The organism is Streptomyces sp. NPDC054770 (genome assembly GCF_053611985.1).
The window spans coordinates 57,672-114,063 of record NZ_JBSHBL010000034.1; the positions used below are offsets into that span (position 1 = coordinate 57,672).

The window sequence follows — 56,392 nt, forward strand, 5'->3', positions numbered from 1 at the left end:
CGACGACACCCCGGCCTCGCTGGAGGCCCTCGACCAGCTGCTCCCGCGCTGGCGGGACGACGAGGAGACGCTGACCTGGCTCGGCACCGACGCCGGCCTGTATCTGGGCACCGTCCTGACCCGGACCGTGTCCGGCGCCGAGTGGGAGATCCGGTCGGACGGGATGCCGGTCGTGCGGCTCGCGTCCGGGCGGGAGTTCGAGGTCGTCGAGTCCGGCCACGACTGGGCGGCGAGCGGGGTCCCCGAACTCTCCCAGCTCTATGCGGAGGTCGCCGAGGCCTGAACGGTGGCTGCCCAACTATAAAGGCGGCGTAAATACGGCTAATGCCCGAAAAGTGCGTGTCGTGCGTTGTGTCCCCCCGCGGCTGGATAGTTTGCGGCGACCACGGCACAGCTGAGAGTGGGTAGGGCTGCGTATGGCCGTCGATCCTCTGATCGAACTGCGGGACGTCAACAAGTACTACGGCGAGCTCCATGTCCTCCAGGGCATCGATCTCACCGTCGGCAGGGGAGAGGTGGTCGTGGTCATCGGCCCCTCGGGGTCGGGAAAGTCGACGCTGTGCCGGACGATCAACCGCCTGGAGACCATCGAGTCCGGGACGATCACCCTCGACGGGCAGCCGCTGCCCCAGGAGGGCAGGGCCCTCGCGAGGCTCCGCGCCGAGGTCGGCATGGTCTTCCAGTCCTTCAACCTGTTCGCCCACAAGACGGTTCTCCAGAACGTCTCCCTCGCCCAGATCAAGGTCCGCAGGCGCAAGAAGGACCAGGCCGACCGCCGCTCACGTGAACTCCTGGACCGTGTGGGCCTGTCGGCACAGGCCGAGAAATACCCCGCACAGCTCTCCGGCGGCCAGCAGCAGCGCGTGGCCATCGCCCGCGCCCTCGCCATGGAACCCAAGGCCCTCCTCTTCGACGAACCCACCTCCGCCCTCGACCCCGAGATGATCAACGAGGTCCTGGAGGTCATGCGGCAGCTCGCCCGGGACGGCATGACCATGGTCGTCGTCACCCACGAGATGGGCTTCGCCCGCTCCGCCGCCAACCGGGTCGTCTTCATGGCCGACGGCCGCATCGTCGAGGACCGCACTCCGGAGGAGTTCTTCACCGCCCCGCGCAGCGAGCGCGCCAAGGACTTCCTGTCCAAGATCCTCAAGCACTGAGCGGGGAGCACACCACCCATGGTCCGTACGACCCGTCTGCCCGGCCCCCGTCTGCCCGTCCCGCGGATGCCATTCCCGCGGGTGCCCGCCGCCCTGACCCTGCTCGCCGTGCTGCTCGCCGGCGCCGGCGCCGGGTTCGGCCTCGTCGGCTGCGGCAAGGAGGGCAGCCCGCCGCGGAAGGGCCCCGCGGCCGACCGGCTCCCCGTCTACCAGGTCGCGCAGGGCTTCCGGCTACCGGACTCCCCGACCTGGACCCGGGCCGAGAAGCGCGGTTACTTCGTCGTCGGCGCCAAGGAGGACCAGCCCTACCTCGGCGAGCGGGACCCGGCCACCGGCGTCTACTCGGGCTTCGACATCGAGATCGCCAGGATGATGTCCGCCTCCCTCGGCCTCGCCCCGAAGACGATCCGCTTCCGGACCATCGCCTCCGCCAACCGCGAGACCGCCCTCCAGAACGGCCAGATCGACTACTACGTCGGCACCTACACCATCAACGACAACCGGAAGAAGCTCGTCGGCTTCGCCGGGCCGTACTACATGGCGGGCCAGTCGCTCCTGGTACGCCACGACGAGAACGACATCCACGGCCCCCAGGACCTCGCCGGCAAACGCGTCTGCTCGGCGGCCGGCTCCACGCCGTACCAGCGGATCAGGGCCGACTACCCGAAAGCGGTCCTGGTCGCCTACGACACCTACTCCGTCTGCGTCGACAACCTGCTCACCTACCAGGTCGACGCCGTCACCACCGACGACGCCATCCTCATCGGCTACGCGGCGAAGGCCCCCGGCGAACTCAAGGTCGTCGGCAGGCCCTTCTCCAAGGAGCCGTACGGCATCGGCGTCCCCCGCGGCGACACCGCCCTGCGCTTCGCGATGGACGACGCATTGGAGGCACGTGAGAAGAACGGCGACTGGAAGAAGGCGTACGAGGCGACGCTCGGCCTGTCCGGCGTACCCGCCCCCACCCCGCCCCCGATCGACCGCTATCCCGCGAGCTGAGCGAGGACGGCATGAACGTACTGACAGACAACTTCCACACGTACGCCGAGGGTTTCCTCGGCACGCTCGAACTGACCGTCTACTCCTCGGCGCTGGCCCTGCTTCTCGGCTTCCTGATGGCGTCCTTCCGGGTCGCGCCCGTCGGCTCCCTGCGCATCTTCGGCACGGCCTGGGTCACCGTGCTCCGCAACACCCCGCTCACCCTCCTGTTCTTCGCGGTGCTGCTCGGCCTGCCCCGGTTCGGACTGGTGCTGCCCTTCAAGGTGTTCGCGGTGCTCGCCCTCGGCTGCTACACCTCCGCCTTCGTCTGCGAGGCGCTGCGCTCCGGCATCAACACCGTGCCCAGGGGACAGGGCGAGGCGGCCCGCAGCCTCGGCATGACCTTCGGGCAGACCCTCCAACTGGTGATCCTGCCCCAGGCCTTCCGGTCGGTCCTCGCGCCGGTCGGCTCCACCCTCATCGCGCTCGCCAAGAACTCCGCGATCGCGGGCGCCTTCAGCGTCACCGAACTCCTCGGCACCTACCGGACACTGAGCGAGCTCGGCTACAACATCGTCTGGACCTTCGTCTGGATCGCCGCCGGCTACCTGGTCATCACCCTGGCCATCAGCGCCCTGTTCAACCTGATGGAGCGCACGTGGGGAGTCGCCCGATGAGCCAGGCCACCGCGCTCTACGACATCCCGGGCCCCGTCACCAGAAGACGGCACGCGGCATACGGCGTCCTGGCGACGGCCGTCCTCCTCGCCCTGCTCGCCTGGATCCTGTATCTCCTCTTCGACACCGGCCAGTTCACGTACACCAAGTGGATGCCCTTCGCCTACCAGGGAATTCAGGAACTCCTCCTGCGGGGCCTCGGCAACACCCTCAGGGCCTTCGCGGCGGCGGCCGTCCTGTCCCTCGCGCTGGGCGGGCTGCTGGCCACCGGACGGCTCTCCGAGCACCGCCCGGTGCGGCTGCTCGCCACCGTCGTCGTGGAGTTCTTCCGTGCCATGCCCGTCCTGGTGATGATCTTCTTCGTCTTCGTGGCGCTGAAGGTCCAGCCGCTGCCCGCCCTGGTCGCCGGACTCACCCTCTACAACGGCTCGGTGCTCGCCGAGGTGTTCCGCTCCGGGGTGAACAGCGTCGAACGCGGCCAGCGGGAGGCCGCGTTCGCACTCGGCATGCGCAAGACCCAGGTCATGTCGTACGTCCTGGTGCCCCAGGCCGTCCGGGCGATGCTGCCCGCCATCATCAGCCAGCTCGTGGTGGCCCTGAAGGACACCTCGCTCGGCTATCTCATCACCTACGAGGAGTTCCTCCATGCCGGGAAACTGATCGCGTCGAACCTCGACTACGATTTGCCCTTCATCCCTGTGGTGATGGTGATCTCGCCGATCTACATCGGGATGTGCATGTTGCTCTCGTGGTTCGCCGGCTGGGTGGCCAGGCGGGAGCAGCACAGTCCCAAGACCGGGGCCGCCGAGGTGGCCCCGGCCGAACCAGGGACGCTGCTGCCGTAGGGGGCAGCAGCCAGGGCCAGGCCCGGCCGGCGGCAGCCGGAGATCACTGCTCGCGCAGCGGAACGGACACGTACGACGGGTCGTCCACCGGCGAGGAGAAGGTCAGCTGCGCGCCGGACGGGTTGTGCTCGATGTAGAGCGGGTCCACCGTGTCGACCACCAGCGCGAGCCGGTGCCCGGCGGGCACGTCGTAGGCGGTGGAGAACAGGTCCAGGTCCACGTCGAACGCCTTGCCGGGCGTCCGGCCGTGCCAGGTGTACGGCGCGTTGGTGACCAGTTTGCCGAGGCCGAGCGGCCCCACGTCGTAGAGGTAGGCGACGAGGGTGCCGCTCTCCGCGGTCGGGGTGAGGGTGGTGTGCAACCGGGCGGTGCCGCGCACCCGCTGGGTGCTGCCGTACCGCTCGGACTGCCAGACGGCGGCCCAGCGCCGGGGCAGCAGCGGGATCGAGGCGACCGGGGGCAGCTGGGCGACCTGGTCGAGGATGCTGGACAGGAAGACGATCCCGCCGTCCGCGCCCGAGTCGACGTTCGCGTGGACGGTGGCCGTGCCCGCGAGGTCGATCTTCCGCCGCGTGGCACCCACCGACTTCCAGTCCGGATAACCCTCGTAGCCGCCCGTGGAACGGGACTTGAGCTCCACGGGCTGCTCGCGGTCGATGCCGTTGTCCGCGCCCTTGAGGTAGCGGTCGAACCAGCGCTCGGTGTCCGTCCACACGTCGTTGGGCAGCCCGAACAGACCCGTCAGTTCGGCGGTGGCATGGTCGCCCGGGCGCAGCTCAAGCCGCTTGGGGCCGGTCAACCTGCCGTAGAAGTCGGCGATCTGGTTGGGCGGGAAGATCGTGTCGCCCCAGGCGTTGGCGAGCATGACCGCCGCGCCGTTCTTGTTGATCTGGTCGACATAGGTCGCGGCGGAACGTTTCTTTCCCCAGTCGATCAGTTCCTGTTCCTTCGACAGGTCGGAGGCGAAGAAGTCCTTGAAGACCTGGCTGGTCTCCGCGCTCGGGCGCCCGGTGACCAGGCCGACGCCGTCAAGGAGGGCGGTCGCTTGAGAGTGCTCCGTGCGGCCCGAGTAGATCGAGTCGATCAGGTCGGCCCAGCCGCTGAGCGAGGCGACCGCCTTGATCCGCTTGTCGTGTGCGGCCGCCAGCAGACTGATGCCGGCGCCGTACGACACGCCCGCCATGCCGATGTGCCCGGCGTCGGACGGGGTGTTGGCGAGCGCCCAGTCGATCACCTTGGACGCGTCGGCCACATCGGGCGGACCCGCCACCTCGATCTCGCCGCCGGACTGCCAGAACCCCCGGACGTTGTAGGCCACCACGACATAGCCGGAGTCGGCGAGTTTCTGGGCCTGGGCCAGGTACTGGACCTGCGGGAAGCCCCAGCTCGTGGGCATGACGAGGAGCGGGTAGCGGTGCGAGCCGTCGGCGCCCGCGGGTGTGACGACGTTGGCCTTGAGCGTCGTACCGCCGTCGCCGCCGATGTCGACGAACCGGACGCTGTCGGCGGCGGCCTGGGCGGCGGGGGTGAACCCGAGGACGCCGCCGGCGATCAGGGTCGCGGAGACGGCGCCCAAGGCGGTCGTGCGCAGGGCCTTGCGATGGGATCCCACAGGTCACTCCCCGTATGTGTCAATGCAAAGTGACCCGACGGTAACCGCAGCCCCTTACCGTAAGTAACCCGTCGGTAAGTTACGTGCGGGTAACGATTGTTGAATGGTGCAGGTAGTCAGGAGGCGCGGTGGGGGGTGGGTGCGGGGTCGGTCGCGGCGGGCGGCAGCGGCGCCTGGGCGGCCCGGGTGACGTCCGAGACGAGTTCGACCACGTCAGGGCCGTACGCCTGGGAGTTGACCACCTTGAGAAGCAGCACGAACGAGTTGTTGCCGTGCTTGCGGGCGAGCCGCTCGTGGCTGCGGGCGAGGTAGCGGGTGGCCGCCTGGTTGGTGATCGCGCGCTGTCCGCAGAAGAGGAACACCGGGCGGGCGTCCGGGCGTTGGCCGGCGGTGAGGCGGGCCAGCAGTACGTACTCCGTGATGCCCGGATCCAGCCGGTAGCGCTCGGTGCCGATCTGGAAGGCGCCGCGGTCCGGGCCCGGCTCCGGATCGATGTTGACGCGGATGCCGGGCAGCATGGCCGACATGTGTGCGAGCATGCGGCGATTCGACCCGGGACCTCCGACGCAGAACTCGGTCCGCTCGCCGAAGCCCTGCTGGACGTTCTCCTGGGTCACCATCTGGAGGTTCGCGCCGCAGTCCTTGATCAGCGCGGCCAGCTCCAGGAGCGCGAACACGTCGAAACGGTGGACCGCCGGTTCGGACGTGGCCGGATCGCGGTTGACGACCAGCAGCGACTCCGAGTTCTCCGGCAGCCCGAAGAAGGCCTGCTTGCGGCGCAGGCCGCGGCGCCACAGCGAGGTACGGGCGAGCCAGCCGAGCGCCGCGCTGATGCCGGCCGCCACTACGCCGAGGATAATGTTGCGCAGGTCGTCATTCATGGGCGCGCATGCTAGCGGTCACAGGTGGCCGGAACGTACCCGTGTTCGAAGTGTGGCAGTCATATGACAGTGCCCTGAATGTGGCTGTCGGGGGCGTGGCCCCGCCGATACGCTGCGCGGACGTTCCGGAACTGGAGGTGCGGATGCGTCGCCCTGTCGCGCGGAAACTGACGGTCCTGGCGGTCTCGGCCGCCGTGGTGTCGGTGGGAGCGGCAGCGCCGCCCGCCGTCGGCGGTACCACCGCCGCGAAAACCCCGGTGGCCGTCGGCTACGGCGGCGCGGTGGCCAGCGTCGACGCCGACGCCACCGCCGCCGGTATCGAGGTCCTCCGCAAGGGCGGCAACGCGGTCGACGCGGCCGTCGCGACCGCGGCCGCGCTCGGCGTCACCGAGCCCTACTCCTCCGGCGTCGGAGGAGGCGGCTACTTCGTCTACTACAACGCCAAGTCCCGTACCGTGCACACGATCGACGGCCGCGAGACCGCACCGCTGACCGCCGGCTCCAACCTCTTCGTGGAGAACGGCAAGCCGCTGGCCTTCGCCGACGCCGTGAGCAGCGGACTGAGCGTCGGCACCCCGGGGACGCCGGCCACCTGGCAGACGGCGCTCAGCCAGTGGGGGACGGAGCGGCTCGGTACGGTACTGAAACCGGCCGAGCGGATCGCCGGCAACGGGTTCGTCGTCGACGACACCTTCCGGTCGCAGACCGCCGCGAACGAGACACGGTTCCGGTACTTCCCCGACACGGCGAAGCTGTTCCTGCCGGGCGGGCAGCTGCCGGCGGTGGGCTCCACCTTCAAGAACCCCGAACTCGCCCGGACCTACAAGGAGCTGGGGAAGAAGGGGATCGGGTTCATCTACCGGGGTGCCCTCGGCAAGGACATCGTGTCGACGGTGAACAACCCGCCCGTGGACCCGAGTTCGGGGTGGAAGGCGCGGGCGGGCAAGCTGTCGGTGAAGGACCTGGCCGCCTACCGGGCCAAGTTGCAGGCGCCGACCGAGACGGGGTACCGCGGCCTGAAGGTGTACTCGATCGCGCCGTCCTCGTCAGGCGGCACGACGGTCGGGGAAGCGCTCAACATCCTTGAGAACACCGACCTCTCCAAGGCCAGCGAGGTGCAGTACCTGCACCACTTCATCGAGGCGAGCCGGATCGCCTTCGCCGACCGCGGGCGCTGGGTCGGCGACCCGGCGTTCGAGAACGTGCCGACCAAGGGGCTGCTGTCGCAGCGGTACGCCGACGAGCGGGCGAAGCTGATCAGCGACGACGCGGTGCTGACCAGCCCGGTCGCGCCGGGCGACCCGAACAACCCCGGGTCGACCGGTACGGCGGCGCCGACCACGTACGAGGGCGAGAACACGACGCACCTCACGGTCGCCGACAAGTGGGGGAACGTCGTCTCCTACACGCTGACCATCGAGCAGACCGGCGGCAGCGCGATCACCGTGCCGGGGCGCGGGTTCCTGCTCAACAACGAGCTGACCGACTTCTCGTTCACCCCGGCGAACCCCGCGGTGCACGACCCGAACCTGCCCGGGCCCGGGAAGCGGCCGCGGTCGTCCATCTCGCCGACGATCGTGCTTGACAAGGCGAACCGGCCGGTGGTCGCCGTGGGTTCGCCCGGTGGGGCGACGATCATCACGACCGTGCTCCAGGTGCTGACCGAGTTCCTCGACCGGCACCTGCCGTTGGTGGACGCGATCGCCGCGCCTCGGGCGTCGCAGCGGAATGCGGCGCAGACCGAGTTGGAACCGGCGCTGTACAACGACCCCGTGCTGAGGGGGAAGCTGGAGGCTATCGGGCACTCGTTCTCGTTGAATCCCGAGATCGGGGCGGCTACCGGGGTGCAGCGGTTGCCGGGTGGGAAGTGGCTGGCGGCGGCGGAGACTGTGCGGCGCGGTGGAGGGTCCGCGCAGGTGGTGGATCCGGTGCGGTAGTTGCGCGGGTGCGGGCGCGTGGGGCGCGTGGGGGCTGGTCGCGCCCACGCGGCGGAGCCGCAAATCGATACAGCCCCGCGCCCCTAAGGTTTGTCCGTCCGGAATTCCAAGCGGCCGCTCGCTGCATCCATGGTCACTTCACTGCCCTCCGTGATCGTGCCGTCCAGGAGCAGGCGTGACAGCTGGTTGTCGACCTCCCGCTGGATGGTCCGACGCAGTGGCCGGGCGCCGTACTCCGGCTGGTAGCCGTGTTCCGCGAGCCAGTTGACCGCCGCGTCCGTGAAGTGGGCGGTGATGCCCTGGGCGTGCAGCATGCGGCGGGTGTGTTCCAGCAGGAGCTCGGTGATCTGGCGCAGCTGTTCGCCGGTGAGCTGGCGGAAGACGACGATCTCGTCGATGCGGTTGAGGAACTCCGGGCGGAAGTGGTCCCGGAGCGGGCGCAGGACCCGTTCGCGGCGGGCCTCCTCCGTCGCCTCCTCGCCGCCGGGGCCGAAGCCGATGCCGGCGCCGCTCCTGGTGATCACGTCCGAGCCCAGGTTGCTGGTCATCACGATGACCGTGTTGGTGAAGTCCACCGTGCGGCCCTGGGAGTCGGTCAGGCGGCCGTCGTCCAGGACCTGGAGCAGGATGTTGAAGACGTCGGGGTGCGCCTTCTCCACCTCGTCCAGGAGGAGCAGGGAGTACGGGTGGCGGCGGACCACCTCGGTGAGCTGGCCCGCCTCCTCGTGGCCGACGTAGCCGGGCGGGGCGCCCACCAGACGGGAGACGGTGTGGCGCTCCTGGTACTCGCTCATGTCCAGGCGGACCATCCGGTCCTCGCTGCCGAACAGGGCCTCGGCGAGCGCGCGGGCCAGTTCGGTCTTGCCGACACCGGTCGGGCCGAGGAAGAGGAAGCTGCCGATCGGGCGGTCCGGGCTGGCGAGCCCGGCGCGGGAGCGCATGACCGCCTCGGAGACGACGGCGACCGCCTCGTCCTGGCCGATGACCCGCTCGTGCAGATGCCCCTCCAGGCCCAGCAGCCGTTCCTTCTCCTCCTGGGTGAGGCTGCTCACCGGGATGCCGGTCTGCCGGGAGACCACCTCGGCGATCGCCTCGGCCGTCACCTCCAGGTTCATCCCCTCGTCCGCCTGGTCCTCGCCGGAGACCTCGGTGATGCGTGTCTTCAACTCGCCGACACGGTCGCGCAGCTGGGTGGCACGCTCGTACTGCTCGTCGGCGACCGCCTGGTCCTTGTCCCGGGTGAGCTGCTCTATCTCGCGCTCCATCGTCCGTACGTCGCTGCCCTTGGCGCGGCTGCCGAGGCGGACCCGGGCGCCGGCCTGGTCGATCAGGTCGATCGCCTTGTCCGGCAGCCTGCGGTCGGTGAGGTAGCGGTCGGAGAGCTCGACGGCGGCGACCAGCGCCTCGTCGGTGTAGCGGACCTGGTGGTGGGCCTCGTAGCGGTCGCGCAGGCCGCGCAGGATCTCGATGGTGTCCGGGACCGTCGGCTCGGGCACCAGGATCGGCTGGAAGCGGCGGGCCAGCGCCGCGTCCTTCTCGATCTTGCGGAACTCCTCAAGGGTGGTCGCGCCCACGACGTGCAGCTCGCCCCGGGCCAGCGCGGGCTTGAGGATGTTGGCCGCGTCCATCGCGCCGCCCTCGCCGCCGCCCCCGGCACCGACCACGGTGTGCAGCTCGTCGATGAAGACGACCAGCTGGTCGGAGTGCGAGCGGATCTCGTTCACGATGTTGTTGAGGCGCTCCTCGAAGTCGCCCCGGAAGCGGGTGCCCGCGACCACGCTCGGCAGGTCGAGGGCGATCACCCGGCGGCACGACAACACGTCCGGTACGTCCGCGTCGGCGATCCGCTGGGCCAGGCCCTCGACGATCGCCGTCTTGCCGACACCGGCGTCACCGATCAGCACCGGGTTGTTCTTGCCGCGCCGGGAGAGCACCTCGATGGTCTGCTCGATCTCGTCGTCGCGGCCGATGACCGGGTCGATCCGGCCCTGACCGGCCAGCTCGGTCAGATCACGGCCGTACTTGTCCAGGGTCGGCGTGCTGCTGGTACGGCGCCGGGTGTCCGGGCCGGCGTGCGAGCGGTCGGTGTCCGTGGCGTCCGCGGGCAGACCGGCGGCGGCGAACCGGGCGGCGTTCAGGATGTGCCCGGCGGCCGAGTCCGGGTTGGCGGCGAGCGCGCCCAGGACATGTTCGGGGCCGATGTAGCCGGCGCCACCGGCCCGGGCCAGGTCGTGCGCGTCCAGCAGGGCCCGCTTCACGGCCGGGGTGAGGGACAGCGAGGTCGGCGGGGGCGCCTCGCCGGGCGGGTGCTGGACCGGGCCGGCGCGGCCGTCGATCTCCGTCGCCAGCGAGTCGGGATCGGCGCCGGACCTGCTCAGCAGGGAGCGGGTGGGCTCCGCGGTGAGCGCCGCGCGCAGCAGGTGCTCGGTGTCGAGGTCCCGGCTGCCGTGCTCGGCGGCGTACTGGGCGGCGCCCTTGACCAGTTCCCTGGCCGGTTGGCTCAGCAGCCTGCCGATGTCGATCTGCCGGGGACCCTGGCGGGCTCCGCCGCCACCGAAGAAGCGTGCGAGGAACTCCCCGAAGGGATCCTCTCCGTAGTCGCCCGGTCCGGGGTAGCCGCTGGTCATGGGCGTTCGTTCCGTTCCGGCGTCCCGGCGCCTTGGGGGACGCGCTCGCTGGTCGACGTGCCGGTCCACGCGGGTGCCCGTGCAGGGCCCGGTCACACCACCTTCGCACGCCCGCCGGAGGGGGGCACGTCCAGCCGTTCGGGCGACAGGCCGACGGGTGTCTCCGCATTTCGCGGGCCGCGGCCGCCCACACGGAAGGAATTCACCGCCGCATCAGCACCGGACGTGCTGATGCGGAAATTCAGATTCTTCTCGTGGTACGGACCGGTGAAGGCGGGCCCACCTTCACCGGTCCACGCCGCAGGGAGCTTTATGCAACGTGATCAGCGGCCGTTGGTATTCGGCGGCCGGGGCCGCCGCCGACCCTGGGGCGGAGGCGGCGGAGGTACCGGCTGCCGCCGCGTGGGCCGGGGAAACGGAACTCGCATGCGCACGTTTTCCATGAGAACTCCTTCGCTGATCGGGCGGGCGTTTCTCGGCCCGTCACGGATATGTGTACGGGAGGACCGCAGCCGTTGTTCAGCGTTCTGGAGAATTCATTTGTCCGGCGCCTGCCCGCATATCGCGATAAGAAATGCGCAGGAAAAACCTGTGTCAGTTCTTTGAATTCCTGGCCGTGAGGATTCGCGGCCCCGCCTCGGTGATCGCCACCGTGTGCTCCACGTGAGCCGCCCGGGAACCGTCGTTCGTGCGCAGGGTCCAGCCGTCGGGGGCCTCGTGGTAGCCGTCCCGGCCGCTGCCGATCAGCATGGGTTCGATCGCGATGGCCATGCCGTGCCGGAGCGGGAAACCGCGTCCGGGGCGGCCCTCGTTCGGCACCTCCGGGTCCTCATGCATACGGCGGCCGATGCCGTGCCCGCCGAAGCCCTGCGGGATGCCGTAGCCGGCCTCCCGGCACACGCGCCCGACCGCGTGTGCGATGTCGCCGGTGCGGTTGCCGGCCACCGCCGCCGCGATGCCCGCCGCCAGTGCCCGCTCCGCCGTCTCGATGAGCCGTACGTCCGCCGCGCGCGGCTCGCCGACCGTGAAGCTGATCGCCGAGTCGCCGGCCCAGCCGTCCAGTTGGGCGCCGCAGTCGATGGAGACCAGGTCGCCGTCGCGCAGCCGGTACTCGGTCGGGATGCCGTGCACGATCGCGTCGTTCACGGACGCGCAGATGGCGGCGGGGAACGGGGTGGGCGCGAACGAGGGCCGGTAGCCGAGGAAGGGGGAGGAGGCCCCGGCCACGCGCAGCACCTCCCGGGCCACCTCGTCCAGTTCGAGGAGGGAGACGCCGACGTGGGCGGCCTCCCGAACGGCCGTGAGGGCCCGCCCGACGACCTGGCCCGCCGCGTGCATGGCATCGATCGATGTGTCTGTCTTCAGTTCCACCATGCCAATTAATATACCGGCTTTCTCGACCGGGTTAGAATGGCGGCATGGTACGCACCCCTCTCACTCCGGAAGAACGTGAACGCGGCGAGCGGCTCGGGCGGTTGCTGCGCGAGGCGCGCGGCGGCCGGAGCATGACCGAGGTGGCCGCCGCGGCGGGCATCTCGGCCGAGACCCTCCGCAAGATCGAGACCGGGCGGGCGCCGACCCCCGCCTTCTTCACCGTCGCCGCGCTGGCCCGCGCACTGGGCCTGTCGATGGACGACCTGGTGGAGCGGTGCGCTCTGGTCGTCGTGTGACGCGCATCGGTCAAGATCGGGCAATGAGGGTTCTGCGTGCCCGCTGAAAACTCCCTGTAGCAACCCCGTAACACACCTGGTGTTGCCTACGGAGCCGGAGTGTTCCGGTCTGGCGGGAGTCGAGCGATGGCTGTGGATCAACTCCCCGGCCGGGTGCGGGAGTTCGCGAACTACCTGAACGGCTTGCTGGCGCGCCTGGACCAGGGCGGCGGCTGGTGCGCCGTCTTCTGGCAGCGCGACCCCGACGGTATGCAGGCCTGCCTCGGCGGGCGCGAGGTGCCGCCCTGGGACGTGGTGGAGGCGCTGCTCCAGGACCTCGCGACCGTCTACGGTACGGGGGCCGCCGCACACGAGGCCGAACAGGCCCGGCCGCTGCACGCCGACGCGCTCACCGCGTACGACTCCCGGCCCGGCGCCCGCGAGGATCTGGGCGACCGCCTCGACGTCACGTTCCGCGAACAGCGGTACGCCGCCGAACGGCTGGCCCAGCTCGGCCGCGCCCTCGACTCCGCGTACTCCCGCGAGGAGGCCGAGGCCCTGAGCGTCGACCTCGCCTGGGCCCGCGACGACCACGAACGGGCGACCGCCCGGTGTGCCGAACTCCGGGCCCGGATCGGGAGGCTGGAGCACCGGGCCGAACTCGCCGGCCGCCCGGTCGGCACCGCGCCCGACGAGGGCGCAACGGCATGGATCCCGGCCGCGACTCCCGAGCCGACCCCGACCCCGGCCCCGGCGTCTGCCCCCGCCCCAGCCCCAGCCCCCGACCCGGTCCCGGACCCCGCCCCGGCCAAGCAGCGCAAGCGGCGGCGGGGCAGTGCCCGGTTCGCCGGCATGGCCGAGGACGAGGCCGCGCCCACCGTCGTACCGCAGACGCCGGACGTGTCGTCCGTGCCCACGGCCGCCACTGCTCGTCGTACCCCGCGCGGTGCCCGGTTCGCCGGGGCCACCGAGGTTCCGGCGCGGCCGGAGCCGGCGCCGGCACAGCCCGACGAGGAGGCGGGGCAGGCCGTGGCGGAGGCGGTGGAGCGGCTCGAAGGGCTGCGGGCCCAGGGCCGCACCGGAGAGGCGCACGCCCTCCTGGCCGAGGTCGCGCACTGGCCCGCCGCCCGCTTCCCGCTGCTCGCGGACGCCCTCCAGCGGGCCGGACTCGGCGCCGACTGGGCCACGCTGCTGTGGGAGGCGGCCTCGCTGCCGCCCGCGCGGCTGGTCGCGGCCGCCGACGCCCTCACCGCCGCGGGCCGGACCGACGACGGCCGGCAGATCCTGCGCCAGGGCGTCGCCCGCCCCGCCACCGAGATCGGCGAGGCCGTCCTCGCCCTGGACACGGCGGGTCGCCACCGCGAGGCCCGGGCCCTGCTGGACACCTACGTCCAGGTCCGCACCCCGGAGGAGGCGGCCCACAGCGCGGAACCGGATCCGGTACGCCTGGTGCCGCTGCTTCTTCGCTCGGCGCAGTCGTTCTCGGACCAATGCCACTGGGATGTGCTCCACGCCCTGCGAGTGGCGGGCCTCGCGGTTTGACATGCCTGGGCTGAAGCGCCCCGACAGGGGCGCGGGGAACTGCGCGACCAGCCCCCACGCACCTCAAGTCGGGAACGGCCGCCGAGCTGAAACGGCGCTTCCGGGACGGCCCCCGCATCCGCCAGCCAGGTTAGAAACGTGATGGACTCGGCGGCTTAACGACGATGGTCTTGGCAAGGACTCCGAGGAGGCTTACTTTCGACCCTCTACGGGCGTAGAAGGAGCAGCTCATGGCCAACGTCGTACGCGCCGCTCTGGTCCAGGCCACCTGGACCGGCGACACCGAGTCCATGGTGGCGAAACACGAGGAGTACGCCCGCGAGGCGGCCCGCCAAGGCGCGAAGATCATCGGATTTCAGGAAGTCTTCAACGCCCCCTACTTCTGCCAGGTCCAGGAACCCGAGCACTACCGCTGGGCCGAGCCGGTCCCGGACGGCCCCACCACCCGCCGTATGCAGGAACTCGCGCGCGAGACCGGCATGGTGATCGTCGTCCCGGTCTTCGAGGTCGAGCAGTCCGGCTTCTACTACAACACCGCCGCCGTGATCGACGCCGACGGCACCGTTCTCGGCAAGTACCGAAAGCACCACATCCCGCAGGTCAAGGGCTTCTGGGAGAAGTACTACTTCAAGCCCGGGAACGCCGGCTGGCCGGTCTTCGACACCGCCGTCGGCAAGGTCGGCGTGTACATCTGCTACGACCGCCACTTCCCGGAGGGCTGGCGGCAACTCGGCCTCAACGGCGCCCAGTTGGTCTACAACCCGTCGGCCACCTCACGCGGCCTGTCGGCCTACCTCTGGCAGCTGGAGCAGCCGGCCGCCGCGGTCGCCAACGAGTACTTCATCGCCGCCATCAACCGGGTGGGCCAGGAGGAGTACGGGGACAACGACTTCTACGGGACGAGCTATTTCGTCGATCCACGTGGGCAGTTCGTGGGGGAGGTCGCGAGCGACAAGGGCGAGGAACTCGTCGTCCGAGACCTCGACTTCGATCTCATCGAAGAAGTGCGGCAGCAGTGGGCCTTCTACCGCGACCGCCGTCCCGACGCCTACGAAGGGCTGGTACAGCCGTGAACGAACTCTTCGCCCGCCACCGCCAGGTCCTGCCCGACTGGCTGGCCCTCTACTACGACGAGCCCCTCGAGATCACGCACGGTGAGGGACGGCACGTCTGGGACGCGGACGGCAACCGGTACCTCGACTTCTTCGGCGGCATCCTCACCACGATGACCGCGCACGCGCTCCCCGAGGTGACGAAGGCGGTGAGCGAGCAGGCCGGCCGGATCCTCCACTCCTCCACGCTCTACCTCAACCGCCCGATGGTCGAACTCGCCGAGCGGATCGCCCAGTTGAGCGGCATCCCGGACGCCCGGGTCTTCTTCACCACCTCCGGCACCGAGGCCAACGACACGGCCCTGCTGCTGGCGACGACCTACCGGCGCACCAACACCATCCTGGCGATGCGCAACAGCTACCACGGCCGCTCCTTCAGCGCGGTCGGCATCACCGGCAACAAGGGCTGGTCCCCGACCTCGCTGTCCCCGCTCCAGACGCTGTACGTCCACGGCGGCGTCCGCACCCGCGGCCCGTTCGCCGAGCTGAACGACCGTGACTTCATCGCGGCCTGCGTCGACGACCTGCGCGACCTCCTCGGCCACACCCGCCCGCCGGCCGCGCTGATCGCCGAGCCCATCCAGGGCGTCGGCGGCTTCACCTCACCGCCCGACGGACTGTACGCGGCCTTCCGCAAGGTCCTCCAGGAGCAGGGCATCCTCTGGATCGCCGACGAGGTGCAGACCGGCTGGGGCCGCACCGGCGAGCACTTCTGGGGCTGGCAGGCACACGGCCAGAGCGGCCCGCCGGACATCCTCACCTTCGCCAAGGGCATCGGCAACGGCAGCTCCATCGGCGGGGTGGTGGCCCGCTCCGAGATCATGAACTGCCTGGACTCCAACAGCATCTCGACGTTCGGCGGCACCCAGATCACCATGGCCGCCGGCCTCGCCAACCTGTCGTACCTCCTGGAGCACGACCTCCAGGGCAACGCCCGCCGCGTCGGCGGCCTCCTCATCGAACGCCTCCGCGCCGTCGCCGCCCAACTGCCCGGCGTCCGCGAGGTGCGCGGCCGCGGCCTGATGATCGGCGTCGAACTGGTCAAGCCCGGCACCGACGAGGCCGACCCCAAGTCCGCCTCGGCCATCCTGGAAGCGGCCCGCGAGGGCGGCCTCCTGATCGGCAAGGGCGGCGGCCACAACACCAGCGCGCTGCGCATCGCCCCGCCGTTGTCCTTGACGGTGGCGGAGGCGGAGGAGGGCGCGACGATCCTCGAACAGGCGCTGAGGAGTGCCTACTAGGCGACCCGCCGTGTGTCGACTGCGGCGCCGTCGCGGCTGGTCGCGCAGTTCCCCGCGCCCCTGAAGGGGCGCCGTGCAGCCCCCTGTTTTTTAGGGGCGCGGGGAACTGCGCGATCAACCCCCACCGGCCCGCAGTCTACGAACGCACCGAACCCGACCAAGGGATCACGCAAGATGACCGCCACCTGGGATCCCCCGAACACCACCGACCCCATACTGTCGGTCCGCCAGATCCTCGCCCTGGAAAGGGTCCTGGCCGGCGACCCCGAGGTGGTGGCCGCCGCCGCCCACCTCGACCGCCCCGTCCGCTGGGTACACGTCGCCGAGGCCCCCGACGTCGGCGTCATGCTCACCGGCGGTGAAATGGTCCTCACCACCGGCGTCCTGCTCGCCGGCGACGAGCACAAACAGGCCGAGTACATCCAGTCCCTGCACCGGTCCGAGGCCGCCGCCGTGGTCCTCGGCCTCGGCCGCGCCTTCCCCGCTCCCCCCGACGCCATGCGCCGCGCAGCGGACCGCTGCGGCCTCCCCCTGGTGGTCCTGCACCGCCCCTTCCCCTTCGCCGAGCTGACCGAGGAGGTCCAGTCCCGCCTGGTCCGGCGGAAGTTCGCCGCCGTCAGCCTCTCCGAGTCGGTCCGTACCGCCCTCACCGGCCTGATCACGGCCGGCGCCCCCCTCCAGCGGCTCCTCGACGAAGTCGCCGTGCACAGCGCCTGCCCCGTCGTCGTCACCAACCTCGCGCACCGGGTCCTCGCCACCGCGGGGGAGCGGTCGGCCGTGGACGACGTGCTGCGGGACTGGGAGCGCATCGCCCGGCAGGCCGGCGGCAGCGCCGGCGACGGCTGGATCCGTGCCGAACTGGGCGGCCGGGGGGAGCGCTGGGGCCAGATCATGCTCTGCGGCCACCGCGGCGACACCGCCACCGGCCGGCTGCTCGCGGACCGCGCCGCCGAGGCCCTGGTGCTGCACCGGATGCTCGGCGGCGGTTCCGCCCACACCTGGGAGGAGCAGTCCGCACAGAGCCTGCTGACCGACCTGGTCTCCGGGGTCGTACCGGCGCGTCAGCTGCTGCCCAGGGCCCGGGCGGCCGGTCTCCCCGTCAACCGGCGGGCCTTCGTCCCGCTCGTCGTACGGGACGCCGAACCGGCCCAACTGGAGCGGATCCTGCGCCTGCTGGGCCTGCCCGGACTCGTCGCCGAACTCACCGAGCGGACCACCGCCGTACTCCTCAGCCTCGCCCGCGACCAGGACGCCGACGCGCTCGCCGCGCACTTCGCCGCCCGGCTGCACGACGAGTCGGCGGGGCCCCGGGCGGTGGTCGCAGCCGCGGGCGCCAGGACCGTGTGGGACGACGTGCCCGTCGGTCTGCGCGAGGCCCAGCACGTCGCCGACGCGGTCGCCGACACCGCCGCCGCCCTCGACCTCCCGGCCGTCGTCCGCCTCAGGGACGTCCACCTGCGCGGCCTGATCCGGCTGCTGCGCGACGACCCGCACGTCCAGTCGTTCGCCGAGCGCGAGCTGGACGGGCTGCTGTGCGGGACCGGCAGCGACCAGGACCTCCTTGGCGTCCTGCGGACCTACCTCGCCACCGGCCGCAACAAGTCCCGCACCGCCCAGCTCCACCACGTCTCCCGGCCCGCGCTCTACCGCCGGCTGGAGGCGATACAGACCCGGCTCGGAGTCGACCTCGACGACTTCGAGCAGGCGGCCTCCGTGCACATCGCACTCCTCGCGCACGACGCGCAACAGCAGTGAAACCTGTGACGACCTGGGAAAACGGCGGTGAAACATGGGCCAGCGGCAGCGTGACACGGTGGCACGCCGGACGCCCGCAGACGTGACACGATGGCACTCAAAGCCCGCTTTCGGACTTCCTAGGCTCCTCGCACATCGAGCGACACACGCCCGAGCGACCGGAGGTCCCGATGAGCCGAGTGATTCGTGCCGCCCTCTTCCAGACCGCCTGGACCGGCGACAAGGAGTCGATGATCCAGGTCCACGAGCAGGCGGCCCGCGACGCGGCCGCGCAGGGCGCCCAGGTCCTGTGCTTCCAGGAGCTGTTCTACGGGCCCTACTTCTGCCAGGTCCAGGACAAGGCCTTCTACGAGTACGCCGAGCAGGTCCCGGACGGCCCGATCGTCCAGCGTTTCCAGGCCCTCGCCCGCGAACTGGGTCTCGTCCTGATCCTGCCGGTGTACGAGGAGGAACAGCCCGGCGTCCTCTACAACACCGCCGCCGTGATCGACGCCGACGGCTCGTACCTCGGCAAGTACCGCAAGCACCACATCCCCCAGGTCCCCGGATTCTGGGAGAAGTTCTACTTCCGCCCGGGGAACGCGGGCTGGCCGATCTTCGAGACGGCCGTCGGGAAGATCGGCGTCTACATCTGCTACGACCGCCACTTCCCGGAAGGCTGGCGGGCGTTGGGCCTCGCGGGCGCCGAGATCGTCTTCAACCCGTCGGCCACCTCGCGCGGACTCTCCCGCTACCTCTGGCAGTTGGAGCAGCCGGCGGCGGCCGTCGCCAACGAGTACTTCGTCGGCGCGATCAACCGGGTCGGCGTGGAGGACCTGGGCGACAACGACTTCTACGGGACCTCCTACTTCGTGGACCCGGAGGCCCGGTTCGTCGGCGAGGTCGCCTCCGACAAGGAGACCGAACTCGTCGTCCGCGACCTGGACCTGGCCAAGCTCCGCGAGGTCCGCGACCGCTGGCAGTTCTTCCGCGACCGCCGCCCGGACGCGTACGCCCCACTGACGGCTCCCTGACCGCGCCCCCGAAGATCGCGCCCCCGAAGGGGCGCGGGGAACTGCGCGACCAGCCACCGACGACCGGCACTGTCCCGACAACCGAACGGAGCGTGACCCCATGGTCGGCCGCACTCTCATCCGTGGCGGACTCGTCATCACCGCGTCCGACGAGATCCACGCCGACGTCCTGATCGAGGACGGCCGCATCGCCGCCCTCGCGGCGACCGGCACCCCCGCCGCCGAGGCCTTCACCGCCGAGCGGACCATCGACGCCACCGGCAAGTACGTCATCCCGGGCGGCGTCGACGCCCACACCCACATGGAGCTGCCGTTCGGCGGCACCTTCGCCTCCGACACCTTCGAGACCGGCACCCGGGCCGCCGCCTGGGGCGGTACGACCACCATCGTCGACTTCGCCGTGCAGAGCGTCGGCCACAGCCTGCGCGAGGGGCTGGACGCCTGGCACGCCAAGGCCGAGGGCAACTGCGCGATCGACTACGGCTTCCACATGATCGTCTCCGATGTGAACCAGGAGACGCTCAAGGAGATGGACCTGCTGGTGGAGGAGGGGGTGACCTCCTTCAAGCAGTTCATGGCCTACCCGGGCGTCTTCTACTCCGACGACGGCCAGATCCTGCGCGCCATGCAGCGCTCCGCCGAGAACGGCGGTCTGATCATGATGCACGCCGAGAACGGCATCGCCATCGACGTCCTCGTGGAACAGGCGCTGGCGCGCGGGGAGACCGACCCCCGCTACCACGGCGAGGTGCGCAAGGCGCTCCTCGAAGCCGAGGCCACGCACCGCGCCATCAAGCTCGCCCAGGTCGCCGGCGCACCCCTGTACGTCGTACACGTGTCGGCGATGGAGGCGGTCGCCGAGCTGGCCCGGGCCCGCGACGAAGGGCTCCCCGTCTTCGGCGAGACCTGCCCGCAGTACCTCTTCCTCTCCACCGACAATCTCGCCGAGCCCGACTTCGAGGGCGCGAAGTACGTGTGCAGCACGCCTCTTCGCCCCAAGGAGCACCAGGCCAAGCTCTGGCAGGGCCTTCGGACCAACGACCTCCAGGTCGTCTCCACCGACCACTGCCCCTTCTGCTTCGTCGGCCAGAAGGAGCTGGGCCGCGGCGACTTCTCGAAGATCCCCAACGGCCTGCCCGGCGTCGAGAACCGCATGGACCTGCTCCACCAGGCCGTCGTCGACGGGCACATCTCGCGCCGCCGCTGGATCGAGATCGCCTGCGCCACCCCGGCCCGGATGTTCGGCATGTATCCGAAGAAGGGCACCATCACCCCGGGCGCCGACGCGGACGTCGTCATCTACGACCCCCATGCAGAGCAGGTCGTCTCCGCCGAGACCCACCACATGAACGTCGACTACTCGGCATACGAGGGCAAGCGCCTGACCGGCCGGGTCGAGACGGTCCTCTCGCGCGGCGAACCCGTCATCACCGAGCGGGAGTACACCGGACACGCCGGGCACGGCGTCTACACCCCGCGCTCCACCTGTCAGTACCTCAACTAGGAGACGCGCCCATGGACTTCGGACTCGTCCTGCAGACCGACCCGCCGGCCTCCCGGGTCGTCAGCCTGATGAAACGGGCCGAACGCAACGGCTTCCGCTACGGCTGGACCTTCGACTCCGCCGTGCTCTGGCAGGAGCCGTTCGTGATCTACAGTCAGATCCTCGCCAACACGAGCAAGTTGACGGTCGGCCCGATGGTCACCAACCCGGGCACCCGCACCTGGGAGGTCACCGCCTCCACCTTCGCGACCCTCAACGACATGTTCGGCAACCGCACGGTCTGCGGCATCGGCCGCGGCGACTCCGCGATGCGGGTGGCCGGCCGCAAGCCCAACACCCTCGCCCGGATCAGCGAGGCCATGAAGGTCATCCGGGCCCTCGGCCGAGGCGACGAGGCCGACCTCGGCGGTACCGTCGTCAGGTTCCCGTGGGTCAAACCGGGCGCCCAACTCCCCGTCTGGATGGCCGCGTACGGTCCGAAGGCCCTGAAGATGACCGGTGAGGAGGCCGACGGGTTCATCCTCCAGCTCTCCGACCTCTACCTCACCGAGTACATGGTCAAGGCGGTGAAGGACGCGGCCGTGGCCGCCGGACGCGACCCGTCCGAGGTGACCGTCTGCGTCGCGGCCCCGGCCTACGTGACCGAGGACGACTCGCCCGAGGCCCTCGCCCACGCCCGAGACCAGTGCCGCTGGTTCGGCGGCATGGTCGGCAACCACGTCGCCGACCTGGTCGCCAAGTACGGCGAGCACTCCGCCGCCGTACCCGACGAACTCACCGACTACATCAAGGCCCGCCAGGGGTACGACTACTCGCACCACGGGCGCAGCGGCAACCCCGACACCGAGTTCGTCCCCGACGAGATCGTCGACCGTTTCTGCGTCATCGGCCCGGCCGAGAAGCACATCGAGAAGCTGAACGCCCTGCGCGAGCTGGGCGTCGACCAGTTCGCCGTCTACGACATGCACGACGCCCAGGAGGCCACCATCGACGCGTACGGGACGAAGGTCATCCCGGCCGTCAACGGCTAGCCCGCACCTGGCAGTTGGTCTCCCCCTTCCCGCCGTCCCGGGAAGGGGGTCAGGGCGCACCCCGCACGCGCGTACCCCCCGCCCCGCCCGCACGGCCTCTCTCCCGTCCCACCTCACCCCGATTGGCCTGCCCATGACCGACACCGCTCCCTCGGCCATACCCATCTCCGGTCAAGTCTCCCTCCCCGACGGGCGCGTCGAGCTCACCCCGGGCTCCCCGCCGCCGAGCGGTCCGTACGCCAACGAGGACCTGCTGCCGGTCCCCATCGAGAAGCGCACCTGGACCACGTACAACTTCTCCGCGCTCTGGGTCGGTATGGCCCACAACACGGCCTCCTGGACCCTCGCCTCCGGGCTCATCGCGGTCGGCATGGACTGGAAACAGGCCGTGTTCACCATCGCCCTCGCCAACCTGATCGTCCTCGTCCCGATGCTGCTCACCGGGCACGCCGGGCCGAAGTACGGCATCCCCTTCCCGGTCTTCGCCCGTGCCTCCTTCGGCGTGCGCGGCGCCAACCTGCCGGCCGTCGTAAGGGCGTTGGTGGCCTGCGGCTGGTTCGGCATCCAGACCTGGATCGGCGGCGAGGCCATCTACTTCCTCGCCGGCAAACTGATCGGCGACAGCTGGGCCAACGCCTCGCACATCGGCGGCTACGCCTGGACCATGTGGCTGTCGTTCGGGCTCTTCTGGGTGCTCCAGGTCGCGATCATCTACCGGGGCATGGACACCATCCGCCGCTTCGAGAACTGGGCGGCGCCCTTCGTGATCGTCGGCGCCGTCGTGATGCTGATCTGGATCAGCAACAAGGCGGGCGGCCTCGGCCCGCTCTTCGACCAGCCCTCCAAGCTCGGCTGGGGCGGCGGCTTCTGGAAGATCTTCTGGCCGTCCCTGATGGGCATGATCGGCTTCTGGTCGACGCTGTCGCTGAACATCCCCGACTTCACCCGGTACGGCAGGAGCCAGAAGGCCCAGACCCGGGGCCAGGCCCTCGGCCTGCCCACCACCATGACCCTCTTCGCCTTCCTCTCCGTCCTGGTGACCTCCGGCTCGCAGGCCGTCTACGGGGAGCCCATCTGGGACCCGGTGCAGCTGGCCGCCAAGACGGACAACGTGATCGGCCTGCTCTACGCCCTGGTCACCGTCCTCGTCGCGACGCTCTCCGTGAACATCGCGGCCAACCTGGTCTCGCCCGCCTTCGACTTCTCCAACATCGCGCCCCGGAAGATCAGTTTCCGCACCGGCGCGCTGGCCACCTGCGTCCTCGGCGTGCTGATCTTCCCGTGGAAGCTGTACTCCGACCCGCAGGGCTACATCTTCACCTGGCTCGGCCTGGTCGGCGGTCTGCTCGGCACGGTCGCCGGCATCCTCATCGCCGACTACTGGATCCTGCGCCGCACCCGCCTCGACCTGACCGACCTGTACCGCACGGGCGGCCGTTACTGGTACGACGGCGGCTGGAACTGGCGGGCGGTCGTCGCCTTCCTGGTCGGCGGCATCCTCGCGATCGGCGGCGCCAGCTTCAAACCGCTGATCGACGGCCGTCCCGTCCCGGCCCTGTCCTCGCTCGCCGACTACGGCTGGGCGGTCGGTCTCGGCACGTCCATGGTGCTGTACCTGGGGCTGACCCGGCTGGTGCGGCCCAAGGAGGCATGAGCAGGCGGCACGGCGTGCGGACGAAGGGCAGCCGGTCCGGCTACTGGCTGCCCTTCAACGCGGTCACCGCGCTCTTCGCCGCCTTGATGGCACCCTTGTTGATCACGTCCGTGCCGGGCGCCTTCTTGGACTCGAAGTCGCTGCCGTTGTAGGTGACGACCACCAGCGCGTTGGAGACCTGGGCCATCACCACGCCCTCACGGGTCTGCTGCTTGTCCTCGGTGGTGAGGTTCACGACCGAGTAGCCGCTGTCGCCGAGCCCCGGCACGGCCCCGCCGCCGCTCTTCTCGGCGACCCGGTCCTTGTACTCCTTGGCGGCCGCCGTATCCGTGTCCATGATCTCGAAGGAGACGTCGAGCCAGCGGTAGTCGTACCCCTTGAGCGCGTTCCAGGAGCAGGTGCGGCGCAGCTTGGTGTCCGTGGAGGGGATCTCCTTGCCGGCCGTCTTCGCGCCGGGCACCAGCGACTTGATGGTGGCCACGGGGATGCTGCCGCAGGGGGCGGGAGCGGCGGAGTACGTCTTGGCGGCCGCCGTCGAGGCGGAGGACGTCGACGGGGCGTCGCTCCCCGACTGGCCGGCCGTCTGCTGGGCCGAGGTGTCACCGGAGGCGCTGGTGGACGTCGTCGTGTCCGGGCCCGACGCCATCACCCAGCCCGCACAGGCGAGCACGGCGACCGGCGTCAGGCGCGCGGTGAGGGCGAGCGGCAGTGGAAGAGAACGCAAGTCGCACTTCTCGCTGGGGGACGGTGTGCGGAGGAGTCCACACTGCGGACGGGACGCCAGTTTCACACGAGTCCCTGTGGGGCGGAAGTGGAATCGATGCCTTGCCTGCGGGCAGGGCCCGGCGCCCTGTTGACGGCGGCCGGGGGCCGTCCCTCTACATCCGGAATGTCGTATGTCCGCGGTCCTTGTACATCCGGAATGTCGTGACTGCATCCGGCCTCCGAGGGTGACCGGAGTCACCGTCGAGCCGTCCGGCGCCCCGTGGGAGTACGGGTACCGCCCTGCCGAGTTGCGTTGTTGCGCAAGCGTGGAGGGACATGCCGGGCATTGCGGGGAGGCCGTACGGGAGGGGTGACGGCGCGGCTACACTGAGTGGGCGACTGTGCGGGGAACGTGGCGGGAGGGAGTGAGTTGTGGGGGAGGACGTCGAGGGCTTCGCGGACCTCTCCGACGGGGTGCTGACGGAGGCGGCCGCAGTGTTCGGGCTACTCGCCTCGCCGGCCCGGCTGCACATCATGTGGGTGCTGTCCCAGGGCGAGAGCGATGTGACGCGCCTCGCCGACCGGGTCGGTGGCGCCCTGCCTGCGGTCAGCCAGCACCTGGCCAAACTCAAGCTGGCCGGCCTGGTGCGGTCCCGGCGGGAGGGGCGGCGGCAGGTCTACTACGTGGGCGATCCGGACATCGTGACCGTGGTGCGGGTGACCGTCGGGCAGCTGACCGCGCGCTCCCACCAGGCCCCGGCGCCGGTGCGGCGGTTGTACGAGGCCGGCGTCTGACCGCGCGGCCACGGGCCGGTGCGCGAGGGGCGACGGCAGGTGTGTCCCGGAGGTTTCATGAGATCCCTCACCTGTGAAATGTGGTGGGGTCTGTGCTGCCGCAGCTATGGATTTGTTAGATTGCGCAATCACGCAACCCGAACGGGCCCACCTCGCGCCCGACCGTGCCCGCAGACGGACCCGACCGTTCATGGGAGTGGAAGATGACCGACCCGTGGGACGGCCCGGGAGGCCAGGCCACGCGCAGCCGCACCGACCGGGTGCCCGGACAGCGCGGAGCCCTGCCCGACGGGACGCGGCCGCACGGCGGCCGGGCCGCCGCCCGGCAGGCGGCCAAGACCCGCGGTAGCAGGGGCTCCCGGCGGGCCAGACCGGCGGGCCGCGGCAAGCGGGTCATGAAGATCCTCGGCCTGTGCACGGCCGTCCTGGTCCTGGTCACGGCCGGCGCCGGCTGGTGGTTCTACCAGCACCTCAACGGCAACATCAACAGCGTCTCCCTGGACGGCAAGGGCGGTACCGAGAAGGCCGACGCCTTCGGCCGGACCCCGATCAACATCCTGGTGATCGGCTCGGACGCGCGGACCAGCAAGACCGACTGCAAGCTCGGCGGCGGCTGTTCCCAGACCGGGGTGCAGACCGGCAACGGCAACGCGGACGTGGAGATGGTCGTCCACATATCCGCCGACCGCTCCAACGCGACGGTCATGAGCATCCCCCGCGACACCATGGTCGACGTCCCCGCGTGCAAGGACAGTTCGAGCGGCCAGTCCACCTCCGGCTACTACGGCCAGGTCAACAGCGCCCTCCAGTACGGCGCCGCCTGCCAGGTCGCCACCGTGCACCAGCTCACCGGCATCCCCATCGACCACTTCGTGAAGCTGGACTTCTCCGGTGTGGTCAAGATGTCCGACGCGGTCGGCGGTGTCTCGGTGTGCGTGAGCTCCAACGTGTACGACACGTACTCGCACCTGAAGCTGTCCAAGGGCAGCCACACCCTCAAGGGGCAGGCCGCGCTGGAGTTCGTCCGCTCCCGGCACGGCTTCGGCGACGGCAGCGACCTCGGCCGTACCGTCTCCCAGCACATCTTCCTCAGCGCGATGATCCGCAAGTTCAAGAGTGCGGGCACCCTCACCGACCCCGCCGCGGTCTACAGCCTCGCGGACGCCGCCACCAAGGCGCTGACCGTGGACGACGGCCTCGGCACCGTCAAGAAGCTGATCTCGCTGGCGGCCGACGTGAACAAGGTCCCCACCAAGCGGATGACCTTCACGACCATGCAGACCGCGCCCGACCCCAACAACAGCAACCGCGTGGTGGTCGGCAACGGCGCCAAGGACCTGTTCGCCACGATGGCCAACGACCAGTCCCTGACCACCAGTTCGGGCAAGAAGTCGTCGGCGGCCTCGGCGACGGCCAGTGCGAAACCGACGCCCACCGCGACCGTTCCCGCGTCCCAGATCGCCGTGACCGTCGAGAACGGCACCGGCATCACGGGCCGCGCCTCCGCCATCGCGAACTCCCTGATCTCCCAGGGCTTCAGCACCGGCACGAGCACGGCCAACGCCCCGAGCTCCGCGACCACGACCACCCTGACCTACGGCAGCGGTGACAAGGCCGAGGCGCAGACCGTCGCCAAGGCCCTCGACGTACCGAGCTCGCACCTCAAGTCGGGCAGCGGCACCGGCGTGACCCTGGTGATCGGCAGCGACTGGACGAGCGGCACCACCTACCCGGCCAGCTCCGGTGACACCAAGGCAGCCGTCGCCAACGCCAACGCCTCCACCGCCAACGACTCCAAGACCTGCGCCAAGGTCAGCCCCTACAAGACGGTCAGCCTTAACGGGGTCGCGATGACGCCGGCCCAGGCCTACGCGGCGGCGACCAGCAAGCCCGACTCCGACGAGTGACGGGGAGCGGCGAGGGCGAGAGTGCGCCTCCCGCCGCCCCCCCCGTAGGGCGCACCCGGATCGGTAGTCTGCTGTCCGATCGGTACTCGTGAGGCCGGCTGACGAACCCGAACGCCGAGGTGAGAGATGCAGTTCAGCACCCGACCGACGCTCCAGGGATCCTTCGGCATGGTCTCGTCCACGCACTGGCTGGCCTCCCAGTCGGCGATGGCGGTCCTGGAGAGCGGCGGCAACGCGTACGACGCGGCCGTCGCCGGCGCCTTCGTCCTGCACGTGGTCGAGCCGCACCTCAACGGACCGGCCGGCGAGGTGCCGATCCTGTTCGCCCCGGCCGGCGGCGAGGTGCGGGTGCTGTGCGGACAGGGCGTGGCCCCGGCCGGCGCCACCGTCGCCCACTACCGGGGGCTCGGCCTGGACCTCGTCCCCGGCACCGGCCCGCTGGCCGCGGCCGTCCCCGGTGCCTTCGACGCCTGGCTGCTCCTGCTGCGCGACCACGGCACCAAGACCCTGGACGAGGTCCTCCGGTACGCCATCGGGTACGCCGAGGACGGGCACCCGCCCGTGGAGAACGTCGGCGCGACGGTGGACAGCGTCCGCAGGCTCTTCGAGACCGAGTGGACGTCGTCGGCCGAGCTCTACCTGCCCGGCGGCCGGGCACCCCGCACCGGTGAGCTCCTGCGCAACCCCGCCCTCGCCGCCACCTGGAAACGGCTGCTCGCCGAGACCGCGGGCGCCGGCGACCGGGAGGCCCGGATCGACGCGGCCCGCGAGGTGTGGCGCACCGGCTTCATCGCCGAGGCCCTGGTCCGGCAGGCCGCCCGCCCCGCCATGGACACCAGCGGCGCCCGGCACACCGGCACCCTCACCGCCGCCGACCTGGCCGGCTGGTCCGCCAGCTACGAGAGCCCGGTGTCCTACGACTGGCACGGCTGGACCGTGTGCAAGGCCGGCCCCTGGAGCCAGGGCCCGGCCTTCCTCCAGCAGCTCGCCCTGCTGCCCCCCGAGCTGCCCGGGTACGGGTCGGCCGACTACGTCCACCTCCTGGTCGAGGGCTGCAAGCTCGCCATGGCCGACCGCGAGGCCTGGTACGGGGACGCGGCCGAGGTGCCGCTGGCCGAGCTGCTCTCGGACGAGTACAACGCCGGGCGGCGGGAGCTCATCGGCGCCAAGGCCTCCGACGGACTGCGGCCCGGCCGCCCCGGCGGGCGCGCGCCCCGGCTGCCCGGGTACGCGCGCGTGGCGGCCGGCGGGGGCACCGCCTTCGATCCGCTGGGCGCCGGTGAGCCGACGGTCGCGCAGGTCGCCGCCGACGGCAGCACCCGGGGCGACACCTGCCACCTGGACGTCGTCGACCGCTGGGGCAACCTGATCGCGGCCACCCCGAGCGGCGGCTGGCTCCAGTCCAACCCCGTCGTCCCCGAGCTGGGCTTCCCGCTGGGCACCCGGCTCCAGATGACCTGGCTGGAGGAGGGCCTGCCGAACTCCCTCACGCCCGGCCGCCGCCCCCGCACCACCCTCAGCCCGTCGATCGCCCTGCGCGACGGCGTCCCGGTGCTGGCCTTCGGCACGCCCGGCGGCGACCAGCAGGACCAGTGGCAGCTGCACTTCTTCCTCGCCGTGGCGCTGCGCGGCGAGGTCCGCGGCGGCCTCGACCTCCAGGGTGCGATCGACGCCCCGAACTGGCACAACGACAGCTTCCCCAGCTCCTTCTACCCGCGCGGCCGCCGCCCCGGGAGCCTGACCGTCGAATCGCGCACGGACGCCGGCGTGGTGGCGGAACTGCGGCGGCGCGGCCACGACGTGACGGTCGGTCCGGGCTGGTCGGAGGGGCGGCTGTGCGCGGTGGCGCGGGACCCGGAGACAGGGGTGCTGTCGGCGGCGGCCAACCCGCGCGGGATGCAGGGCTACGCGGTGGGGCGCTGACGACGGTCCGGCCGCCGGTGGCACCGGTTGTTCGTCCGTATTCCATGTTCCGTGCATCCAGGCGGCGAGGATTGTCAGTGCCGCGTGCTCTCATGGAGGCATGATCGAAGCAACGGAGACCACGGAGACCATCGACGAGTTTCTCCTCCAGCACGCCGGTGACGTCGAGGACGCCATCCGCAAGGCCGCCCGGACCGAGATCCTGCCCCGCTGGCGCCGGCTCGCCGACCACGAGATCGACCAGAAGAGCGGCCCGCACGACCTGGTGACGGACGCCGACCGGCTCGCCGAGCGGTATCTCACCGCGACGCTCGGCCCGCTCCTGCCCGGCTCCGTCGTGGTCGGCGAGGAGGCGGTGCACGCCGACCCGGAGACCTACGACGCGCTCCAGGGCGACGCGCCGGTGTGGATCGTCGACCCGGTCGACGGCACCCGCCAGTTCGTCCGCGGCGAGGACGGCTTCTGCACCCTGGTGGCGCTCGCCCACCGGGGCACCCTGCTCGCCTCCTGGACCTACGCCCCGGCCCGCGACCAACTCGCCACGGCGGTACGGGGGAAGGGCGCCTTCCTCGACGGCGAGCGGCTGCTCGCCGGTACGCCCGAGGCGGGCCGGGACCTGCGCATAGCCACCTCGCACCCGGACTACACGACCGACGCGCAGAAGCGCGCGCTGCACGCCCTGTGGGTCGACGGCGTGGCCCCGCGCGCCTGCGGTTCGGCGGGCCTGGAGTATCTCGCCGTCGCCCGGGGCGAGTTGGACGCCACCGGGTTCTCCTGGGAGGCCGCCTGGGACCATGCCGCCGGGCTGCTCCTTGTCGAGGAGGCGGGCGGCGCCCACCTGACGCTCGCGGGTGAGCCGTTCCGGATCACGGGCGGCAACACCCTGCCGTTCACCGCGGCCCGCGACGCGGCCACCGCCCACCGGATCGTGGACCTGCTGCGCAACCCGCACTGGTAACCCGAGCGAGGGGAGTGTCAGTCCTCCGGCATATCCTGAAGCCGAGTGGCCATCGGCTGACGAAGGGGTCCGAAGGTGCCGTCGATGCTCGATGCGGTCGTGGTGGGGGCGGGGCCGAACGGCCTGACGGCCGCCGTGGAGCTGGCCCGGCGCGGTTTCTCCGTGGCGCTCTTCGAGGCGCGGGACACCGTGGGCGGCGGCGCCCGCACCGAGGAGCTCACGCTCCCCGGCTTCCGGCACGACCCGTGCTCGGCGGCCCACCCGCTCGGCATCAACTCGCCGGCGTTCCGTGCCCTGCCCCTGGAGCGGTACGGCCTGGAGTGGCTGCACGCGGACCTGCCGATGGCGCACCCGTTCCCCGACGGCCGCGCGGCCGTGCTGGCCCGCTCGGTCGCCGAGACCGCGGCCTCCTTCGGCCCGCGTGACGCGGGCACCTACCGCAGGCTGGTCGAGCCGTTCCTGCCCAAGTGGGACACCCTGGCCCGGGACTTCATGTCCCTGCCGCTGACCGCGCTGCCGCGCGACCCGGTCACCCTCGCCCGGTTCGGCCTGGCCGGGCTGCCGCCCGCCAGCCTGCTGCTGCACCGCTTCCGCGACGAGCGGGCCCGTACTCTCTTCGCCGGTCTCGTCGCCCACGTCATGGCCCCGCTCAGCGGCTTCGCGACCGGCGCCGTCGGCCTGGTCTTCGCGCTCGCCGCGCACGCCCGCGGCTGGCCGGTGGCCCGCGGCGGCTCCCAGGCCATCTCCGACGCCCTCGCCGGCTACCTCACGGACCTCGGCGGCGCGATCCACACCGACTACGAGGTCAAGCGCCTCGACGACCTGCCGCCCGCGCGGTCGTACATCTTCGACACCTCGCCCACCGCCCTGGCCCGCATCGCCGGCTTCGGCACCTACTACCAGGGCTACCGGTACGGCCCGGGCGTCTTCAAGATCGACTACGCGCTGGACGGGCCGGTCCCCTGGACGGCACCGGAGGCCCGCCGCGCCGGGACCGTGCAGATCGGCGCGGACAGCGCGGAGATCGGCACCGCCCTGCGCGCCGCCGCCCGCGAGGGCCGCGCCCCCGACCGGCCGTTCATGATCACCGTGCAGCCCAGTGTCGTGGACCCGGGCCGCGCCCCCGCGGGCAAGCAGGTCTTCTGGGCGTACGCCCATGTGCCGAGCGGCTGGACCGGCGACCTCACCGAGGTGATGGAGCGTCAACTGGAGCGCTTCGCCCCGGGGTTCCGCGACCGCGTGCTGGCCCGCGCCACCGCGGGACCCGCCGAACTCGCCGCCCGCAACGCCAACTACGTCGGCGGTGACATCGGCACCGGCGCGGTCTCCGGCCTGCAGATCATGCTGCGCCCCAAACTGTCCCTGTACCCGTACAGCACCCCGCACCCCGCCGTCTTCATCTGCTCGTCGGCCACCCCGCCAGGACCCGGCGTGCACGGCATGTCGGGGCACAACGCGGCGAAGGCCGTGTGGAGGAGGCTGCGCCAGTCATGACCCGTATCACCCTCGTCCAGGGCGACATCACCCGGCAGAGCGTCGACGCCATCGTCAACGCGGCCAACTCCTCCCTGCTCGGCGGCGGAGGCGTGGACGGCGCCATCCACCGCCGCGGCGGCCCGGCCGTCCTGGCGGACTGCCGCAAGCTGCGCGCCTCGCACTACGGCAAGGGCCTGCCCACCGGACAGGCGGTCGCCACCACGGCCGGCGACCTCGACGCCCAGTGGGTCATCCACACCGTCGGCCCCGTCCACTCCAAGAGCGAGGACCGCTCCGAGCTGCTGGCCTCCTGCTACCGCGAGTCCCTCAGGCGCGCCGACGAACTCGGCGCCCGTACGGTCGCGTTCCCCGCCGTCTCCACCGGGATCTACGGCTGGCCGATGGACGACGGCGCCCGGATCGCCGTCGCGACCGTGCGGGACGCGGACACCGCCGTCGAGGAGGTGCGGTTCGTGCTCTTCGACGAGCGCGCCTACGAGGCGTTCGCCCGGCAGCTGGCCTGACGGCACGTGCACGGCACGGGGTGCCGTCGCGCCGCCCGCCCCGCACCCTGGACGGCAGGGAAAGGAGCACTCCATGCCGACCAGGGGGCGACCGCGGCGCGACCGGTTCCGGTCCCGCGTGTCCCGGTGGCGGGCGCGGACCGCACGCCTGGTCGCCGCCGCGAAAGCCGCGCACCGGCGGGCGGAGGTCCGCTTCCCGGTCGTCACGCACCTCGCCGATCGCATGGTGTCCGTGAACATCTTCGACACCGCCACCCGCCTGGCCGCCCAGTGCTTCCTGACCGCCGTCCCGCTGCTCTTCGTGTTCGCCGCCTACGCCCCGCCGGTCGTCCGCGACCAGCTGCTCCGCTCCATGCGCTCGGTGTTCGGACTGACCGGCCCGATCGACACCGGGGTCCAGCAGCTGATGCAGCCTCCGAACGAGAGCCTGCGGCAGACCACCGGCGTGATCGGCGGACTCATGGTGCTGATCTCGGCCACCGCCGTCAGCCGGGCCGTGCAGCGGCTGTGCAAACGCGCCTGGGAGATCCCCCGGGGCGGTACCCGGGTCGCCCCCTGGCGCTGGGTGGCCTGGCTCGCCCTGTGGATCGGTGCCCTGCTCGTGCAGGGCACCCTGCACAACGGCCTCGGCCTGGGATTCTGGCTGGGCATCCCGGTGACCCTCATCTGCCAGATCGGCCTGTGGTGGTGGACGCAGCACCTGCTCCTCGGCGGCCGGATCGGCTGGCGGCCCCTGCTGCCCGGCGCCCTGATCACGGCGGCCGCCCTCACCGCCCTGACCGCGACCGCCCGGCTGTACCTGCCGCGGACGCTCGACCGCACCGTGGCCGAGTACGGCCCCGTGGGTTCGGTGTTCGTGCTCCTGTCCTGGCTGATCGTGGTCTGCCTGGTCGTCACCGTCAGCGTCAGCACCGGAGCGGTCCTCGCCCAGGAGCCGTTCCTCGCCACCCGCCTCGGCAGCCCGCCACCCCACCGGGACCCGGACGCGCAGCTGCCCTGACGCCGGGCCGCAGGTCCACCTACGCCCCGCACGGCGGCGCCGGCCGTGCGGTCTGCGCGGCGGCGCCAACACTGGGATCCTGATCGTGTGGAGCGCCGACCACGGCCGACCGGATCCGGGAGGTGATCTCTGTGGCCGCGAGGGACGACAGCACACGGGGACCGGCCGTCGGGTACGCCGACCCACTGGGGGAGCCGTTTCTGCGCACCCGGTTCGCCGTACCGGCAAGGCCCGCCACCTTCGTCCGCAGACCCAGGCTGACCGCACACCTCGACCAGGCCCTCGACACCCCGCTGACCATGGTCAACGGCGCGGCCGGGGCCGGCAAGACCCTCCTCGTCGCCGACTGGGCCGCCCGGCTCGGACAACCCGTCGCCTGGCTCACCAACGAGGCGGGCGACCAGGGACCCGGCATGTTCTGGGCCTATGTGCTGCACGCCCTGCACACCGCCGGAACACCGCTGCCCGCCGGAGCCGGCGGCTCTCCCGGGGACGTCCGCATGGTCGACCACCGGCTGCTGGCCCGCCTCGCCGACGAGCTGAACGGACGCGACCGGCCGGCGATCCTGGTCCTCGACGAGTTCGACCGGCTGGCCGCCCCGGAGACGGCCGAGCAGCTGGAGTTCGTCCTGCACCACGCCGGACGGGGCCTGCGGCTGATCCTGGTCACCCGCACCGAACCCCTGCTGCCCCTGCACCGCTACCGGGCGGCGGCGGCCATGACCGAGATCAGGAACCAGGAGCTGGCCTTCACCCCCGAGGAGGCGGCCGACCTGCTGGCCCGGCACGGCCTGCGGCTGCCCGCCGACGCCGCCCGCGCCCTGGTGGAGCGCACCCGGGGCTGGGCGGCCGGACTGCGCCTGAGCGCCCTGGCCGCCCAGCAGAGCACGGATCCGGAGACGTATCTGAAGGAGTTCGAGGCCGGCCACAGCACCATCGCCGACTTCCTCCTCGCCGAGGTGGTCGGACGGCAGCCGCCCGAGACGCGGGACCTGCTGCTGAGCGTCAGCGTCCTGGACCGGTTCGGCCCCGAGCTGGCGGAGGCGCTGACCGGCCGTCCGGACGCCGGGCCGCTGCTGGCCGGACTGTGCCGGCAGAACGCCTTCGTCGAGGACCTCGGACACTCCTGGTACCGGCTGCATCCGCTGTTCGGGGAGATCCTCCGGGTCCATCTGCGGGCGCGCTCCCCGGGGCTCGAACCCGAACTCCACCGGCGTGCCGCCTGGTGGCTGCGGGCCCACGGCGCCGTACCCGAGGCGCTGGCCCACGGCGCGGCGGCGGCCGACTGGGAGTGCACCGCCGGCACCCTCGTCGACGACCTGGCGATCGGCCGGCTCCTCACCGGCCTGCCCGCCGACGACCTCACCGACCTGTTCTCCGGGATGGGCCCGGAGGCCACCGGCGCCGCCGTGGACCTGGTGCGCGCGGCCTGTGAGCTGTCCGCGCACGACCTCGACCACGGCCTGGCCCACCTCGGCCGTGCCGAAGAGAGCCTGACCCCCGGCGCGACCGCCGACGCGGCCCGGCTGGGCTGCGTGCTCCTGGAATCCCTCGCGGCCAGGCTGACCGGTTCCCCGGACCGGGCCGAGCAGGCGATGGCCGAGGCCGCGCGACTGCGCCGCGAGGTGCCCGCCCACCTGCTCGCCAAGCATCCCGAACTCACCGCCCTGCTCCTCACCCACGTGGGCTCGGCCCGGGTGTGGGCCGGGCACTTCGACGCGGCGCGCGCCGCCCTGGCCGAGGTGGCCGACCTGCCCGGTGACGCCCTGACCGAACTGCCCCGGGAGGACTGCCTCGGGCATCTGGCACTGCTCGACTACCTCGACGGCCGGCTCGACCGCGCGGAGCGCCGGGCGCTGGCCGCGACCGACGCGACCCGGCACTGCGGCGGCCGCCCGTTCCCCGGCGCCGGGCTCGGGCAGCTGGTCCTGGCCGCCGTGGCCGTCGACCGCGACGAGCTGGAGCAGGCCCGGGCGCTGCTGGCCGAGGCCGCCGAGTCCGGCCCCGGCCCCGGCGCGCCCGACCCGGTGACCGAGGCGTGCCGCGCCCTGACGACCGGCCGGCTGCACCGCGCGCTCGGCGACCCGGAAGCCGCCGCGCACCCGGCCGGTCCGGCCGTCCGGGCCCAGGTGACCTCGCCCTGGGCCAGGGCCGACGCGGCCCTGGCCGCCGCGGCGGCCCTGCTCGCCGAGGGCCGTACCGGTCCGGCCGCCGAGGTGCTGGCCGGGATCGACCGTCCGGGCGCACCGGTGTGCGCCGCGGAGGTCGCCTGGGCACGGCTCGCCGCCGGTCACCGCGAGGAAGCCGTAGAGACGGCCGACCGGCTGTGCGCGGACGGCAGGACCGGCCCCGGGGTCACGGTCCGGGCCATCCTGGTGCGGGCCCGCGCCGCGGCCGAGGCGGGGGACACCGGCACCGCGGGCAAGCTGCTCGCCAGGGCCCTCCTGGAGGCACGCCGGGACCGGCTGCGGCGCCCGTTCCTCGACGCCGGTCCCGGCATCCGCCGCCTCCTGGACACCCCGCCGCTGCACGGCCTGGCCGTGGGCTGGCTCTACGGCGACGGCCCCGGCGCCGACTCCCCGCCGCCGCTCGTCGAGGAGCTGAGCGGCCGCGAGCGCGAGGTGCTCGTGCGGCTGGCGCAGATGATGTCCACCCAGGAGATCGCCGCCGATCTGTACGTCTCCGTGAACACCGTGAAGACGCACCTCAAGAGCGTCTACCGGAAACTCGGCGTGGGCCGGCGCGGTGACGCGGTGCACCGGGCCCGCGAGCGCGGACTGCTGTGACCACCGCCCGCCCCACCCCCCGGTTCACCTGCGCCGGGTGAGGCCGGCGGACGGCCGCGGGAGGCAGGATCACGGGACAGACCGCAGCAGACCCGCGGCGGGAGACGGTTCATGCGCTACGAGATCCGTGTCGAAGGGACCATGTCGGAGACGCTGACCCGGGCCTTCCCGGAGTTGGAACACGTCACGATGTCCGGCCAGACGGTCCTGTTCGGCCCCGTGGTCGACGAAGCGCATCTGTACGGCCTGCTCAACCGCTGCATGTCGCTGGGGCTGCGGGTCGTGGAGATGCGGCGCCTGCCGGAGTGACGGCGCCGCGGTCACCGCAGCGGCGCACGATCACCCGCACCGGGTGAGGAACCCCGGCGCCCGCCGTGCGCACGCTGGGACCGCAGGGCGCGGCCGACCGGCCGGCGCCGTGGACGGAGGACGTACATGAGCGCGCAGACCTACCTCGCATACGACTATCCGCTGCTGAGCGCCTTCTGGACGATGCTGTGGCTCTTCCTGTGGATCATGTGGCTGGTCCTGCTGTTCCGGATCATCGTCGACATCTTCCGCGACGACACGATGGGCGGCTGGGCCAAGGCCGGCTGGCTGGCCCTCTGCATCGTGGTCCCCTTCCTGGGCGTCCTCGTCTATGTGATCGCCCGCGGCAAGGGCATGGGACAGCGGGAGATCGCCCAGGCCCGCGACCAGCAGAAGGCCTTCGAGTCGTACATCCGGCAGACCGCGCAGGGCGGCCCCGGTCAGACCAGCAGCGTCGACGAACTGGCCAAGCTCTCCGAGATGAAGTCCCGCGGTGACATCTCGGACGAGGAGTTCCGCAAGGCCAAGGCGCTGGTCCTGAGCGACTACCCGCCGGCCGAGCGCACCGGCTCGGTGCCCACCGCCCACGGGCGCTGAGCACCCCCTCCGAGAACGAATCGAGGCAGCCGTATGACCGCCACACATCCCGCTCACCACCCGCACCAGCACACCGCCAAGATGGCGTGGGCCGGAGGGCTGACCGCCTTCGCCGGCGTCATGCTCCTGATCGCCGGACTGCTCGCCGTGTTCCGGGGCATCATGGCGATCGCGCAGGACGACGTCTTCGTCACGACCCCCAACTACGTGTTCAAGTTCGACCTCACCAGCTGGGGCTGGATCCACCTGGTCCTGGGCGTGATCGCCGTGGTCGTCAGCATCGGCCTCTTCCAGCCGGCCGCGTGGGCACGCGGCGCCGGTGTGGCCATCGCCGCGCTGGTGATCATCGCCAACTTCCTGTCCCTGCCGTACTACCCGGTCTGGTCCGTCGTGATGATCGCGCTCTCCGGGTTCATCATCTGGGCCCTGTGCGTGGTGCGGGGCGACGACTCGGCGGACACCGGCACGGCCACGGGCACGGACCTGGGCTGACGGCCCGGCCCGTGCCGCACCCCGCGTGCGGGACTCCGTTCACACCGGGTCCCGCACGATGCTCACACCGGGTCCCGCACGATGCTCAGACCGAGTCCCGCACGATGATCCGGGCCGGCGTCGGCACCAGCCCCGCCGCGTCCAGCCCCAGCGCGGTGCGCGCGGCCAGCCGGCCGTGCGCCTCCGCGTCGATGTGCACGGTGGTGAGGGCGGGCGTGCTCAGCTCGCCGTACTCGGTGTCGTCGTAGCCGATCACCGCCAGGTCGCCGGGGACGGTCAGGCCGAGGTCGTGCAGGGCGGTCAGGGTGCGCAGCGCGAGGTCGTCGTCGAAGGCGGCGACCGCGGTGACGTCCGGGTGCGCCGCGCGCAGCGCGGCCACCGCCCCGGTGCCCGCCTGCCGGGGCCGGGGCACCGTGAACGGCACCAGGGGCGGCAGGCCCAGGCTGTGCACGGTGTGCTCGGCGAACCGCCGCCGGGCCCGCGCCGGCGCGGAGTCCTCCTCCGGCAGGGCCAGCGCGATCCGGGCGTGCCCGTGCTCGGTGAGGTGCCGGATCTGCAGGGCCGCGTGCGCGGCGAGGCCGTCCCGCCAGCCGCCGCCCCCGTCCTCCAGGTCGTGACCGGTCAGATAGGGCTCGGCGAACCGGATCACGGCCCGCGGGGTGATCGCGTCCAGCACCTGCCGGGTCGCCTCCGCCGAGTGCCGGCCGTGCCGGACCAGCAGAACGTGCCCGTGCGCGGCGAGTTCCTCGTCGAGGCCGCGGACGTAGCTGTGCGAGTAGTTGCCCTCCAGGCCCCGGTCCAGGTCCAGGACCACCACCCGGGAGCTGCCCTCGCGCAGCGCGCGGGCCACCCCGTGCGGGACGTGGCCGAGGTCGCGCGCGGCCTGCCGTACCCGGTCGCGGGTGGCGGCCGAGATGGTCTGGCGCGGGTCGTCGTTCAGGACGAAGCCGACCGTGGCGCGCGAGACACCGCTGGTGGCGGCCACGTCGGTCAGCGTGACCCGCCCGGATCCGCTCATCGGACGGCCCCGGCCCTGGTGCCCGCCCTGCCGGTGCGGGCGGCGCCGGACGGGACGAGGTGGGCCTGCGCCGCGCGGCGGAACGCCGGGAACAGGGGATGCGGGGCGCCGGTGCGGGCGGCGAGGACCACCTGGAGGGGCGCCGCGTCCTCGATCGGGACGGCGACGATGTCCGGCCGCAGGTGGTCGCGGAATCCGGCCGGGGCCAGGGACACCACCTCACCGCTCGCCACCAGCTCCAGCTTGTCCTCCAGCGTCTCCACCAGGGCGCCCAGGTTGGTGTGGCCGGGCGGATTGGCCCCGATCCGGTCGGCGCCGGCGAAGCGGGGGAGCGGCTCGTCGGCGAACTCGGCGAGGGTGACCGACTCCCGCTCGGCCAGCCGGTGGCCGAGCGGCACCAGCAGGACGCGCGGCTCGTCGTAGAGGACCGTGATGTCCAGGCCGTCGGCGGTGAACACGAACCGGGTCACCACCACGTCGACCCGGTGGTCCAGCAGCGCGGCCCGCGGTTCGCTCCAGTCCACGTGCAGGGTGCGGACGTCGGCCTCCGGGTGGTGGTGGCGCAGCTCGCGCACGGCCGGGGTGACGATCTGGTGGGTGGTGTAGCCGACGGTGAACGGGCCGTGCCCGGCCGCCGACCGGGCACTGGCGGCAGCCCGGGCGGCACTGCGCAGCAGCTCCCTGGCCTGCGGCAGGAAGGTCTCCCCGGCCTCGGTGAGCCGGGTGCCGCGCGGTGTGCGGTCGAGCAGCCGGACGCCCAACTCCCGCTCCAGGCGCCGGATCTGACGGCTCAGCGAAGGCTGCGCGAGATGCAGTGCGTCGGCCGCGCGGCCGAAGTGCAACTCCTCGGCGACCACGGTGAAGTAGCGCACCAGGCGCAGCTCCAGGTCCACCGGCGGTACGAAGGAATCGGGCACACCTCGACTCTACTCCCGCCGCCTCCGCTCCGGCCGCGCTGAGCTGCGGTCATGACCGGACGGACATCACCGGGTGCGGAACAGGTCTTGGACCCGGGGTCCGGTCCGGGCACAGGGTGGAGACATCCCGCACATCCACTCTCCGTGAGGTGATTCGTCATGCGTGTGTTCGTCACCGGCGCCACCGGGTTCATCGGCAGCGCGGTGGTCCGCGAACTGCTCGGCACCGGCCACCAGGTGCTCGGCCTTGCCCGCTCGGACGCGGCCGAGGCGGCCCTGAAGGAGGTGGGAGTGGAGGTGCACCGCGGCGATCTGAACGACATCGCCGGGCTGCGGGCGGCGGCGGAAGCGGTGGACGGAGTGGTCCACACGGGTTACAACCATGACTTCTCCGACATGCCCGGCGCTCTCCGTACCGAACTCGACGTGCTGAAGGCCCTCGGTGACGCGCTCGCCGAGTCCGGCCGGCCCCTGGTCGTCACCTCCGTGACCGGCCTCCTCGCCCCGGGCCGCCTCGGCACCGAGGAGGACATGCCCGACCCCGCGGGCCCCGGCGCCCACCGGGCCGAGGCGGAACGCTCCGCCCTGGCTCTGGCCGACCGCCGGGTGCGGGTGTCGGCGGTCCGGCTCCCTCAGGTGCACGGAGCAGGCGACCACGCCTTCGTCCCGTTCCTGATCGGCGTCGCCCGCGACAAGGGTGTCGCCGCCTACGTGGGGGACGGCACCAATCGCTGGTCGTCCGTGCACCGTCTCGACGCCGCCACCCTCTACCGCAAGGCCCTGGAGACGGCCCCGGCCGGGGCCGTGCTGCACGCGGTCGCCGACGAGGGCGTCCCGCTCCGCGGCATCACCGAGGTCATCGGCCGTCGCCTCGACGTGCCGGTCGTGTCCCTCGCACGGGAGGAGGCGTCCGACCACTTCGGCTGGATGGCGGCCTTCGTCGGCAACGACAACCCCACATCCGGCGCCGCCACCCGTGAGCGGTACGACTGGCGGCCCGCCCAGCCGGGCCTGCTGGCCGATCTCGACCAGGACCACTACTTCGGCTGACGGCCGTAGAACCTCCCGGTCGTCGGGGTCCCGAAGGTCAGCGCACCTTCGTGTCGGATTTCCGCCAGCATCGGCCACCCCCGGTGGCCGATGCTGGACCCATGCAGAAAGGGATGCACCTCGACCGCGAGCACTGTGTACGGGCCGTGCAGTCCAAGGACGCGCGGTTCGACGGCTGGTTCTTCACGGCCGTCCTGACCACCCGCATCTACTGCCGGCCCAGCTGCCCGGTGGTACCGCCCAAACCCGGGAACATGACGTTCTACCCGAGCGCCGCCGCCTGCCAGCAGGCCGGTTTCCGGGCCTGCAAGCGCTGCCGCCCCGACACCAGCCCCGGCTCCCCGGAGTGGAACCAGCGCGCCGACCTGGTCGCCCGCGCCATGCGGCTGATCGCCGACGGGGTCGTGGACCGCGAGGGCGTACCCGGCCTCGCCGCCCGCCTCGGCTACAGCCCCCGGCAGGTGGAGCGCCAGCTGCTGGCCGAACTCGGCGCCGGCCCGCTGGCCCTCGCCCGGGCCCAACGCGCCCAGACCGCCCGCCTGTTGATCGAGACGACCCCGCTGCCGATGGCGGAGATCGCCTTCGCGGCCGGCTTCGCCTCGATCCGCACCTTCAACGACACCGTCCGCGAGGTCTTCGCGCTGTCCCCGAGCGAACTGCGCAGCCGCCGCCCCAGGACGGCGAGTCAGGCCCCGGGCGCACTCGTCCTCCGGCTGCCCTTCCGCGCCCCCCTCAACCCCGACAACCTCTTCGGCCACCTGGCGGCCACCGCCGTACCCGGCGTCGAGGAGTGGCGGGACGGCGCCTACCGGCGGACCCTGCGGCTGCCGTACGGCCACGGCATCGCCGCCCTCGCCCCGAAGCCCGACCACATCGCCTGCCGGCTCACCCTCAGCGACCTGCGCGACCTGCCCGTCGCCATCAGCCGCTGCCGGCGGATGCTGGACCTGGACGCCGACCCGGTCGCCGTCGACGACCAGCTGCGCACGGATCCCTTCCTGGCGCCGCTGGTCGACAAGGCGCCGGGGCGGCGGGTGCCGCGCACGGTCGACGAGGCGGAGTTCGCCGTCCGGGCCGTGCTCGGCCAGCAGGTCTCCACGGCCGCCGCCCGCACCCACGCGGCCCGCCTGGTGACCGCCCACGGCACCCCGGTGGACGACCCCGAGGGCGGCCTCACCCACCTCTTCCCGTCCCCCGAGGCGCTCGCGGAGGTGCCCCCGGACTCCCTGGCGATGCCCCGCACCCGCCGCACCACCTTCACCACCCTGGTCGGCCAACTCGCCGACGGCACGCTCCACCTGGGCGTGGAGAGCGACTGGGCCCAGGCCCGCGCCAAGCTCCTCGCCCTCCCCGGCTTCGGCCCCTGGACCGTCGACGTCATCGCCATGCGTGCCCTCGGCGACCCGGACGCCTTCCTCCCCACCGACCTCGGAATCCGGCGCGCCGCCCAGGAGCTGGGCCTGCCCGGCACCCCGGCCGCCCTCACCGCACGCGCGGCGGCCTGGCGCCCCTGGCGGGCCTACGCCGTCCAGTACCTGTGGGCGACCGACAGCCACCCGATCAACTTCCTCCCCGTATAAGGACGTTGCCGTGAAGAACCACACCGTGACCGACAGCCCCTACGGCCCCCTCACCCTGGTCGCCGAGGACGGCGCCCTCTGCGGCCTCTACATGGAGGACCAGCGCCACCGCCCGCCGGAGGAGACCTTCGGCGCCCGCGACGACGAGCTCTTCGCCGAGGCCGAGGACCAGCTCTCCGCCTACTTCGCGGGCGAGTTGAAGGAGTTCACCCTCGAACTGCACCTGAACGGCACCCCGTTCCAGCGCAGCGTCTGGGAGCAGCTGCGCCTGATTCCCTACGGAGAGACCCGGTCGTACGGCGAACTGGCCGAAGCCCTGGGCAATCCGCAGGCCTCCCGCGCGGTCGGCCTGGCCAACGGGAAGAACCCGGTCGGCATCATCGTCCCCTGCCATCGCGTCATCGGCGCCAACGGCAGCCTCACCGGCTACGGTGGCGGCCTGCCCCGCAAGCAGCGGCTGCTGGACTTCGAGCGGGGCGCCGGCCTCTTCTGACCGCCCGGCGGCCGGGTCAGTCGCCCAGCACCCTGCGCAGATAGGCGTTGGCGAAGCGCCGGTCGGGGTCGAGCCGGTCGCGCACCGCCCGGAACTCGTCGAACCTGGGGTAGGCGTCCGCGAAGTAGGCGGCGTCCCGGGTGTGGAGCTTTCCCCAGTGCGGGCGCCCCTCGTGCGCGACGAAGATGCGCTCCGCCTCGGCGAAGTACCGCTGCCAGGACATGCCCCGGTACACGTGGACGGCGATGTAGGCGCTGTCGCGTCCGGACGCCGTGGAGAGCGTGATGTCGTCGGCGGGTGCGGTGCGGACCTCGACCGGAAAGCTGATCCGCAGATCGGAGCGCTCGACCATGGTCTTGAGTTCGCGGAGGGTGTCGAGGACGGCCGTGCGCGGCACGGCGTACTCCATCTCGATCATCCGGACGCGGCGCGGGCTGGTGAAGACCTTGTAGGGGATGTCCGTGTAGGTCCTGGCCGAGAGGCCCTGGCTGGTGATCCGCGCGATCGCCGGGACGGCGGCGGGAACCGCCCGGCTGACGGAACTGAGCGCCTGGAACACGTTGTTGGAGAGGAACTCGTCCGCGAACCACGCCTTGAGCCGGCCCAGCGGTGCGTGCGGACCGACGGTCCGGTTGTTGCGCAGGGTGATGCAGTTGTCCGTGTGCGGGAACCAGTAGAACTCGAAGTGGTCGTTGTGCGCGTGGAGTTCGTCGTAGGCCCCGATGACCTCGTCGAACCTCATCGGTTCCTCCTGCGCGGCGAGGAGGAAGAGCGGCTCGACGGCGAAGGTGAGCGAGCTGACCACGCCCAGGGCGCCGAGTCCGACCCGCGCCGCCGCGAACACCTCCGGGTTCTCCGTCGCCGAGCACCTCAGCAGCGAGCCGTCCGCCGTCACCAGCTCCAGGCCACGGATCTGCGCGGAGATGGCACCCGACGTGCGCCCGGTGCCGTGGGTGCCCGTGCTGGTGGCGCCGGCCACGGTCTGTTCCATGATGTCGCCCATGTTCGTGAGCGACAGGCCCTGCCCGGCCAGCGCCGTGTTCAGCGTCCGGAGCCGGGTGCCCGCCTCCACGGTGACGGTGCCGGCCCGCCGGTCGATCGCCCGGATGCCGCTGAGCCGGTCGGGGCGGATCAGTACGCCGTCGGTCGCGGCGGCGGTGGTGAAGGAGTGGCCGCTGCCCACCGCCTTCACGGGCAGCCCGTCCTCGGCCGCCTGGCGGACGACGGCGCACAGCTCCGCCACCGAGGCGGGGGAGACCACCCGGGCCGGGCGGGCGGTGACGTTCCCGGCCCAGTTCCGCCAGGTGTCCGGGTTCGGGTTCGCTCGGTGCCGGGGAGCGTCGGAGCGGAGAGTGTCCACGGCTTTCCTTCCTTCTTGGAGTGTCGGGTCGGGTGAGGGGCCGGCCGGCGCCGCTATCTGACGGACCGGACGCGGTACACGAGCAGGACCCCCACGGTCGCGGCCACGCCGACGCAGGAGAACAGGAGCGGATAGCCGCGGTCGGAGGTGATGACGAAGCTGGCGATCAGCGGGGCCAGCGCGGGCGGGACGATCGTGCCGATGTTCATGATCCCGAGGTCCTGCGCCCGGCTCTCGGCATCCGGCAGGACCTGGGTGATCAGCGCCTGGTCGACGGCCATGTAGGCGCCGAAACCAGCGCCCATGACGGCTGACGCGACCAGCGTGACGCCGAAGTCGGGAAACCCCGCCAGCAGGAAGCCCGCGGCAGCCTGGAGCAGGGCCGCCAGTGCCACGAAGATCCGTCGTCGGCCGAGGCGGTCGGAGAGCACCCCGGCGACGGAGCTGGCCAGGACACCGGCCAGGAGGTAGAGGGCCGTACAGGCGAGAAGACTGCCGGCCGGATCGGGGACCTTCAGGTCGTCGGTGAGGAAGTAGAGGGTGTAGCAGACGCCCAGCGAGTTCGCCAGGTTGACCAGCAGCCGTCCGCCGAACGCCCAGGCGAAGTCACGGTTCCTGAGCGAGCGCCCCATGGAGGCCGGCAGCGTACGCAGCCGCAGCGCGGGCTCGGAGCCGTACTCGGTGTCGTGGAAGCGCGCGAGGAACGGCACGGTGCAGACGATCAGCAGGGCAGCGACGACGAGGTAGCCGCCCGCGGGGGACAGCGCGAACGCGGAGACGAGGGCGATGCCGGTCACCACGCCGAGGGACTGGGGGCCGTAGATCGTGCTGGACACCACGCCGCGCTGCTCGACGGGGACGCGGTCGGCGATCATGGCGGTCAGCCCGGCGGTGGCGGCGCTCAGACCGAGCATGCTCGCCGACCACGCGAGGGTCACGCCGGTCACCGTCGTCTGCTCCCCGGTGATCGCCAGCCCGGCCGCGAAGGACAGCGCGCCGCCCGCGAGCCAGAGCCTGCGTCGTCCGAAGCGGCTCCGGGAGCGGTCGCACAGCGCCCCGCACACCGGGAGGGCGATGAGCGAGACCAGTCCGGCGAGCGCGTTGACGACGGCGAAGCTCTGGACCTTGGACGCCGGATCGATGATCTCCAGCTGCTGGGGCAGCAGCAGTTGCAGCGGGACGAGACTCGCCATCCAGTATCCGAACCAGACCAGGCCGAACAGGGTGATCCAGCCACGGGAGACGGGAACGGTCGGCGCATGGCCGGCATCAGCCGCGACAGCGGCCGCCGGCACCGGGGCCGGAGGGTGGAACTCGGTGGGCATACGGCCTCCGGAGAGCGGAAACGGGCCTGTTCGGGGACGCCTCAGGAATGGCTCAGGAGCAGCTCGGGAACGGTTCAGGTACGGCTCACAGGAACGCGTGTCCCTCGCCCCGGTAGGTCGCGACCTCGTCGACGATCTCCGCGCCGGACACCAGGTGGAGCGTGTTGACGCGTTCGCACAGTTCGCCGGCCTTGGCATGCCGGAACCACACGTGGTCGCCGAGCCGCAGGCCGTGCGCGGCGCTGCCCAGGACCGGTGTCTGGACTTCGCCGGCCGCTTCCCGCGGGTTCATGCGCAGACCGTGCGGCCAGGTCGGGGTGGGCAGACGGTCGAGGCCGGGCGCGCCGGAGGCGATCCAGCCGCCGCCGAGCACGGTGGCGATCCTGGCGCTCGGGCGGCGCACGACGGACATGACGAAGAACGCGGCGGGACGGGGGCGGAAACGCCGGTAGAAGTCGAAGAGCCCGGGCCCGTAGAGCCCCGATCCGGCACCGATCTCGGTGATGACGTGTTCGGCGGAGGTCTGCTCGATGGAGCCCGTGCCGCCGCCGTTGACGAACTCCAGCGGGGCCACGGCCTCCACGGCGGCTACGACCGCCGCGCGCCGGTCGGCCAGTTCGGTGGCGGAGAGGCGCTGCATGGTGCGGATCGCGGCCCGCCTGAGCAGCGACCCGGGCTGGTTGTCGCCCAGTCCGGCGATCTGGCCCTCGTAGGACATGAGCCCGGCCAGCCGGAATCCGGGCCGGTCCTGGACGGCGCGGGCGAGTGCGGCGGCCTGCCGGGGGGAGTGCACGGGGGAGCGGTACGGGCCCAGGTGGATGCGGCCCCCGGCCAGTTCCAGCGAGGCGTCCAGATCGATGCAGACGCGGATGTCGGGCCGGGCGGCGCCCACCACCTCGTCCACGAAGTCCAGCTGGCCGACCGAGTCGATCATGAGGGTGACGCGCGAGGCCGCGCGCTCGTCCGAGGCGAGCCGCCGCAGCGCGGTGCGGTCCGTCGTCGGATACCCGATCACCACGTCCTCGTGCTCCTCGGCCAGCCACAGGGCCTCCGGCAGCGTGAAGGCGAGGATTCCCCGGTATCCCGGACGCCGGGCGGCCCGCCCGATCAGCTCGCGGCTGCGGACCGACTTGCTGGCCAGGCGGATGGTCGCCCGCCCGGCCGCCCGCAGGGCCAGCTCGGCGGCGTTGCCGTCGAAGGCGTCCAGATCCACCACGGCGAACGGCGGGTCCAGGTGCTCCGTGGCCCGGTTCAGCTGGATCATCCGGTCCTGGTCAGGCCCGCCGACAGCGGTTGCGGCCCTTTTGGCGTCCGGCCGGAACGTGACGTGCGTACTCACATCGGCACCCTTTCTGGGAGGTTCGTTCGAAGAGCGGGCGGGGGAAGCCCGTCGGTTCCCGTCGGTTCCCGTCAGTTCCCGGATGACGGGAACCCCTGGGCGGAGAGCAGGCGCTCCCGCTGCCGCATGCCTTTGGCCTCGACGACGGGCATGACGCGGCGCATCAGCCTGGGGAAGACTCCGACGATCCGCTGGAAGCGGCCGGCGAACGGTGGGAACACCACTTCGACCGGCTTGGCGGTGACCGCGTCGACGACAGCCGCGGCGATCTGCTCGGGGGCGTAGGACTTCTCGGCGAAGGCGATGGCAGCGGAGGGGTCGGCCATCTCCTGGTCGAGCATGCCGGTCCGGGTGGTCGGTGGATGGATGATCGTGAAGTCGAGCGGCCCGTCGCGTTCCTCGATCGCGACGCTGTGGTGGAAGGCCCGGAGCGCGTGCTTCGTGCCGCCGTAGGTGGCGTATCCGGGCAGTGGCAGGAACGACGTCATGCTGCAGACGGTGATGATGTGGCCATGGCCCTGCGCGGTCATGCGCTCGATCGCCGTGCAGACCCCCGTGATGGTGCCGAGCAGGTTGATTTCCACGATGTCGCGGTGCTGCTGGGGGCGGAGCGCCCGGGCGTGTCCGGTGTGGGTCACGCCGGCGTTGTTGACCAGCACGTCGACGGTGCCGAATCGCGCCCGGGCCGCGTCGAACGCCCCGCTCCAGTCCGCATGACTGCGGATGTCCAGGGCCTGGGCGGCGGCCCGCTCACCCAGGGCGCGGGCCCGGGCCATGACGGCGTCCTCGTCCACGTCGGTCAGCATGACGCGGTGGCCGCGTGCGATCGCCAGTTCGGCGATGGCGGCTCCGATGCCGCCGGCCGCGCCGGTCACGAGGATGACCCGGCTCTTCTCGGATGGTTGGGGCATGGCCACAGATTCTCCTGGTCAAGTGTCCAAGTCAATTGTTCAAATCGAGTTCACCCGAATTGTTACTTCGGCGCTTCAGGACTTAGGGGCTTCGGGGCTCACATGCGCACCAGCTCGATGCGGCCGCCGTCGAGTTCGGCGGCGCGGACGGGGTCGTCCGTCGGGACGGTGGCGGCGAAGAGGGTGCGGCCGTCGACTCCGGCCATCAGGCAGCTCAGGGTGTGCTGACTCGTGGCGACCCGCTCGATGACCCGGCCGCCGGGCGCGACGCGTACGCACTCGCCGCGCAGGGCGTTCGCGACCCATATCGACGTGCCGTCGGCGTCCCACGCGATGCCGTCCGGTGCGATCGGGGACGAGGAGCGCTTCGAGACGGCGGGGCGGTCCAGGAGCGCCGAGATACGGCGGGTGATGCGGCCGGCCGTCCCGGGGTGGTTCACCAGACGCCACAGGAGCGGTGTGATCAGTGGCGCCCACGGTCGCGGATCCGTGAGCGAGCCGTCGGGCTCCCTGGTGAAGGCGGTGAGCCGCATGGCCAGGGTCTCGGCGACGATCACGCTTCTGCCGTCACCGGTGAGCAGGGTGCCGTTCGGGAAGAGCAGGGGCTCGGTCAGCCCGAGCAGGCTGCCGTCCGGCGCCAGGCAGGCGATCGGGGCCCGCGGCGGGCCGGGTGGCGCGTAGAGCATAGAGTTCGGGTGCTCGCGGGAGTGGGCGTGATAGTCGAAGCCGAAGTTTCCGACGTAGGCACGCCCTTCGGGGTCGACGAGCATGTCGTTGACCGGACCGCCGGCGATGTGCCGCAGGTCGGCGTGTACGACCAGTTCCCCGTCGGCCTCCAGGCGGTACACGCGGCCACCGTCCATGGAGACGACGAGCAGGCGGCCGTCGGGAAGCCAGCCGAGTCCGCCCGCCCGGCCGGGGACCTCGACCACCGTCTCCGGCTCTCCGGTGCCGTCCCAGCGGTGCACCGTGCCGTGCGCGAGATCCGAGAACCACAGGGCTCCCCGATGCCAGCGCAGGGACTCGGGAACACCCAGGCCGCTCACCGCGACCGATGCCGACCTCTTCGACCTTTTCATCAGACCGCTCCCTCGAGGCGCGGGATCGAGAGGGCGTATCGCCTCTCGCCACGACTTGGACGCTCGTACAAGACGCTTGACTTGTACGGGCGACCGTCTCATTCTGGGCGAACCGAAGTCAACGTTCCGGTGGGGAGTTTTCGTGACCCAGAACCAATCCCTCGTGGCAGCAGGCCCCCCGACGGGCGCACGCATCGCGGTGGACGACCCCGCCACCGGAGCGGTGGTCGGCGAGGTGCCCGACACCTCCGCGGAAGAGGTGGCGCGGGCGGTGGAGCGCGCCCGGCGGGCGCAGCGGGAGTGGGCCGGGCTGGACACCCGGGCGCGCGCCGAGTTCTTCGCGCGGGGCCGCCGCTGGCTGCTGGCCCACCGGGAGGAGGTCGCCGACCGCATCGTCGAGGAGAACGGCAAGGCGCGGGAGGACGCGATCGTCGAGATCGTCTACTGCGCCGCCGCCTTCGCCCACTGGGCGAAGCGGGCCCGCGGTCTGCTCGCTCCGACGAGGGTCCGCTCCCTCTCGCCCTTCGTCCTGGGCCGCAGCATGTACACGCGCAGGGTGCCGCGCGGCGTCGTCGGAGTCATCGGCCCCTGGAACAACCCGTTGCTCAACTCCTTCGGCGACGCCGTCCCCGCCCTCGCCGCGGGCAACGCGGTCGTCCTGAAGCCCTCCGAACAGACCCCGCTCACCGCGCTGCTCATGGAGCGGATGGCCCGCGAGTGCGGCTGGCCCGAGGGTGTGTTCCAGGTCGTCACCGGCGCGGGGGCCACCGGGCGCGCGGTCGTGGACACCGTGGACTTCGTGATGTTCACCGGGTCGACCAGGACCGGCCGCCAGGTCGCGGCCCGGGCGGGCGAGCGCCTCATCCCCTGCTCGCTGGAGCTCGGCGGCAAGGACGCCCTGGTCGTCCTGTCCGACGCCGCCCTGGAGCGGGCCGTCAACGTCACGATCCAGGGGGCCCTGTCCAACGGCGGGCAGATGTGCACCTCGGTGGAGCGGGTCTACGTCGAGGCGCCGGTGTACGACGCGTATCTCGCCCTGCTGCGGGAACGGTTCCAGCAGGTCACCTCGGGCCGGCCGGCCGGGCTCGGCAGCGTCGACGTGGGCGCCGTCACCTTCCCGCCCCAACTGGCGCTCATCGAGGACCATGTCGAGGACGCCGTGCGCAAGGGTGCCCGTGTCCTCGTCGGCGGGCGGGCCTGCGAAGGACCCGGCCGGTTCTTCGAACCCACGCTGCTCGTCGACGTCGACCACAGCATGAAGTGCATGCGGGAGGAGACCTTCGGCCCCACGCTCCCGGTGATGAAGGTCGCCGACGCAGAGGAAGCACTCCGCCTCGTCAACGACAGCACATACGGCCTCCAGGCCTCGATCGTCGGGTCGGACATGAAACGCGCCCGCCGCCTCGCCGAACGGTTCGAGGCCGGATGCGTCACCATCAACGACGCCCAGACCAACTACATGGCCCTGGGGCTCCCGATGGGCGGCTGGAAGGAGTCGGGGCTCGGCGTCCGGCACGGCGCCGAGGGATTCCTCAAGTACACCCGGCTCCAGGCCATCAGCGCGAACCGGTTCCCGATGCGCCGGGACATGCACATGATCCCGTACGAGCCCTCGGCCTACCGGTTCCTGCTCCGCCTGGTGGACGTCATGTACGGCACCGGGCTGCGCGGCCGCGCCAAGTAGCGGTTCACGTAGCGCAGTTCACGCACCGCACTTCACGCACCGCACTTCACATACAGAAGTTCACATACCGAAGTTCACCTGCCCCAGTTCACTGCATCCCCAGTTCACGAGAGGCCGGACGACCATGACCACCGCACCCGAGGCACCCCAGCACGCCTCCGTCGCCACCCTGCCCGAGGGCGTCTCCCTGCCGCTGCCCCAGCAGAACCTGAGCTTCGAGCAGGAGCGGGAGGTACGCAAGCAGGAACTCGCCGCCGCCTTCCGCCTGTTCGCCCGCTTCGGCTTCTCCGAGGGGGTGGCCGGCCACATCACGGCCCGGGACCCCGAGAACCCGTCGGCGTTCTGGGTCAACCCCTTCGGTATGTCGTTCAGCCGGATCCGCGTCTCCGACCTGATCCTCGTCGACCACGACGGCACGCTCCTGGAGGGCAGGCGTCCGGTCAACAACGCCGCGTTCTGCATCCACTCCGAGGTGCACCGGGCCAGGCCGGACGTGGTCGCCGCGGCACACACCCACTCCGTGCACGGCAAGGCCTTCTCCAGCCTCGGCGTCCCGCTGGCCCCGATCACCCAGGACGCCTGTGCCTTCTACGAGGACCACGGCGTCTACGCGGACTACCGGGGCGTGGTGAACGACACCGAGGAGGGCCGGCGCATCGGCGTGGCCCTCGGTGACGGCAAGGCCGTCGTACTGCGGAACCACGGACTGCTCACGGTCGGCGCCTCCGTCGCCGAGGCGGCCTGGTACTTCATCACCATGGAACGGTCCTGCCAGGCCCAGCTGCTGGCGATGGCCGCGGGAGAGCCCACGCTCATCGACCCCGAGACGGCGCGGACGGTCCGCGACCAGATCTCCGGTCCGCTGCCGGGCTGGTTCCAGTTCCGCCCGCTCTGGGACCAGATCACCGAGGAACAGCCGGGCCTGTTCGACTAGGCCGCGCGCGGGCGGGCGAGCGTCAGGAGGTGTTCGCCGGCCAGGCGCAGGACCTCGCGGCTGTGCTCGCTGTCGTGGTCGACCAGCCAGCTCAGAGTGACGCCGTCGAGCACCGCGTTGAGGTAGCGGGCCAGCACCGGAACGGGAACGGTCCACTCGATGTCCGCGGCCTCGGCGGCCTCCTCCAGGAGCTCCTGGTGGACTTCGCGATAGTGCTGGTACTGGCGCCGGGCCAGGTCCTCGAGCCCGGCCTGGCGCAGGGCGTAGTGCGTGAGTTCGTAGCTGACCTGGTGCTCGCCGGGGCTGAGCTCGACCGTGCCCCAGAAGGCGCTCAGGCTCCTGGTGATGCGCGCTCCGAGGTCGCCCTCCCCCTCGAACGTCTTCCGTGCGGTGGCCACCGTGGTGTCGGTGAACCGGGTGAGGACTTCCTGGAGCAGCTCCTCGCGCGAGCTGAAGCAGTAGTGGAAGACGCCCAGCGGCATTTTCGCCTCGTTGACGATGGCACGCGTGGTCGCTTTCGCGACTCCATCACGGATCATCACCCGAAACCCCGCCGCGATCAGTTCCTCGCGCCGGTCCTTCGCTGCCATCCGGGACATCAGGCTCGCCTTCTGCTTCGACAACGGGATGCGTGTGCCCCTCATGCTATCGCAGCGTCTTGGACGGTTGACCAATATCCGACGCCGACAGGCCAGAGCCGTCGGCGGGGTCGCGGAACGAGCAAGTTGGCGGACCGGGCGGGGGTGCGTGGGCCGGCGGTACTCCCAACCGGCTTGTGCTGGAGATCCTTACGGCACGCGGGCGACGCCGACGTAGAAGCCGCTCGGTTCCTGGGCGGGAGCCGGTGAATCCCGGTACCACCTGGTCGCTGTGACCAGCCCTGGATCCACCAGTTCCAGGCCCTCGAAGAACGGCTCGACCTCGGCCCGGGTACGCATACGCAGGGGGATCTCGCCCTTGCGGTAGGTCGTGGTCACCGACTTGGCGAGGTGCGGGTGCTCATCCGTGGTGCCGTGGGAGAACATGAAGTAACTGCCCGAGGGCAGCGCGTCGAGAAGCGTCCGGGTAAGCCCGTAGGGGTTTTCGTCGTCGGTGATGAAGTGCATCAGCGCGATCATCGACAGCGCGACGGGCCTGGTGAAGTCCAGGAACGTACGGGCGTGGTCGAGGATGATGCCCGGCTGTCGTACGTCGGCCTCGATGTAGTCGGTGCTTCCCTCGGGGCTGCTGATGAGCAGGGCCTCCGCGTGCCGCAGCACGATGGGGTCGTTGTCGGCGTAGGCGATCCGCGCCGACGGCACTATGCCCTGCACGATCTGATGCAGGTTCGGCCGGGTCGGGATGCCCGTACCGATGTCGAGGAACTGGTCGATGCCGTTGCCGGCCAGCCAGGCCGCCGCGCGGTGCATGAACGCCCTGTTGCGCATGGCGTTGAGACGCGCTTCCGGTGGCAGCTTCGCCGCCACCTCCTCATCGACCGGGTAGTTGTCCTTGCCGCCCAGCAGCCAGTCGTAGACGCGTGCCGGGTGGGGCCTGCTCGTGTCGATACGACCCTCGGAGGAGGGCAATGCGGTCATGCATGACTCCGGCGTGTACTAGATCGCTGACCGACTCACCGAGGTCGCTTCGTGCGCCGTGGATGAGGCAGTAGAGGGCACTGCGATTGTGCCATTGGCCCAGCCCTCACGCGGAGTTGTCGCTCGATGTCGAGCAACCGGTCGCGCGGCGGGAGCATTGCTCAGGACCTTCGGGTCGGCCCGAGTGGGCCCGCGTTGCGGCGCGGGTCGTAGCCGGGTTGGCGGTTGCCCTGGTCCGCTCGCGCCCGGTTCGAGAACGGTGTCCCGGCCGAACGGACAGACACGCGAGCCGCGTGATCCTTACGGTTCGTCTCGCATGTTGTCCCCGTCAGGCGCAAGGAGAACACGATGGACACGCAGGCGGCCCCCTCCCAGGCGCCGACGATCTGCTGTCCGTGGTCGGCGGCGTCGGCCATGAAAGTCGCCCAGGCACGATCGACAGCCATCTCATCTGGCTGATCCGACTCCTCGACGGTCAGATGGCCGAGATGTGGACCTACCGCCGGAGCACTCCCTGACACTCCCTGACACTACTGATCCACAACTCTTGACGATTGCTCCGGGCCAAGCGGAGGGGGGAGTACGGCGGGGACCGAGAACGTCGAACTCATGCTCATGGCAGAGGACAACCTGCGCCAGGTGCACACCGACCGGCTCTTCATGGGAGCTTGCGGCGTCCGTGCGGGTGCTCAGGTCATGGACACCACGGTCGCCGAAGTGCCGGCCAGGCATGCCATGATCGCTGCCGGCGACAGGGTGGCTCTTCCGGAGGACCTGATGCCGGCGGGCCCTGCCAGGGCCTAGGAGTGGTTCTCCGAGCCCAGCCCTTGCATCAGCTGGGGCAGCGCGGTGCCGATCGGTTCGCGGATGATCTCGTCGGCCCGATCGTCGTACGGTGTCGGCTCGGCGTTGACGATGATCAGCCGTGCGCCGTGGTCGGCGGCCACCCCCGCGAGGCCGGCGGCCGGCTGTACCTGGAGGCTGCTGCCGACGGCGATGAACACGGTGCACGCCTTGCTGATGGCGAGGGCCTCGCCGAGGACGACGGGGTCGAGCCGTTCGCCGAACATGACGGTGGCCGACTTGAGGATGCCGCCGCACTCGAGGCACGGCGGGTCCTCCTCGCCGGCCTCGACGCGGGCGATCGCGTCCGTCATCAGCCCTCGGGCATGGCACTTCGTGCACACCACACTCCGCGCCGAGCCGTGCAGTTCGAGCACCTTGCGGGCGGGCATCCCGGCGAGCTGGTGCAGCCCGTCCACGTTCTGCGTGATCACCCGTACGGGTGTCCCCGACTTCTCCAACTCGGCGACGGCGAGGTGCGCCGCGTTCGGCTCGGCCGCCAGCGTCCGGTTCTTCCGCCGCATCTGCCAGGACCGCCGCCGGATCTCCGGATCGCCCATGTAGTACTCGTACGTCACGAGCTTCTCGGCTTCGGGATCCTTCCGCCACAGTCCGTTGGGACCGCGGTAATCCGGGATCCCGGAATCGGTGGAGATGCCTGCGCCACTCAGGATGGCGACGAGAGGCTTGTTCATGGGCCGAGGGTAGGACGCCTGCCTGGACGAAGGCGAACTGATATCAGGGTGCTGTTGTGCCCCCAGCACACCGCTCCGACCGAATCCCGTTACGCCTCGCTGATCCTTCGAGTCCCACAGGTGAGGCTCGTTGCGCTCCGGGCAGACAGACACCCAGGCGTCGGCCTGGGCCATCAGCGCGGTGCACACGCGCTCCCGGGCGCCGTCGACGGCCCACATCCGTTCCGGTCTGCAACTAGAAGGCGGTCGCGATCACTTCCGTGTGAATCCCTCCAGGGACCACCCCGCATCGGCGTCCGGTACGGGAGTAACGGCTCGCCCCGTGTCCACTGCGCGTCAGTCAACGGCACTGCCGGGTACCGCATCTCCCATCGGGCCAGGCGAAGAACACTTCGCCCGGCCCGTTAGGCTCCCCGTGAACTTCGGCCCCGGCGCACGCCGGGGCCTCTTACGCGGGTGCTCCCAGTCGGGGCACGGGGGGTGGGCGAATGATGAATGCTTCTGCGTTCGGCAGACGGGTCGTCGCGGCGGCGGGTGCGGTGTCGGTTCTGGCGCTGACCGGCGCGTGCGGTGCGGACAGCGGGGACGATGCCGGAGCACGTAAGAAGTCTGCGACTGCCGGGTCCGCCTCGCCTGCGAGCTCGGCGCCGCAGCAGGCATCCGGATTGCCCGTCTCGGCGACCGGGAAGGGGCTTGACCAGCAGGGCCTCGACCGCCTGGCGCTGACCGTGCACGACGTACCCGGTTATACCGTCCACACCGTCACGGGCAAGGGCAGCCCGGTGGACCACGACGTACTCACGGCCTACCGTGCCGTCACGCCCGCACCTTGCCGACCCGTCTACGCGGCCGCACAGCTGGGCAGCCTGCACGACTTCACGGCCCAGGTCAGCCAGGACGTCGTGTCCGCCTCCGATGATCTCGGGCAGCACGCGAGTGTCGGCCTGACGTCCTACACCCTTGCCGATGCCCGCACGGTGATGACCGAACTGCGTGCAGCGCTTGCGAAGTGCGGCACCGCCGAGATACGCCCGTCCGCTGCTCACCCCGATGCTGGGCTGGGGTATTCCGGTACCCGGTCCCGGTCCGTTTCCGGCTACGGCGACGAGACCCTTGCTTTCGACGCCACCCAGGCCGTCGTCGACGGCGGCAACGGACCCAGCATCCCCTTGACCGTCCTGGTCGTCCGCCAGGACTCCACCATCGCCACCTTCCTGTCCCTCAACCCCATCCAGCCCCCGACCGTCCCTCAGGACATCGTCGACGCGCAGCTGAAGAAGCTCGCCTGACCTCTTCGGGGGGATGACGTACGCGCCGCGGTTCGCAGCACACCTTCGAGTTCGCTCAGAGGGCCGAAGGGCTCCCGGACGATCTCGTCGGCCCGGTCGTCGTACGGCGTCGGTTCGGCCTCGGGATCCCGCCGCCACAGTCCGTGTTCGAGGGTAGGGGTGGCCGGCTGTGGGCGGCGAGTGGATACCGGGGGCGCTCAGCCCACCCGGTCGCCGTTCTCCAGCTCGGCGGTGCCCGAGCCCTCGGTCAGTACGTCCAGGGCGGCCAGGACGCGTCGGCCCAGTGGGCCCGGCAGGTGCGCGGGCAGTTCCGAGTGCGGGACCAGCCGCCAGGACAGCAGTTCCTCCTCCTGGAGGCGGATCGCCTTCAGGTCGGCGTCGGAGACGACACCGCCGTCGTACAGGTAGGCGACGATCGGCGGTCGGCCCGTGCCGTGCACCCAGTCCACCGCGAGCAGCCGGCCCATCTCGCGGTCCAGGCCGATCTCCTCCAGGGTCTCCCGGCGGGCGCCCTGGCGCGGGGTCTCCCCGTCGTCGGACTCGACGGTACCGCCCGGCAGCGCCCAGCCCTCCCGGTAGTTGGGCTCGACGAGCAGTACCCGTCCCTCGGCGTCCCGGATGAGCGCGGCGGCCCCGGCGAGGATCCGGGGGAGGCTCGCGATGTACGCGGCGTAGGCGTCAGTCGTGGTCACCCGGAAAGCGTAGCCAGTGCGGACTCCGTGCCGGCCCGGGCGAGGCGCACGGTGCGCTCCGCGAGGTCGCTGATGCGGGCCCCGTCGAAGCCGAGGACGGCGCTGCGGACCGTGTCCTCGAGAGGGGCCTTCCACCGGTCCGGGACGGCCGTCGCTCCGGTCAGCACCCCGGCCACCGAACCCGCCGTCGCCCCGTTGGAGTCGGTGTCCAGGCCGCCGCGCACGGTGAGGGCGATCGTGCGGGTGAAGTCGCCGTCGCCGTGGAGGAGCCCCGCGGTGAGGACCGCCACGTTCGGGACGACGTGGATCCAGCCGAGGCCGGAGGTCTCGGCGGAAACGGTGGCCAGGGTGTCGTCCCAGCTCAGCCCGGTTTCGTACAGGGAGACGACCCGGCGCACGGTCCGGGCCAGGCGGCAGCTCGCCGGTACGACGGTCAGCGCGGTGTCGACCGTCTGCCGGACCGTCGGCGCGGTGAACGCCGCCGAGACCAGCGCGGCTGCCCACATCGCGCCGTACACCCCGTTCCCGGAATGCGAGAGCACGGCGTCGCGGCGGGCCAGGGCGGCGGCCCGGTGCGGGTCTCCCGGGCTGGTCCAGCCGAAGACGTCGGCGCGGATCAGGGCGCCGATCCACTCCTGGCAGGGGTTGTCGTAGGTGGCGGTGAGCGGCGGTTTCAGCCCGTTGACGAGGTTGCGGTAGGCCGCCCGCTCCGCCGTGAACGTCTGGAGGTACGGCAGCCGCTGCAGCCACAGCTCGCCGACCTGCTCGGTACTGAAGCCGAAGCCGTGGGTCTCCAGGAGGTGCAGGCCGAGGATCGCGTAGTCGACGTCGTCGTCGCGGCAGCTGCCGTGGATCCGCCCGCGTACGCACTGGCGCCACTCGGGGCGCAGGGCTGCGGCGTCGCCCTCGTCGGCGG

General features: G+C 71.5%; 50 protein-coding genes (2 of these 50 only partly in view). 33 read left to right on the forward strand and 17 right to left on the reverse strand.

Going from position 1 to position 56,392, the window contains the following annotated elements:
* The 5 genes from ACWGKQ_RS27170 to ACWGKQ_RS27190 all read left to right on the forward strand — a co-directional run.
* Nucleotides 1-283 carry the 3' portion of a DUF6278 family protein gene (locus tag ACWGKQ_RS27170; protein ID WP_453294570.1) on the forward strand. It extends 125 nt beyond the left edge of the window, so only the last 283 of its 408 coding nucleotides appear in the window; its start codon lies beyond the left edge, outside the window; it ends in the stop codon at nucleotides 281-283.
* A 133-nt stretch (nucleotides 284-416) separates the two neighbouring features.
* On the forward strand, nucleotides 417-1,160 hold the full coding sequence (locus ACWGKQ_RS27175) for an amino acid ABC transporter ATP-binding protein (protein ID WP_453294571.1): 744 nt from the start codon (nucleotides 417-419) through the stop codon (nucleotides 1,158-1,160).
* Nucleotides 1,161-1,226: 66 nt separating this feature from the next.
* A complete protein-coding gene (locus tag ACWGKQ_RS27180; RefSeq protein WP_453294621.1) occupies nucleotides 1,227-2,159 on the forward strand; it encodes a glutamate ABC transporter substrate-binding protein in 933 nt (310 codons plus the stop codon).
* Between the two features lie 11 nt (nucleotides 2,160-2,170).
* Nucleotides 2,171-2,815: an amino acid ABC transporter permease gene (locus ACWGKQ_RS27185; RefSeq protein WP_453294572.1), complete on the forward strand. Its 645-nt coding sequence runs from the start codon at nucleotides 2,171-2,173 to the stop codon at nucleotides 2,813-2,815.
* Nucleotides 2,812-3,660: an amino acid ABC transporter permease gene (locus ACWGKQ_RS27190; protein ID WP_453294573.1), complete on the forward strand. Its 849-nt coding sequence runs from the start codon at nucleotides 2,812-2,814 to the stop codon at nucleotides 3,658-3,660. The genes ACWGKQ_RS27185 and ACWGKQ_RS27190 overlap by 4 nt, the downstream gene beginning before the upstream one ends.
* A gap of 43 nt (nucleotides 3,661-3,703) precedes the next feature.
* Here ACWGKQ_RS27190 and ACWGKQ_RS27195 read toward each other — a convergent pair whose 3' ends face one another.
* Both ACWGKQ_RS27195 and ACWGKQ_RS27200 read right to left on the reverse strand, forming a co-directional pair.
* Entirely contained in the window at nucleotides 3,704-5,272 is a 1,569-nt protein-coding gene (locus ACWGKQ_RS27195) for a CocE/NonD family hydrolase (RefSeq protein WP_453294574.1), read from the reverse strand.
* Nucleotides 5,273-5,388: 116 nt separating this feature from the next.
* Nucleotides 5,389-6,153: a hypothetical protein gene (locus tag ACWGKQ_RS27200; protein WP_453294575.1), complete on the reverse strand. Its 765-nt coding sequence runs from the start codon at nucleotides 6,151-6,153 to the stop codon at nucleotides 5,389-5,391.
* 143 nt (nucleotides 6,154-6,296) lie between these two features.
* On the opposite strand from ACWGKQ_RS27200, the gene ggt reads away from it, so the two are divergent.
* On the forward strand, nucleotides 6,297-8,090 hold the full coding sequence (gene ggt / locus ACWGKQ_RS27205) for a gamma-glutamyltransferase (RefSeq protein ID WP_453294576.1): 1,794 nt from the start codon (nucleotides 6,297-6,299) through the stop codon (nucleotides 8,088-8,090).
* Between the two features lie 83 nt (nucleotides 8,091-8,173).
* Here ggt and ACWGKQ_RS27210 read toward each other — a convergent pair whose 3' ends face one another.
* Both ACWGKQ_RS27210 and map read right to left on the reverse strand, forming a co-directional pair.
* Entirely contained in the window at nucleotides 8,174-10,717 is a 2,544-nt protein-coding gene (locus ACWGKQ_RS27210) for an ATP-dependent Clp protease ATP-binding subunit (protein WP_453294577.1), read from the reverse strand.
* A 594-nt stretch (nucleotides 10,718-11,311) separates the two neighbouring features.
* Nucleotides 11,312-12,091, reverse strand: a complete 780-nt coding sequence (map, locus tag ACWGKQ_RS27215) for a type I methionyl aminopeptidase (RefSeq protein ID WP_453294578.1) — start codon at nucleotides 12,089-12,091, stop codon at nucleotides 11,312-11,314.
* Between the two features lie 44 nt (nucleotides 12,092-12,135).
* On the opposite strand from map, the gene ACWGKQ_RS27220 reads away from it, so the two are divergent.
* The 9 genes from ACWGKQ_RS27220 to ACWGKQ_RS27260 all read left to right on the forward strand — a co-directional run bounded on the left by ACWGKQ_RS27220 (nucleotide 12,136) and on the right by ACWGKQ_RS27260 (nucleotide 23,218).
* A complete protein-coding gene (locus tag ACWGKQ_RS27220; protein WP_351707725.1) occupies nucleotides 12,136-12,387 on the forward strand; it encodes a helix-turn-helix domain-containing protein in 252 nt (83 codons plus the stop codon).
* A gap of 126 nt (nucleotides 12,388-12,513) precedes the next feature.
* The gene (locus ACWGKQ_RS27225; RefSeq protein WP_453294579.1) at nucleotides 12,514-13,908 is read left to right on the forward strand and encodes a hypothetical protein; all 1,395 of its coding nucleotides are present in this window, start codon (nucleotides 12,514-12,516) and stop codon (nucleotides 13,906-13,908) included.
* 230 nt (nucleotides 13,909-14,138) lie between these two features.
* Complete coding sequence (locus ACWGKQ_RS27230; protein WP_453294580.1) at nucleotides 14,139-14,981, forward strand: nitrilase-related carbon-nitrogen hydrolase; 843 nt, start codon at nucleotides 14,139-14,141, stop codon at nucleotides 14,979-14,981.
* Nucleotides 14,978-16,261, forward strand: coding sequence for an aspartate aminotransferase family protein (locus ACWGKQ_RS27235; RefSeq protein ID WP_453294581.1), 1,284 nt, complete (start codon nucleotides 14,978-14,980; stop codon nucleotides 16,259-16,261). Before ACWGKQ_RS27230 ends, ACWGKQ_RS27235 begins: the two co-directional genes overlap by 4 nt.
* 174 nt (nucleotides 16,262-16,435) lie before the next feature.
* The gene (locus ACWGKQ_RS27240; RefSeq protein WP_453294582.1) at nucleotides 16,436-18,016 is read left to right on the forward strand and encodes a PucR family transcriptional regulator; all 1,581 of its coding nucleotides are present in this window, start codon (nucleotides 16,436-16,438) and stop codon (nucleotides 18,014-18,016) included.
* Between the two features lie 170 nt (nucleotides 18,017-18,186).
* Complete coding sequence (locus ACWGKQ_RS27245) at nucleotides 18,187-19,029, forward strand: nitrilase-related carbon-nitrogen hydrolase (protein WP_453294583.1); 843 nt, start codon at nucleotides 18,187-18,189, stop codon at nucleotides 19,027-19,029.
* Between the two features lie 100 nt (nucleotides 19,030-19,129).
* Nucleotides 19,130-20,533 carry a dihydropyrimidinase gene (gene hydA, locus ACWGKQ_RS27250; RefSeq protein WP_453294584.1) on the forward strand — a complete coding sequence of 468 codons (1,404 nt, stop codon included), beginning with the start codon at nucleotides 19,130-19,132 and terminating at the stop codon, nucleotides 20,531-20,533.
* Between the two features lie 11 nt (nucleotides 20,534-20,544).
* Complete coding sequence (locus tag ACWGKQ_RS27255) at nucleotides 20,545-21,564, forward strand: TIGR03842 family LLM class F420-dependent oxidoreductase (protein WP_453294585.1); 1,020 nt, start codon at nucleotides 20,545-20,547, stop codon at nucleotides 21,562-21,564.
* Between the two features lie 133 nt (nucleotides 21,565-21,697).
* Nucleotides 21,698-23,218, forward strand: coding sequence for an NCS1 family nucleobase:cation symporter-1 (locus ACWGKQ_RS27260; RefSeq protein ID WP_453294586.1), 1,521 nt, complete (start codon nucleotides 21,698-21,700; stop codon nucleotides 23,216-23,218).
* Nucleotides 23,219-23,258: 40 nt separating this feature from the next.
* Here the strand turns inward: ACWGKQ_RS27260 and ACWGKQ_RS27265 are convergent, their stop codons facing one another.
* Complete coding sequence (locus ACWGKQ_RS27265) at nucleotides 23,259-23,942, reverse strand: hypothetical protein (protein ID WP_453294587.1); 684 nt, start codon at nucleotides 23,940-23,942, stop codon at nucleotides 23,259-23,261.
* A 413-nt stretch (nucleotides 23,943-24,355) separates the two neighbouring features.
* Between ACWGKQ_RS27265 and ACWGKQ_RS27270 the strand changes: the two genes are divergently transcribed.
* The 11 genes from ACWGKQ_RS27270 (at nucleotide 24,356) to ACWGKQ_RS27320 (ending at nucleotide 36,690) form a co-directional block, all read left to right on the forward strand.
* On the forward strand, nucleotides 24,356-24,718 hold the full coding sequence (locus ACWGKQ_RS27270) for an ArsR/SmtB family transcription factor (protein WP_453294588.1): 363 nt from the start codon (nucleotides 24,356-24,358) through the stop codon (nucleotides 24,716-24,718).
* A 203-nt stretch (nucleotides 24,719-24,921) separates the two neighbouring features.
* Nucleotides 24,922-26,625, forward strand: coding sequence for an LCP family protein (locus tag ACWGKQ_RS27275; protein ID WP_453294589.1), 1,704 nt, complete (start codon nucleotides 24,922-24,924; stop codon nucleotides 26,623-26,625).
* Between the two features lie 126 nt (nucleotides 26,626-26,751).
* Nucleotides 26,752-28,548, forward strand: a complete 1,797-nt coding sequence (locus ACWGKQ_RS27280) for a gamma-glutamyltransferase family protein (protein WP_453294590.1) — start codon at nucleotides 26,752-26,754, stop codon at nucleotides 28,546-28,548.
* Between the two features lie 100 nt (nucleotides 28,549-28,648).
* A complete protein-coding gene (locus ACWGKQ_RS27285; RefSeq protein ID WP_453294591.1) occupies nucleotides 28,649-29,506 on the forward strand; it encodes an inositol monophosphatase family protein in 858 nt (285 codons plus the stop codon).
* 84 nt (nucleotides 29,507-29,590) lie between these two features.
* Nucleotides 29,591-31,000 (forward strand): phytoene desaturase family protein, encoded by a 1,410-nt coding sequence (locus tag ACWGKQ_RS27290; RefSeq protein WP_453294592.1) that lies wholly within the window; start codon nucleotides 29,591-29,593, stop codon nucleotides 30,998-31,000.
* Entirely contained in the window at nucleotides 30,997-31,506 is a 510-nt protein-coding gene (locus ACWGKQ_RS27295; protein ID WP_453294593.1) for an O-acetyl-ADP-ribose deacetylase, read from the forward strand. The genes ACWGKQ_RS27290 and ACWGKQ_RS27295 overlap by 4 nt, the downstream gene beginning before the upstream one ends.
* 73 nt (nucleotides 31,507-31,579) lie before the next feature.
* Nucleotides 31,580-32,506 (forward strand): YhjD/YihY/BrkB family envelope integrity protein, encoded by a 927-nt coding sequence (locus tag ACWGKQ_RS27300; protein WP_453294594.1) that lies wholly within the window; start codon nucleotides 31,580-31,582, stop codon nucleotides 32,504-32,506.
* A gap of 131 nt (nucleotides 32,507-32,637) precedes the next feature.
* On the forward strand, nucleotides 32,638-35,292 hold the full coding sequence (locus tag ACWGKQ_RS27305) for a LuxR C-terminal-related transcriptional regulator (protein ID WP_453294595.1): 2,655 nt from the start codon (nucleotides 32,638-32,640) through the stop codon (nucleotides 35,290-35,292).
* 111 nt (nucleotides 35,293-35,403) lie between these two features.
* The gene (locus ACWGKQ_RS27310) at nucleotides 35,404-35,601 is read left to right on the forward strand and encodes a hypothetical protein (RefSeq protein WP_453294596.1); all 198 of its coding nucleotides are present in this window, start codon (nucleotides 35,404-35,406) and stop codon (nucleotides 35,599-35,601) included.
* 126 nt (nucleotides 35,602-35,727) lie between these two features.
* Nucleotides 35,728-36,198 (forward strand): SHOCT domain-containing protein, encoded by a 471-nt coding sequence (locus tag ACWGKQ_RS27315; protein WP_453294597.1) that lies wholly within the window; start codon nucleotides 35,728-35,730, stop codon nucleotides 36,196-36,198.
* A gap of 33 nt (nucleotides 36,199-36,231) precedes the next feature.
* On the forward strand, nucleotides 36,232-36,690 hold the full coding sequence (locus ACWGKQ_RS27320; protein WP_453294598.1) for a DUF7144 family membrane protein: 459 nt from the start codon (nucleotides 36,232-36,234) through the stop codon (nucleotides 36,688-36,690).
* Between the two features lie 85 nt (nucleotides 36,691-36,775).
* Here ACWGKQ_RS27320 and ACWGKQ_RS27325 read toward each other — a convergent pair whose 3' ends face one another.
* On the reverse strand, nucleotides 36,776-37,708 hold the full coding sequence (locus tag ACWGKQ_RS27325; RefSeq protein WP_453294599.1) for a LacI family DNA-binding transcriptional regulator: 933 nt from the start codon (nucleotides 37,706-37,708) through the stop codon (nucleotides 36,776-36,778).
* Nucleotides 37,705-38,625: a LysR family transcriptional regulator gene (locus ACWGKQ_RS27330; RefSeq protein ID WP_453294600.1), complete on the reverse strand. Its 921-nt coding sequence runs from the start codon at nucleotides 38,623-38,625 to the stop codon at nucleotides 37,705-37,707. The genes ACWGKQ_RS27325 and ACWGKQ_RS27330 overlap by 4 nt, the downstream gene beginning before the upstream one ends.
* Before the next feature lie 159 nt (nucleotides 38,626-38,784).
* On the opposite strand from ACWGKQ_RS27330, the gene ACWGKQ_RS27335 reads away from it, so the two are divergent.
* From ACWGKQ_RS27335 to ACWGKQ_RS27345, 3 genes are all read left to right on the forward strand, one after another.
* Nucleotides 38,785-39,675 carry an SDR family oxidoreductase gene (locus ACWGKQ_RS27335; protein ID WP_453294601.1) on the forward strand — a complete coding sequence of 297 codons (891 nt, stop codon included), beginning with the start codon at nucleotides 38,785-38,787 and terminating at the stop codon, nucleotides 39,673-39,675.
* A 113-nt stretch (nucleotides 39,676-39,788) separates the two neighbouring features.
* Nucleotides 39,789-41,255, forward strand: a complete 1,467-nt coding sequence (locus ACWGKQ_RS27340; RefSeq protein ID WP_453294622.1) for an AlkA N-terminal domain-containing protein — start codon at nucleotides 39,789-39,791, stop codon at nucleotides 41,253-41,255.
* A 10-nt stretch (nucleotides 41,256-41,265) separates the two neighbouring features.
* Complete coding sequence (locus ACWGKQ_RS27345) at nucleotides 41,266-41,748, forward strand: methylated-DNA--[protein]-cysteine S-methyltransferase (RefSeq protein ID WP_453294602.1); 483 nt, start codon at nucleotides 41,266-41,268, stop codon at nucleotides 41,746-41,748.
* A gap of 16 nt (nucleotides 41,749-41,764) precedes the next feature.
* On the opposite strand, the gene ACWGKQ_RS27350 is transcribed toward ACWGKQ_RS27345, so the two are convergent.
* From ACWGKQ_RS27350 to ACWGKQ_RS27370, 5 genes are all read right to left on the reverse strand, one after another.
* Nucleotides 41,765-43,108 (reverse strand): D-arabinono-1,4-lactone oxidase, encoded by a 1,344-nt coding sequence (locus ACWGKQ_RS27350; protein WP_453294603.1) that lies wholly within the window; start codon nucleotides 43,106-43,108, stop codon nucleotides 41,765-41,767.
* A gap of 53 nt (nucleotides 43,109-43,161) precedes the next feature.
* Nucleotides 43,162-44,433 carry an MFS transporter gene (locus ACWGKQ_RS27355; RefSeq protein ID WP_453294604.1) on the reverse strand — a complete coding sequence of 424 codons (1,272 nt, stop codon included), beginning with the start codon at nucleotides 44,431-44,433 and terminating at the stop codon, nucleotides 43,162-43,164.
* An 85-nt stretch (nucleotides 44,434-44,518) separates the two neighbouring features.
* Complete coding sequence (locus ACWGKQ_RS27360) at nucleotides 44,519-45,697, reverse strand: amino acid deaminase/aldolase (RefSeq protein WP_453294605.1); 1,179 nt, start codon at nucleotides 45,695-45,697, stop codon at nucleotides 44,519-44,521.
* Nucleotides 45,698-45,843: 146 nt separating this feature from the next.
* Nucleotides 45,844-46,683: an SDR family NAD(P)-dependent oxidoreductase gene (locus ACWGKQ_RS27365; RefSeq protein ID WP_453294606.1), complete on the reverse strand. Its 840-nt coding sequence runs from the start codon at nucleotides 46,681-46,683 to the stop codon at nucleotides 45,844-45,846.
* Nucleotides 46,684-46,781: 98 nt separating this feature from the next.
* The gene (locus tag ACWGKQ_RS27370) at nucleotides 46,782-47,762 is read right to left on the reverse strand and encodes an SMP-30/gluconolactonase/LRE family protein (protein ID WP_453294607.1); all 981 of its coding nucleotides are present in this window, start codon (nucleotides 47,760-47,762) and stop codon (nucleotides 46,782-46,784) included.
* Nucleotides 47,763-47,904: 142 nt separating this feature from the next.
* Here ACWGKQ_RS27370 and ACWGKQ_RS27375 point away from each other — a divergent pair, with 142 nt between their 5' ends.
* Entirely contained in the window at nucleotides 47,905-49,446 is a 1,542-nt protein-coding gene (locus tag ACWGKQ_RS27375; RefSeq protein WP_453294608.1) for an aldehyde dehydrogenase family protein, read from the forward strand.
* A gap of 124 nt (nucleotides 49,447-49,570) precedes the next feature.
* Nucleotides 49,571-50,380: a class II aldolase/adducin family protein gene (locus ACWGKQ_RS27380; protein WP_453294609.1), complete on the forward strand. Its 810-nt coding sequence runs from the start codon at nucleotides 49,571-49,573 to the stop codon at nucleotides 50,378-50,380.
* Here the strand turns inward: ACWGKQ_RS27380 and ACWGKQ_RS27385 are convergent.
* Nucleotides 50,377-51,024, reverse strand: a complete 648-nt coding sequence (locus ACWGKQ_RS27385; protein ID WP_453294610.1) for a TetR/AcrR family transcriptional regulator — start codon at nucleotides 51,022-51,024, stop codon at nucleotides 50,377-50,379. The two genes, ACWGKQ_RS27380 and ACWGKQ_RS27385, sit on opposite strands and share 4 nt — an antisense overlap.
* 144 nt (nucleotides 51,025-51,168) lie before the next feature.
* Complete coding sequence (locus tag ACWGKQ_RS27390) at nucleotides 51,169-51,957, reverse strand: SAM-dependent methyltransferase (protein ID WP_453294611.1); 789 nt, start codon at nucleotides 51,955-51,957, stop codon at nucleotides 51,169-51,171.
* 609 nt (nucleotides 51,958-52,566) lie between these two features.
* Here ACWGKQ_RS27390 and ACWGKQ_RS27395 point away from each other — a divergent pair.
* The gene (locus ACWGKQ_RS27395; protein WP_453294612.1) at nucleotides 52,567-52,761 is read left to right on the forward strand and encodes a hypothetical protein; all 195 of its coding nucleotides are present in this window, start codon (nucleotides 52,567-52,569) and stop codon (nucleotides 52,759-52,761) included.
* Here ACWGKQ_RS27395 and ACWGKQ_RS27400 read toward each other — a convergent pair.
* Nucleotides 52,758-53,495: an SIR2 family NAD-dependent protein deacylase gene (locus ACWGKQ_RS27400; protein WP_453294613.1), complete on the reverse strand. Its 738-nt coding sequence runs from the start codon at nucleotides 53,493-53,495 to the stop codon at nucleotides 52,758-52,760. The two genes, ACWGKQ_RS27395 and ACWGKQ_RS27400, sit on opposite strands and share 4 nt — an antisense overlap.
* 665 nt (nucleotides 53,496-54,160) lie before the next feature.
* Between ACWGKQ_RS27400 and ACWGKQ_RS27405 the strand changes: the two genes are divergently transcribed.
* Nucleotides 54,161-54,784, forward strand: coding sequence for a hypothetical protein (locus ACWGKQ_RS27405; protein ID WP_453294614.1), 624 nt, complete (start codon nucleotides 54,161-54,163; stop codon nucleotides 54,782-54,784).
* Between the two features lie 197 nt (nucleotides 54,785-54,981).
* On the opposite strand, the gene ACWGKQ_RS27410 is transcribed toward ACWGKQ_RS27405, so the two are convergent.
* Entirely contained in the window at nucleotides 54,982-55,476 is a 495-nt protein-coding gene (locus ACWGKQ_RS27410; RefSeq protein WP_453294615.1) for an NUDIX domain-containing protein, read from the reverse strand.
* Nucleotides 55,473-56,392, reverse strand: the 3' portion of a protein-coding gene (locus ACWGKQ_RS27415; protein WP_453294616.1) for an ADP-ribosylglycohydrolase family protein. It continues 175 nt past the right edge of the window; the window shows 920 of its 1,095 coding nt (coding positions 176-1,095); the start codon falls outside the window, past its right edge; it ends in the stop codon at nucleotides 55,473-55,475. Before ACWGKQ_RS27415 ends, ACWGKQ_RS27410 begins: the two co-directional genes overlap by 4 nt.

What these genes read in the sequence shown, in the direction of transcription:
- ACWGKQ_RS27355 (WP_453294604.1), bottom strand. Translation starts at nt 44,433, where the DNA reads ATGCCCACCGAGTTCCACCCTCCGGCCCCGGTGCCGGCGGCCGCTGTC.
- ACWGKQ_RS27360 (WP_453294605.1), bottom strand. Translation starts at nt 45,697, where the DNA reads ATGATCCAGCTGAACCGGGCCACGGAGCACCTGGACCCGCCGTTCGCC.
- ACWGKQ_RS27320 (WP_453294598.1), top strand. Translation starts at nt 36,232, where the DNA reads ATGACCGCCACACATCCCGCTCACCACCCGCACCAGCACACCGCCAAG.
- ACWGKQ_RS27385 (WP_453294610.1), bottom strand. Translation starts at nt 51,024, where the DNA reads ATGAGGGGCACACGCATCCCGTTGTCGAAGCAGAAGGCGAGCCTGATG.
- ACWGKQ_RS27365 (WP_453294606.1), bottom strand. Translation starts at nt 46,683, where the DNA reads ATGCCCCAACCATCCGAGAAGAGCCGGGTCATCCTCGTGACCGGCGCG.
- ACWGKQ_RS27280 (WP_453294590.1), top strand. Translation starts at nt 26,752, where the DNA reads ATGCAGTTCAGCACCCGACCGACGCTCCAGGGATCCTTCGGCATGGTC.
- ACWGKQ_RS27395 (WP_453294612.1), top strand. Translation starts at nt 52,567, where the DNA reads ATGCTCATGGCAGAGGACAACCTGCGCCAGGTGCACACCGACCGGCTC.
- ACWGKQ_RS27210 (WP_453294577.1), bottom strand. Translation starts at nt 10,717, where the DNA reads ATGACCAGCGGCTACCCCGGACCGGGCGACTACGGAGAGGATCCCTTC.
- ACWGKQ_RS27225 (WP_453294579.1), top strand. Translation starts at nt 12,514, where the DNA reads ATGGCTGTGGATCAACTCCCCGGCCGGGTGCGGGAGTTCGCGAACTAC.
- ACWGKQ_RS27400 (WP_453294613.1), bottom strand. Translation starts at nt 53,495, where the DNA reads ATGAACAAGCCTCTCGTCGCCATCCTGAGTGGCGCAGGCATCTCCACC.
- ACWGKQ_RS27245 (WP_453294583.1), top strand. Translation starts at nt 18,187, where the DNA reads ATGAGCCGAGTGATTCGTGCCGCCCTCTTCCAGACCGCCTGGACCGGC.
- ACWGKQ_RS27285 (WP_453294591.1), top strand. Translation starts at nt 28,649, where the DNA reads ATGATCGAAGCAACGGAGACCACGGAGACCATCGACGAGTTTCTCCTC.
- ACWGKQ_RS27230 (WP_453294580.1), top strand. Translation starts at nt 14,139, where the DNA reads ATGGCCAACGTCGTACGCGCCGCTCTGGTCCAGGCCACCTGGACCGGC.
- ACWGKQ_RS27220 (WP_351707725.1), top strand. Translation starts at nt 12,136, where the DNA reads ATGGTACGCACCCCTCTCACTCCGGAAGAACGTGAACGCGGCGAGCGG.
- ACWGKQ_RS27240 (WP_453294582.1), top strand. Translation starts at nt 16,436, where the DNA reads ATGACCGCCACCTGGGATCCCCCGAACACCACCGACCCCATACTGTCG.
- ggt (WP_453294576.1), top strand. Translation starts at nt 6,297, where the DNA reads ATGCGTCGCCCTGTCGCGCGGAAACTGACGGTCCTGGCGGTCTCGGCC.
- ACWGKQ_RS27290 (WP_453294592.1), top strand. Translation starts at nt 29,591, where the DNA reads ATGCTCGATGCGGTCGTGGTGGGGGCGGGGCCGAACGGCCTGACGGCC.
- ACWGKQ_RS27390 (WP_453294611.1), bottom strand. Translation starts at nt 51,957, where the DNA reads ATGACCGCATTGCCCTCCTCCGAGGGTCGTATCGACACGAGCAGGCCC.
- ACWGKQ_RS27185 (WP_453294572.1), top strand. Translation starts at nt 2,171, where the DNA reads ATGAACGTACTGACAGACAACTTCCACACGTACGCCGAGGGTTTCCTC.
- ACWGKQ_RS27175 (WP_453294571.1), top strand. Translation starts at nt 417, where the DNA reads ATGGCCGTCGATCCTCTGATCGAACTGCGGGACGTCAACAAGTACTAC.
- ACWGKQ_RS27315 (WP_453294597.1), top strand. Translation starts at nt 35,728, where the DNA reads ATGAGCGCGCAGACCTACCTCGCATACGACTATCCGCTGCTGAGCGCC.
- ACWGKQ_RS27255 (WP_453294585.1), top strand. Translation starts at nt 20,545, where the DNA reads ATGGACTTCGGACTCGTCCTGCAGACCGACCCGCCGGCCTCCCGGGTC.
- ACWGKQ_RS27260 (WP_453294586.1), top strand. Translation starts at nt 21,698, where the DNA reads ATGACCGACACCGCTCCCTCGGCCATACCCATCTCCGGTCAAGTCTCC.
- ACWGKQ_RS27300 (WP_453294594.1), top strand. Translation starts at nt 31,580, where the DNA reads ATGCCGACCAGGGGGCGACCGCGGCGCGACCGGTTCCGGTCCCGCGTG.
- ACWGKQ_RS27190 (WP_453294573.1), top strand. Translation starts at nt 2,812, where the DNA reads ATGAGCCAGGCCACCGCGCTCTACGACATCCCGGGCCCCGTCACCAGA.
- ACWGKQ_RS27340 (WP_453294622.1), top strand. Translation starts at nt 39,789, where the DNA reads ATGCACCTCGACCGCGAGCACTGTGTACGGGCCGTGCAGTCCAAGGAC.
- ACWGKQ_RS27180 (WP_453294621.1), top strand. Translation starts at nt 1,227, where the DNA reads ATGCCATTCCCGCGGGTGCCCGCCGCCCTGACCCTGCTCGCCGTGCTG.
- ACWGKQ_RS27310 (WP_453294596.1), top strand. Translation starts at nt 35,404, where the DNA reads ATGCGCTACGAGATCCGTGTCGAAGGGACCATGTCGGAGACGCTGACC.
- ACWGKQ_RS27275 (WP_453294589.1), top strand. Translation starts at nt 24,922, where the DNA reads ATGACCGACCCGTGGGACGGCCCGGGAGGCCAGGCCACGCGCAGCCGC.
- ACWGKQ_RS27370 (WP_453294607.1), bottom strand. Translation starts at nt 47,762, where the DNA reads ATGAAAAGGTCGAAGAGGTCGGCATCGGTCGCGGTGAGCGGCCTGGGT.
- ACWGKQ_RS27380 (WP_453294609.1), top strand. Translation starts at nt 49,571, where the DNA reads ATGACCACCGCACCCGAGGCACCCCAGCACGCCTCCGTCGCCACCCTG.
- ACWGKQ_RS27295 (WP_453294593.1), top strand. Translation starts at nt 30,997, where the DNA reads ATGACCCGTATCACCCTCGTCCAGGGCGACATCACCCGGCAGAGCGTC.
- ACWGKQ_RS27335 (WP_453294601.1), top strand. Translation starts at nt 38,785, where the DNA reads ATGCGTGTGTTCGTCACCGGCGCCACCGGGTTCATCGGCAGCGCGGTG.
- hydA (WP_453294584.1), top strand. Translation starts at nt 19,130, where the DNA reads ATGGTCGGCCGCACTCTCATCCGTGGCGGACTCGTCATCACCGCGTCC.
- ACWGKQ_RS27200 (WP_453294575.1), bottom strand. Translation starts at nt 6,153, where the DNA reads ATGAATGACGACCTGCGCAACATTATCCTCGGCGTAGTGGCGGCCGGC.
- ACWGKQ_RS27325 (WP_453294599.1), bottom strand. Translation starts at nt 37,708, where the DNA reads ATGAGCGGATCCGGGCGGGTCACGCTGACCGACGTGGCCGCCACCAGC.
- map (WP_453294578.1), bottom strand. Translation starts at nt 12,091, where the DNA reads ATGGTGGAACTGAAGACAGACACATCGATCGATGCCATGCACGCGGCG.